Raw genomic sequence first — 57,671 nt, 5'->3', positions numbered from 1 at the left:
GGATGAGAATACTGAACCCAAAAATTATAAATTTTTACCTGACAAGGTAAATGTTATAACTGGCGATTCTACAACAGGCAAAACAAGCTTTTGGAATATTATTGATTATTGCCTTTTATCAAGCAAAGTAACAGTTCCAACTGAAATCATAGAAAAGATTTTATGGTTTGGAATTCGTTTTACTATAAATGGCAAAGAAATTTCTATAGTGCGGAAAACACCAAGTAACGGCTCTGTTTCTGCAGATGTTTTTTTCGCTTTAGGTTCTTTTCCTGACAAACCTACAAACAATAAAGAAATCGCAGAAATAAAGGCAATTTTAGATGAAGAATTTGGGATTAGTGATAATTTAAGATTTCCGTTTGGAAAAGGTTCAGGAAAAACAACTTTCAATATTTCATACAGACATTTTCTACTATTTAATTCATTAACGCAAACTATTATTGATGCACCAGAAACGTATTTTGACACCACGTTTTATGGAAAAGAAGAATATGATAATGCTTTGAGCCATATTTTTGATTTGGTTATAGGTGTAAACGATATGGAAAATATTAAAGCCATTGAGCGTTTACAGGAAATAGAAAATGGGTTGAGAACAATTCAAAATCAAGAAAAAGGTAATCAAAATAAAATCAAAAATTTTGAAACAGAAATATTCAGTTTGATTGAAAAATGCAAAGCACATAATTTCATTGAATATTCTGACTCTTTCGATAAGGTAGATGATGCAATATCAACAATTAAAGATATTATTGCCAATACAAAAAAGGTTGCTGAGAATTCAAAACTGTTTTCAGAAATTAATATTCTATATAAGAACAAAAGCGATTTATATGCACAGCTTAATGCTATAAATCAGTACCAAAGAGAATATGATTTGTATAAAAAAAATTTGAATAAATCTGCAGATAGCTTACAGCCAATTGAGTTTTTAAATCAAAAGTTATCTGACCAATTAGTAAACTCTTACGAGACAAAGCTATTTGTAGAATCCTTAGAGTCTTCTTTAAAAAATATTAAAGCAAACCTTTCCAAAAGAATCGTACAACCTTTAAGAGTCACTGGTGATGCAAAGGACTTACGAGTAAAAATTCAAGAAATTGACAAACAAATAACTCAACTTAACGAGATTAAGAAAAATTATCACTCCGAAGGAGAAAAATTTATTGTGCTTGGAGAAATCAAATATGCGTATGAGCAAATTCTTAAAAAGGAAATAGTTAAGCCCATTGATACAATCAAACTAAATAGTTTGAATGAAGAAAAAGAAAGATTGTTAAAAGTACCACAAGAGACATCAGAAATAAAATTCTCAATGAAAACGCTGTTAAATCAGAGTATTCAACGAAACTTCAACCAACTAAGTTCTTTAGCAAAATACAATAATAGTCGAGTAGAATTTAGTAGTGAAAGAATGATTTTACAACTAATTCCTGATGGAGAGATGTTCCCATTAGATAATGTTGGAAGTGCTTCAAACTATATGTTTATGCATTTATGTCTTTATCTGGGATTACACGAACACGTATTAAATATCGAGCAAGACCACATACCAGGATTCTTATTTATTGACCAACCAAGTACGCCATATTACGAGGGAAAAAATGATGATAAAGCAAAACTACTTGATGCTTTTAAATTATTGAATTCCTTTGTTGGCTATATCAATGTCGAAAAAAATAAGCATTTTCAAATTATTATGGTAGAACACGCATCCAAAGAATATTGGATAGACAACAACTTATCATACTTTCATACAGTAGATGAATTTATTGATGGGAAAGGATTAATTCCAAATGAGATTTACAATAACTAACTATGCAAAATATAACATTAGGGGAAATTAATAAATTTATAGTCCATTATATTGGAAACAAGAACAATGGAGATGGTGTACGTTTTTCTGATATTCATACTGATTTTGATAAGATTGAAGAGCATATCAAACAGTTGGCAAATAATAGCTTTAAGTTTGATGAATTGTATCACTTCTTTTTTGTTCCAAATTTAGACCTTAACCCTGTTTATCAATTTGTTAGTTCAATTTTTAAAAACAAAGAATCATTTATTGAACAATCACAAAATACAGGTCGATATTTGTATGATAAGAGTACTCATCCACAAATAAAAAGTGGTGAGTTATGTGTAATCTATTTCAATGATTGTAAAGTTAATGATGAAATAGTTGACTGTATTGGCATTTTCAAATCAGAAAATAAAGACACGGTTCTTAAGGTAAATAAAAGGGAAAATGGATTTGAGTTGACTGATGAAAATGGAATAAGCACAAATAAATTAGATAAAGGATGCCTAATCTTTAATGCTGGGAAAGAGAGTGGCTTTTTAATTTCTGTTGTCGACAATACTAATAGAAGTTCAGAAGCACAATATTGGAAAGATGAATTTTTAGGAATTCAGCCAATTAAAAATGATTATCATCAAACAAATGAGTTTTTAAGTATTGCTAAACAATTTGTAACAAAACAATTAGATGAAGAATTTAAAATCAGCAAAGCAGATAAAATTGATTATTTAAATCGTTCTGTGGATTATTTTAAAAGTCATGGAAGTTTTGATAAACAAGAATTTGAAGAATTGGTTTTTGAAGATAAAGGTTTGATTGAGTCATTCCGAACCTTTGACCAAGCTTATAGACAAGAAAATGAAATAGAACTATATGATAACTTTGATATTTCAACCCAGGCTGTAAAAAAACAAGCAAGAGTTTTTAAAAATGTATTGAAGCTAGATAAAAATTTTCATATTTATATTCACGGTAATGCTGACTTAATAACACAAGGAATTGATGAAAATGGAAGAAAATATTATAAAATTTTTTATGAGGAGGAAAATTAATTAATTTTAAAAAATGGGTAGCACATACAAATATACGGAGGATTCAATTCGACAAATTGAGTTTTTAATACCTCGTCTTAAATATTCCTTGTATCCAACTAAAATAATACAGTGGTTAGAAAATTTTGATGGCCCTGATGTGCCTTTCGCTATAGATATTCTTAGAATATTTGAATACATTAGTTTTCCTGAATTCATGTTTCGTTTAGATAGTTTACTAAAAGAACTACTTAAGAAAATACCCAAGGAAGATAAGATAATCATTTTTCCTTATGGTAAAATTGGCAAAAGTGGAACCTTAGTTACTTATCCCCTTCGAAATACATCAGCATTTAAGCGAAGAGAAGCGAATATATTACTTACTCACGATTTTAAATACATAAAAGATTCAGAACAATATAAACATATTATTTTTTTAGATGACTTTATCGGAAGTGGTAAGACTTTTTGTGATGAATTTGAAGGTTCTGGTGTGAAAGATTGGATATTAAAAAATAATATTGAGAAAATTTATTTACTTTCTGCAATTATTATGAATGAAGGAAAGAAAAAGATAGAAGGAAATTATTCTAAAATCAAAATTGTTTCAGAAGTTAGACATAAGCTTTTTGATGAAAATTTTTCACCTTACAAAGCATTTTCAAAAAACACATATAAATCTGTCAAAAATATTGTGAATAAGTATGGAAAGAAAATTATAGTAAACAGACCACCAAATCAATTCCTACCATTTGGATATGGAAACAGTGAAAGTACAATTGCTTTTTTTCATGGTACTCCCAACAATACTATTTCATTAATTTGGGGGAAAACTAAAGAGTGGAAAGCTTTATATCCTAGAAAAGTAGATGTAAGAATGTCAGAAGCTCGTGAACTCAAAAAAGAAATAAATTATTACCTGAGCATTTGTGAAAAATTAGGTATAAATATTAATTCAGGTATTAATCTAATTGATAAAATGCCTGATAGAAGGAAAGAGACTACAAGAAGAATGCGTGAACAGAATCAAGCAGCAATTACAGTTCTATTTCTGAAAAATAAAAGCTATGAAAACATTTATGTTTGTCAAATTTTGGGCATTACACGAGAAGAATTAAAATACATTTTTATTGAATTAAGGAATAAGGGTCTAGTTACAAATGATTACAAATCAATAACCAATAGTGGTAAAGCATTACTTTTAGAATTAAATAAGGTTACCAAAAGTGAAAAGATAAGAAATGAGACAGAAAATAATTTAACAATTAAAAAACATTTATATTTGCCACAAATGTTCAAAGGGCTGACCTAAAAAGTTAGCTATGTTATCTGGAAACAGATATTCTCGGTGCCTTGTGCCGAGAGATTTTAAGGATCCTTTAGTACCAATATTGGTCTACATTCTGCTTGAAAAATTATCATTGCAGCCGCCGGATTCCTTCCAATAACAATTCTCCAAGAAGAATACATATCATACACCCAAGTAAGAAGTAACTATGAAGTCATTCCCCTTTGAACAATTTATTAAAAATGCAAATAGTGAAGGTCGAACACAGAATTTTATTGAGGAATGTGTTCAATATGCTCACAATTTAGAAGATAGAGATTATCCAGTTTTTTTTTCAATCCAGCATCTTGCAATGGCTATTGGTATCCAATCAGACTTTTTGACTGCTCTGATTGGCGAAAATGAAAATAGCAGATATTTGTACGAAAATGAAGGAGTTAAGCTCAAAAAATATAATCATTTTTTCATCAAGAAAAAAAGAGGGAGCTACAGAGAAATTATGGCTCCTCACAAGGATTTAAAATATATTCAGAAATGGCTACTATTTAATATTTTAAGTAAAGTTCCCTTAGCAGAATCATGTAAAGGTTTTCGTTCTGGTATTTCAATACATGATAACGCTTCTATTCATAGTAATGCAAAAATAATTTTAAAAGTTGATCTCTTAAAATTCTATGACACAATTACTGAGAAAAGAATTTACGGTGTTTTTGAGAAAATTGGGTATGCCAAAAATTTAGCATATTCATTAGCAAAACTTTGTACCGCAGAACATCATGATAAATATTGGTCTGATTTTAATCAAAATGACAAAAAAATTCTATCCTACTACTTAGAATTCAAACCTCCAATCTTGCCTCAAGGTGCACCTAGCAGTCCTACACTAGCAAATATAGTAGCAACTAAAATGGACAAGAGATTTGAAGGTTTGGGTGAAAAATTAAAATTTTCTTATTCACGTTATGCTGATGATTTAACTTTTTCAATTAATCATATTGGTACCTTACCTCCTTTAAATCTAATACGAAAAATTATTGAAGAGGAAAATTTCTATATTAATGAGGATAAAATAACTTACATGCATCGTGGCAGTAAACAATATGTTACTGGTTTAACAGTAACAAATGGTGTTCATACCTCTAAAAAATATCGAAAAAAAATTGCTCGACATATCTATTTTTGCAGGAAATATGGTGTAGAAAATCACCTACTAAAAAATATTGAACAATTTCCGACTTATAATTCTCTGAAATTTCATGATTGGCTATATGGTCACATTTGTTTTATACATTCAATAGATAAAGTAGCAAGTCAAAAGTTATTAAATGATTTTAATAAAATATCATGGTCAATCTAAATTTTGTAGGCTAACATTATAAGAATTGTCAAAAATAATAATTTATGAAACGAAAAGTATTTTTATCATTGAAATCAATGAACTATTTGAAGATTGCAAGAACAATATTTTAAAATTTCAAGTATAATAGAAAATAAAGATGAATTGTACGAATTTTTTAACAAATCACTTCATGAATTTTATCGCCTAATGCCTTATTACAGCTTCGCTTTATATTTTGAAAATTTAAGTTATAATGATTGTGTTGAAGTTAATAGCCGTGGATTATCTAAATCGAAAGATTTGTAAGACTTGTATTCACAACTTTTTTCACAAAAACAAAAAGCACTGAAAGACTGAATAAACTATGAAATCGCTACGGTTAATTAAAAAACAAATTAAACATGAGCTTTAAACTTTTAGCAATTAGACCTCTGGGTGGTTGTAATCCAAAATTTCTTAAAAACTTGACCCCAAATGAACTCTATAAATTTTATAATGATTACAAATTTGTTGAAGATATAGATGGAAATATTACTTCTATTGAATATGATGAAACAGTGCCTAAGGACTTATATTATCAAGGTGAAGGAGATTTAAAAACAAAAATTAACATCTCTGCTATAGTAGGTAAAAATGGAAGTGGCAAAAGCGCATTGGTGGAATTGTTAGTAGCTTCTATTGTAAAAATGTCATTGGCAATAAAACATGATTTTATTGAAGCTGAAAATCTCTATTATGATGCTAATAAAGATAGACAAAATGACTTAATTACCAAATTTAATAATAGCAAAGTACAGGATTTAAAGGACATTAATGTTGAAATATTTATTATACATAAAGCTGAACCCTGTACAATGAATGATGGAGAGTTAAAATGTTTTGGAACCAATGTCCAAGAAAAAATCAGAAAAATTACATTGAAAGACGATGAGGTTAAAATAACAGACTTTCACCAAAATAGTAATATATTTATAAAAGAGAAGTTTGATATTTCTAAAGAAGTTTTAAAATCTGGGCAAGAAATAGAACATTTAAAAATTAGTCGTGAAGAACTACATTTTTTTCAAGATTTTTTTTATACCATGGTTATCAATTATTCGCATTACGGATATAATGCTTTAGAATCAGGAGAATGGTTAAAAGGGGTTTTTCATAAAAATGACGGTTACCAATTACCCGTGGTAATTAATCCGATGAGAGAAGAGGGAAATATTAACATCAATTCCGAAAAGGAACTTTCAAAATCACGATTTTTAGTTAATATCCTGCAAGATTCTGCCTTACGTAATATTTCAGAGGGAAAAGAAATTAAGTATGTGAGTATTGAGTTAAACGAAGATAAATTTACTGGTTTTAACCAAGCAAAATCAGAAGCATGGCATGACTGGAATAGTGAAGAAAATAGAAACCAATGGTTAGATATTTCAGAAGTAGACAAGCAGAAAATTTTAAACTCAATTTTTTCGATTTTTTATGAAAATGAGATAATAGAAATAAATACAGATCATTTTTTCTATCCTTTTGTACGAGATTATATCATTTTTAAACTGATAAGAATGCGGCATTATTCAGTTTATAAGGAATTTAAAGATTGTTTTGAAAGTTATAATATTGAAGTTAAGCATTATGATTTTTCAATTACAAGAAGTAAATACTCTATTAAAAATAGAAAAAAGTTAAAATATTATTTTAAAGCAATTGATCAGGATTCTAGCCATAATACAGATAAACTTAGACAAGCTTTATTCTTCTTGAGATATTTATATTTAGATAAAAACGATTTATTTGAAAAAGATACAAATAAAAAGCTTTTGGAGATTAGTGAACTGTACGTAAAGATACATCAGTCGTGGAAGCAATCAAGAATGGATTTACCTGCAATTATACATTTTTCTAATGATGAATTTTCAATCAAAGAATCTTTGCCCTCGATATTTAAAGTTAATTACTACTTTGCTGAAGAACCTTCAAATAATCATTTTGATAATTTTAGTTCTGGAGAGAAACAAAAATTATACAGTATTCATTCGGTAATTTATCATTTAAGAAATTTAAAATCAGTTCAAAATCATAATCAAGAAGATGAACATGGTGAAGAAAAAAGAAAAGAGCTTATACATTACAACAATGTCAATATTATTTTTGATGAAATAGAATTATATGCCCATCCAGATTTTCAGAGAAAGTTTATAAATGATTTGCTTACAGCTCTAAATTCAATAGAGAACTTATATCAAAATCTTAACCTGCTCTTCATCACTCATTCTCCATTCATACTATCTGATATTCCCAAGCAAAACGTGTTATTTTTGGAGGTAGATGAAAATGGTAAATCAAGACCAAGTTCTTACAAGGGCGATAATACATTTGGTGAAAACGTGCACCAAATGCTCACTGATGCCTTCTTTATTACAGATACAAAAGGTGCCTTTGTCAAGAACGAAATCCAAAAGTTTTTACAGTACTATGAAAAAAATAAAGATGAAACTGATAAGCCAGAGGATTTTGATATTCAAATAGAATGGTATCATAAATTTATAACATTAATTGGTGAAGATTATATACGGGCTATTTTGTATAATCATTTGGATGAGTTACAAGTTCGTTTTGGAGATAAAACTTATTTAGATGTAGAAGAAGAGAGACTAAATACTCGTTTGGAAGAAATTCAAAAATTAAAAAAGCAAACTGAATGAGAAAAATCAACTATCCTTTTACAACAGAAATAGAAAAACAAACTTTCTTGAATGAATATTTTAATAGTATTTCTACTGAAATTTCTAATCATATTGAAATTTGCAAGGAAATCAAAAAAATAGATATTTCTTGGAATTTAAAAAAGCTTCTTACAGCAGATTTTTGTGAGTTGGTGGAATTCACAACAAAAGACAATGTAAATAATCTTAATCAATTATTCAGAATTGGAAATGAAGAAAAAGACTATCTATATTCGAAATTACAACGAGAGATAGCAGATTTTTTAACAAGAAAGAATGTAAATATTAAAAGTTGTTTTTACTGTAATATCGAATACGTTAATAATTTTAACGATAAATATTCCTCTATTGATGAATTGATTAATTATGCTCCAAACAAGATATTAAAAACAATTATTAGTGAATCTGCAACAAATCACATTTCAAAAAAAAGAAAATCAAGTTTTATTTATGAAAAGGATATCAAGATTTTATTTCCTAAAATTGGTACTGAAATAGTTCAGAAATTAAAAGATGGGTATAAAGAAGATTTTGATAATGAACATTTTACTTTGGATCATGTGTTACCAAAAAATTCGAATGCTTTTTTATCCCTTTCGCTATTTAATCTCGTACCATGTTGTTACTCTTGTAATTCAAAATTTAAACTCACAAAAGAATTTAACATCAATGATGATTTAAAAAATATAGTTCCCAGCTCGAAAGACTATAATTTTAATAACTTGATAAAATTCAAATTAAAGTGTAAAAATTCAAGAATAGAAAAATTAGAAGATATTGATGTTAATTTATCAAATTTATCAAAAATTGAAAATGTTGATGATTTCATATCCATATTCAGGTTACAGAGCAGATACAATTATCACAAGAATATTTCCTATGATATGGTACAAAAAAGAAAAATCTATTCTGATTCGCAAATTAAAGAAATTGCCACATTACTAAAAAGAGATGAACACTCAATAAAAAAAGATCTTTTTGGCAAAGAATGTTTTGAGTCAAACAATGAACCTTTTGAAAAGTACAAGCAAGATATTGCTCACCAATTGGGCATAATTTAACCTGACCACTCGGAAATCCCTAGGATTTTGAGTCTTACTTTATATACAGCTTATTATATTTATAAGTAATTTTTAATTCATGCAAAAATCTAAACCACATACTATTAGAAGAGAAGCATTATACATAGATAATAAAGACAGAAGTGACGAGATAGAATCTTATTCTTTTGAGGGCAATAAATGTGTAGTCGTATATAAAAGCAGTGGTAAAACCTATTCTTATCCTCAACATAGAATTAAGATGGTGAGATCTGCTATTCAAAGTGAGAGAGCAGGAAATATTTTTTCTTATTTAAAGGCGATTGCAGAAAGTGTTGGTTTGAAGACAGAGGAAGGCAATAATATTCTTGCTAACAGCTATGGGAGTATCCGTTTTATTCCTGAGACATCTATTCTGTATAATTTCCTTAATGGAAAAGAACCCGAAAAGAATTACCACGCCTCTCCTATTGAAATCTTTCCTTTCGGTTTTAATTTAAGTCAGAAAAACGGAGTTGACAATGCGTTTTCAAGTCCGTTAAGTGTCATTGAAGGCCCTCCGGGAACAGGAAAGACCCAGACCATTCTTAATATTGTTGCCAATGCGGTGATGAATAATCAGAGTGTGGCTGTTGTTTCGAGCAATAATTCAGCGACAAGAAATGTTTTTGAGAAACTGGAGAGCAATGGGGTTTCTTTTATAGCGGCATTGTTGGGAAGCAGCCAGAATAGAAAAGAATTTATCGATGCTCAGACTGAAATCCCGGATCTATCAGATTTTAGATTAGAGCAAGAACAGGAACAATACCTTATTCAGTCTACTCCCCTTCTTTTTACTGAACTTGCTGAAAAGTTGGAATTAAAGAATGAATTGGCTTTACTCAAACTGGAAATCGATAAGATTAAAACAGAGCATCAGCATTTTACGGATGATGTGGCGTTGGCAACGGAAATCCGTTTTAAAAAGAATGTCAGTTCAGATCAGCTGCTTTCTTTATGGGTCACCTTGGAAGATTATGAGAAAACAGGCAAGAAATTCTACTGGTGGCGTAAACTGATATTTCCTTTTCTGTACGGGTTGAGAGATAAGATTTTCTATACCTTATCGTATGAAGAAATGATCAGGGTTGTTCAGTCAAAATACTATGGTGTGAAAATTTCAGAGCTTACTCTCAGAAAGCAGGAGCTGCAAAATACATTACAGCATTTTTCCTTCAATGATAAAATGAAGGAATATACTGAAGGATCGATGCAGCTGTTTAAAAACAAACTCTACCAAAAATATAAAGGACAGGAACGTTCAGAATATACCGAATGGGATCTTCGTTTTAAATCAGAAGAATTTATTAATGATTATCCTGTCATTATGAGTACAACCTACTCATTAAGGAGAAGCCTTGCTGAAAATGTCGTCTACGATTATGTAATTGTTGATGAATCTTCACAGGTGGACCTTGCAACAGGAGTACTCGCATTATCCTGCGCAAAACGGGCTGTCATTGTGGGAGATTTAAAACAGCTTCCCAATGTAGTGGATTCTGATACAGCAGAAAATACAGATCAGATCTTTAAGACCTATGATATTCCGGAACCTTATCGCTATTCCAATCATAGCCTACTTTCTTCCGTCACAGAAGTATTTCCGAAGGTTCCTAAAACACCCTTAAAAGAACATTATCGCTGCCATCCTAAAATCATTGATTTTTGTAACCGTAAATTTTATAACGATCAGTTGATCATTCTTTCGGAAGGACAGACGGAAAGAGAACCTTTATTAGTTTATAAAACAACTGAAGGCAACCATGCCCGTCAAAGAGAGAATCAGCGTCAGATTGATGTCATTATTCAGGAAATCATTCCCCAGCAAAAGTTGGAAGGTGTCAATCTGGGAATTGTTACGCCTTACCGAAATCAGACCATCGCACTACAAAGAACTTTTCAGGGTACAGATATAAAAGCCGATACGGTAGACAAATTTCAGGGGAGAGAAAATGATGTGATCATTCTCTCCACAGTTGACAATGAAATCTCTGAATTCACAGACAATCCGAACCGTCTGAATGTAGCCATTTCAAGAGCCAAAGATCAGCTGATTCTAGTGGTGAACGGAAATGAAAGTGACAATGACACGAATATCTCAGATCTGATCCGTTATATTGATTACAATAATTTTAGCATGATCAACAGTGAGGTGCACTCTATTTTTGATTATCTGTATAAAGGGTATGAAGAAAAAAGAAGAGCCTTGTTATCAGATCAAAAAAAGAAATCTGTTTTCGACAGTGAGAATCTCATGTATGCGTTAATCAGGGAAGTATTGTCCGACAATGAGTTTTCAAAATATGGCGTAATTATTCATCATCCATTAAGAAACCTTTTGATAGATTTTTCCAGATTAAGTCCTGAAGAAGAGCGTTACGCAAGACATCACGCGACTCATCTTGATTTTTTGATCTACAATAAACTGGGAAAAAATCCTGTATTAGCTATAGAAGTTGATGGATATGAATATCATAAACTGGAAAGTAGACAAGCTGAAAGAGATGTAATGAAGAATGAGATCTTGGAGAAGTATAAGATTCCGTTGATAAGATTTTCGACGACGGGAAGTGGGGAGAAAGAAAAATTAACAAAAGTTCTAAGAGAATTGTAATGATAAAATTTCCGAGACTACGGAAAACCGTAATGACTCGATATAAAGTAGTTTTAGATTTGTACATTATTAAAATAATCTACAATGAAAAAATCATTACTTTATCTCGTATTACTTTTATCGGTAATTTCATGTACAAACTATTACACAGTTCGGCTTCAGGAAGATACACAGCTTTATTCCAGCAGTGAAGGTGAATCGTCAGCTATCATTATTCCTAAAGACACGGTAGTTTTCTTGTCTTCAAAAGCCAATAAGAAAAATTACAGCAAACTTAAATGGGGAAATTATTACGGATGGGTCAATAAACCTAACTACACAACGTATGGCAGTTATTCCAAAACATCGTCATATTCTTCCCCACGACCATCATCATCAAGCTACGGTTCAAGGTCAAGTTCAGATGGCTCTGTGCAAGTAAAGGGGTATACCCGAAAAGATGGAACCTATGTGAGACCACATACCCGAAGTGCTCCGCGAAGAAGATAAAAAACTTGCTTGTCTTTGACATAAAATATGCTTCAACTAATAAATGGTCAGACCGTTACGGTTTTCCGTAATGAATTGTACGGGTGATAATTTACTTTTGGAAACGATATCAATCGGTTTTGATATCAAAAGTAATTATTAACCATTTTTTTTACGCTATGAATTCAATCGAAGCGATCAAGCCAGGCCCCAAACCAAAGAAACCAGATGGGGAACCCGACAAAAGAAGGAGGGTAAATCCTCCAAACCAGCCTAAACATCCAAAACTGAAACCTCATGAACATGAAAAAGGGGATTAGAATTGGATAAATTTTAAAATTTAGAAGCAGCTTAGTGGCTGCTTCTTTCTGTATAATAAGTTCTATAAGTTAATTCTAATATCATTTAAGATAAGGAATCCCTCAAAAGAAAAACTTTAAGGACTTTATGAGAGAAGCACATGGCTACCATATAAACTGGTAGAACTCGATGTATCCCAAGTAACTCAAGGTGAGAAAAACAGTATCGATCAGTCCGTGGACAATGATATTGATCCAGATATTTTTGAATTTTATATATAAAAATCCAAAAGCGATCCCGAATATGAATGTCATGATCAGTCCTGCCGTTCCTTGATACAAATGAGGCAGGCAGAACATCAATGCGGAAAGGATCACTATAAGAATTTTCTTATCACCGAAGATATTTTTCAGTTGAGCGAAAGCAAATGCCCTGAACAGCAATTCCTCTCCTATCGCAGCACTGATCCACATTCTGTACAGCCATTTGAGATACTGTGCTGTGTCACCTTTGATATGCTCAAAAGTAGAATAATCAGCTGGTTCATTACAAAGCCAATTGACCAGCGGCTGGATCATAAAATCCACACTCAATTCTAAGACCAGATATGAAACTAAAATAATCTTTATGTCACCTGACTTGAGGTTCTTAAAATTGAGTGATTTCAGATCGCCATTTTGCAAGTAGGTACTGATCAGGATAAAAATAATGATGACACAAAAAGTATATGGAAATTTGGTCAGTGGATTATAGATCAGTAAAAAAGATATGGTAAGTAACGCCAGCGATATCCATTTAGTTTGTAGCAGCCTTTTCATCTTCATCATTTTAAAAGTATATTTTACAAGACTTAAGATGCCGGCAGAATATTTTCAAAGAACTTAGCAATGTTCTTTTTCAATTTTTCAAAAATGTCCGATTCGCCAAATTCTTTATTGTCATAGCCTATTGGAAATCCTTTCTCAACATATTGATTATTTTTTAGAGTTGTAAGATTTTGAAAGTCCCCGTTCACAATTCCGGTTTCATCGGTATGGATATCCAAATATTTTATAGCCGCATTTCTGGAGAAATCCAACTTCCTGATATCTATGGTCTTTACCTCTTTCTTCAGATCAGATCTAAAATACAGATTCATTTTCCTGGTATCAATGACTGTTTGCCATTCACCGGGATGTATTGAGTTTAAAATATTCCACGCATAGTCGACAGGCTTTTCATCGTACGTATAATTTTTCAGCATGTAGTACGCACGGGTGTAGCGGTCTTCCCATTTTATGCTCTGTTCAAAATCAAACTTTTCATTTCCGCCAAGAAAATCAAATTTTTTAGCAGCGGCCAGATCCTTATGGTACTGATTATTGCATAGCAATGGCATTGGCATTTCCTTATTGGTAAGTACGGAGTATTTCCCGTTTAATAAGGCGATCGTTGCAGAATTTCCTTTGGCATCGGTCAGGAAAAAATGACTTCCGGCTGCATTGGGCCACCAGTTAATGTTGGGCCCATCATTCAGATGGTCTACCACTTCTTTTACCGTTTTGTAGTTGTCCAACTGATACTGGATCCATTGTGCCCAGAACATATCAGGCTGTTTTGGATTATATACTTTACTGGTCTCTTCGAGATATAATTCAACCAAAAAAAGACCTTTTTCATTGACGCCGTAGCAGGGAAGGTCATATCCCAAAAGATTAAACGTAACGGAACCGAATTTTGAAGTCCACTGTTTATTGGCTTGTGTTTGATCAGTTGTCAGATTTTGCCAGCTGATATTCCTTTTCAGGACATCCCGCTTATTAACGACGATCATTCCGGGCATTGTTTTCCAGTTTTCATTGAAGCCAACGACGTTATAATTGTTCCCTGTCAGCAAAAATGCCGAGCACGCTTTACTTTGGACTGAGTAGACGAGAGCGGACATCAAGATGTAGCGGAGAAAGAAAATTTTCATAAAGAATAATAATTTATTATAATGACCAGCAGAAATAGTTTGAGCGACAGGCCTGTATTTTTTTTCAGAAACTTTGTTCTGTGATTTGAATATTTAATACTAAACAAATTTAAAGTTATTATGTACTCCCGTCAATGGTTATTTGTAACCAAAATATGATCAGATCAAAAGAATCTTCAATCTGGCCCGATAGCTTTGGGAAGCTCTGGTTATGGCCTCGCGTTCCGAAATTCAACGTACAAAAAGTAAGTAATTATTCCAGCTCATGTGCCACCAACATTTATTAACGGGAGCTAAAAAAATTTTAATCACAGACCGTGTAAAACTCTGTCAATTGCGTGGTTTGTGTGCCTGATGACTTATTGCAAAACCTTTTGACATCGAAATCTTGTTGGTAAGAATTGAAAAGGGTATGAAATAGTCATCTAACTTTCCAAATGGATCTCAACTAAAGATCGTTGCCTATCTTTTGATGGGAACCACGACACATTCCGTACTACATAAAGGTCCCTTTTGGGATTCAGTTCTTTGTTCTGCCGATCGGAGATCAACTCCGCTACAGAAATGTATTCGCCGGCACGTGGAAGAAAAGGAAGATTCCAATCAATCTTGACCGAGTTCAGTTCATAACATAATGCTACTTTCATGAATTTATTTCTAAGATACGAAATTAATAGCATTATGAATTCTCGAACTTAAATGCCGTTCCATGGTCGTCCTTTAGCACAATGAACGCATTGAATTTCTTACCATTTTTGGCCTTCATATTTTTGATAAGTGGTGTTTTTTTATTGTTGATGAGTGAAGTAATGAGTTCAAGGCTGAGCTGTACGCCGCAAACATTTCTGAGCTGCATCCAGTTGCATTGCTCATCAGGGCATTTGACGATCTTGTCTTTGATGATGAGGTTTTGCTGCTGGCATTTCGGGCATTTGAGTTCGGGGATATTTTCTTGTAGAATGGATATTGATAATAGTTCTTTGGTGATCTCCTTTGTGTAGTCTTTGATATCGATGATGAATTGTGTTGAGCTGAGTTCACCTTTTTCGATCTTATTCAATGCTATCTCCCACTCTGCGGTCATTTGCACGTTGGCAATTTTTTTATCTTTGACAAGATCATAAACTTTCAGTCCTTTTTCGGTTGGAACTAGGGCTTTGCTTTTTCGGATGATATAGTTTCTGCTGAGCAAGGTCTCAATGACGGAGGCTCTGGTCGCAGGTGTGCCGATCCCCACACTTGAAATGGCTTTTTGTTGTTCTTTATCTTCGATCAATCTTCCTGCATTTTCCATAGCTGATAACAGATCGGCCTCGGTGTAAAGCTTGAGCGGTTGAGTGGTCTTCTCCTGTAGGTTGGCTTGGGAAATTTTCAATTCATCCCCTATTTTCAATTCCGGCAGGTCAATAAGTGTTTCTTCGACATTATGGCTATTGGAAGTGCTGTCGTTATTTTTGTTATTATCGTTATATTCTGAGAGGATCCCTTTGATGGCTCGCCAGCCTTTGGTTATTATTTTTGATCCCTTGATGCTGAATTCATAGTGGTGTACTTTAAGCGTAATATGACTGACTTGTTTGCTGCAATGTTCTGAAAGAGATTCCAGTAAACGGTAGGCGATCATATCATAGATGGCTTTTTCTTTTGCGGTGAGTGCCGACGGAATCTTTGTGGTAATAAGAAGTCCGTGGTGGTCGGTTACCTTGAGGTCATTAACCATTCGCTTGTTGAAACTACCGAATTTAAGGGTTGAAATGGCTGGTTTGAATTGATCGGTCGTGTTTAAGATCCTTACGAGTTCGGGGATCTCTTCCCAAAGATCTTCGGGAATATATTTGCTTCCGGTTCGTGGATAGGTAATGAATCTCTTTTCATAAAGTGATTGTGCGGTCTGCAAGACCTCATCGGCTGACAGACCCAACTTCCTGTTGGCCTCCTTTTGAAGTTCTGTCAGGTCAAAAAGTAAAGGGGATGATTCCTGCACTGTTTTTATGGATACATTTTCAACAGTGGCTCTGCCCTCTCTTTCTATGGATCTCAGGATCTGCTCCGCCTGTTTTTTATCTTCCCATTGTTGTGTTGACTGACTGTTGAAGTCCAGATATTCTTTTCGGTGCTTCAACTGGATCTGCCAGTATTTTTTCTGCTTGAAATTGTTGTGGTCTTCAAATCTTTTGCAGATCAAAGCCAATGTCGGGGTCTGTACCCTTCCTAAAGAATATACATCCTGATCGGCGGCAATGCTCAATGCCTGGGTGGCATTGATCCCGACCAGCCAGTCGGCCTCGCTTCTGGCTTTGGCTGCCTGATAGAGACCATCGAATACAGAACCTGGTTGAAGTTTTTTAAAACCATCCTGTATAGCCTTTTCAGTCAGGGAACTGATCCACAGTCTTTCAAATGGTTTGTTACATTGGAGGTACTGATAGATGTATCGGAAGATAAGCTCTCCTTCCCTTCCAGCATCGGTGGCTACAATGATGCTGTCGCACCGATAGATGATATTTTCTATGATCTTTAGCTGTTTGAGTGCAGATGGATCAGGCTGATAGCCTTTTTGGTTTTGCTTTTTGATGGGTCTTGGGATCAACAGGAATGGATCTGGAAAGATAGGCAAAGAGGCTTTATCAAAGCCTCTTATACCATAATCTTCGGGCATTCCCAACGATACCAGATGGCCTAATGCCCAGGTCACACAATACCCGTTGCCTTCCAGGTAACCGTCTTTTCTATCGTTGGCATTTAACAGATGGGCGATCTCTCTTGCGACACTGGGTTTTTCTGCGATGATGGCTTTCATAGGATTGGATTTAGTATGATTAGAATTGTTTTTGTAATTGTAAGTCTTGGATTACATCTTGCGCCCTTTGGATCTGGTCGGTTTCTTCTGCTGGGCTTCTTGGTGTTTGTTGGCAGGTTGTTGCTGTTTGGATTCTAATGGTTCTTTGATGTTCTTTGTCGCCTCATTGGTCTTGCCATCGGAATTGACCGCTTTTTGAGTCTTATGGTCTTTGGATGGCTGGGCTTTTTCCTTCATCTTGTTGGGATTGGTAAAGGAAAAGTCCGTTTTGGAGGTTTCCTGATTGAAAGTGATGTATCCTTGATAGGCTTTTCCTTTGCTGTCTGTAAGACCGTCAATATAGACCGTCTGCCCTGCCTTGAATTTATCGTATTGTGCATCATCCAGTTCTTTTCCCCGGAAAACGCTTGGGGCTTCCCCGTCATTTTTTTGACCTTGCTGATTGGATTGTGATTGTTGCTGGCTTTGGTTATTGTTGAAGATGAATTCGACATAGCGCTTGTCTGCATTGAACTGGACGGTGGCATCGAACAGTTCTCCTTTTTTGGAGGTCATCCCTTCCAGATAAAGTGGCCTGCCTTCGAGTAAAGTTTGTTTTTGGTGGTCGTCAAGCTTGATGCCTTTGATTTCATCAGGGATCTTGATATACTCTGCCCTGTAAGCGACCAATTCATTGGTGAGGCGGTCACGGCTGATGACGGACGGAATGATCTCATCGGTCCTGGGATTGACCAGATCGACCACCCTGCCCATATTGCCGCTTTCCTTGAGGTTCTTTTTGTCTTCGTCGGTGAATTCGTGACCGAGGAACTTGAGGTTGTAATTAGGCTCTTTGCGGATGCCGTGCAGGTTAACGGCAACTTCGCCGTTGTCTGCGGTCTGGAGTGATAGTCGGACATCCATCTTGCTGACCGCTGTTCCCAGATTGATGGTGATGGGAATTAATGTGTTGGTTTTGAAGCCTCTGAGCAGAGGATCCATAGCATTTAGCTTTTCAAGCTTTTCCTGGTTAAGCCCGAATTTTTCCATCGTCTTCCAGTCTATCTGTTCAGGCTGGAAACGGTACTCCTGAGTTTCTGTGTTGTTTTCCATTGTATTCTGATTTTTTGATGGGTTTGTATTTTTTGGTAGGACTTCATATTCTTTCAATTTTTCCTTTTCTTCAAGCGATGCCTGATCGACATACTGCTGAAGGTCTTTGGCTGTGTTGACCGCATCGTATTCCGAGACCTTGAAAAAATTAAAATGCGAAGGGTTTTTAAGCTGCCGGTAGAAATTGGAAAAGAAGTTGGAGAAGAGATCACCGTGCTTGTCAACCCGGATCAATTGACCACTTTCCTGCATTTCGTTTGGTGGGAACTTTTGAAGGTTTCCATCTTTGTCCACGCCCTTGACCATTTCGATCTTATTGGTGTCCTTGCTCAAGACCAACAGTGTGTCTGACACTGGCTTGATCTCATCGGCTCCATTCTGTGCTGTTTCTTCCATCACAATTAATTTTGATGAGACGAAAATAGATGTACTTGTGATGGATTGATATAAAATGGTATTGCAGGTAGGTCTTTGGCAGCTGATGTCTCAGTTCCTTATGAACTTAGACATTCCCTGATGAGCTGATGGACATCGGACAGTTTGTAATACAGCTTGCCGCTTATGGTGTAGTAAGGAAGCTTTTTGTCCGTGCGGTAACGTTGTAAGGACCTTGAACTGATCTTTAGAAGTTGTAAGACATCCTGATTGTCTAACAGAACTTCGCCGTCGACCTCAATAAATCGGGATTGGTTTGATGTCGTTTGTTCTTTGAGGATGTCGAATCGTTCCATGATCTTCTCCATCCATGCAATAAATTCTGTTCTTTCGATATTCATAACGTGATTTTTTGATGTTAATAATGATTTGAACAGTTGATCAACTTTTTATTGGGGTAAAGTTGAAAATTGCACATCACATAAAATCACTACCTTTTCGTAGTACCGAAAAGATTTTTAAATTCAGTAATGAATTTTTTGGTTTAATATTCAATATCTACAATAAGATAGGATTAACCGAACAGCTTTTGGAAGTGCTGCTGAAAAATTTACAGAATGTGTGAAGATAAAAATTCCAGAACTCAATGTTTTTTCTGAAATGAAGAGTCGTGTTGAAAATTTAATAAGCGATAAACGTAAAAAGTATGTTCAGCCTGATGTAATTTTTAAAGATGATAATAAAAGTGAAAGTGCATTAGCCATAATTGATGTTAAACAATATAAAAAAACGAATAGATCAAATTTTGAAGCAGCAATAAGGGATTACTGTAAGGCTTTTGAAAATGCAAATATTTTTTTGGTAAACTATGTATGGTAGAATGTCCAGTAATATTAAGTCAGATTTTCCTCGAAAGAATTTTGCCATAGGAAATGTATACCCGCAATCAAATGATCAACTGGAGTTTTTAAGATTGTTGCAGGAAAAATTGCCCAACTCATTACCTCCTGAATTTTTTCCTCTTGAATGGTATGACTTTATTAGTCAAAGACTAATAAAACAACTGTTTAGTGTTTTAATATAAAATTTATCCATAAGAAGCTTTACATACATTCAATGAAAATGATTTTTAATATGGTATATTACCTTTTCGTAATCTCAAAACAACTTTTTGAATTTGTGGTAATAAGAGCAAAACAACAATTACGAAAATCACACCTGTTAACATCAAATCATAATAGTCCCTGGTGGCACGAGCCAATATCTGATGACCTATCATTTGATTAAAATAAGCTGAGGATACTGCTTTTGAAGTATAGATATCGCTACCTGAATTATTATATTGATTTTGAATGTCCAGTAAGGTAGTTGGTAATTGAGGGCTGGTTTCCGTGATTGATTCCCGAATCTTTTCTCGAACTCCTGATTTTGCAAATAATTGAAGTTCGTTATTCAATGCCAGACTAGCTGTAAACCCTGTAAACCTAGCCAATATACCAAGAAGCGATGCATTGATAGAAATTTGGGGAGGTGCTGATGAAGTGGTAAATGAAACAATAGGAACAAATAGGATTCCTGTTGCCACACCATAAATAAACATCGGTAGAATGAAATCAATTGTTTCACCCTGTACAGAAACAAATAGTATCATATAAGCATAATAGATCGCCATTATTCCAAAGCCAACAATAATCATCCTTATCAGGTTGTACCCCATCAGGATAAATCTGGAAGTAACGAACATACTCAATGTAGTTCCAAAAATTACAGCCGTCCATATAGGAATGGTGCTCAGTGGGTCATTTCCTAAAATCACCTCAAGATAGCCGTAGGCAAGTCCTGTACTTCCTTTAAAAATATAAAATGTAAAAAGTAGTAATAGCCCAATGACAAAATTCTTTGTCTTGAAAATCTGCAAGTTGATCAATGGTCGTTTAAGCTTCAATTCTCTAATGATGAAAAGGGAAAGAATAATTAGATCAACGACACTAAGAGTAGTGATTAATGAACTACCGAACCATCCCAATTGTCGCCCGTAGACAAGGATGTATCCTAAGATTAAGATAAAAGACACGTAAAACAGATAGCCTATCCAATCGACCTGATAAAGTGGAATCTTCTTGGTAAATCGAGCTTTACCGTTCATTGTTAGCAAAACAGTAATTGTTAGAATGATGACTATGATTATAAATCCGTAGAATAGCCAGTTAAAATCAAAGAAATGAATGACCACACTGGTAAAAATAGAATAGAAAGGAACGGCAATCTGTATGCTGCCATACAGTAGGCTAAAGGCAATCACACGGGCACGTACAGATTGTAACCTTGGAAAAATAAGTTGTAAGACGATGCCTGACATTAATGCACAGGTAATTCCTTGAAAAAACTGGCAACTAACAAACAATGTCCAATCTTTGAAATGAAAACAGATCACAGAACATATTGCATTTACGGCAAGAGCCATCAGTAGATATTTTCTTGGTGCAAAATATTTTACGATACGGAAATCCAATGCTAAGAAAGCTACGGTAGATCCATAGATAACGACCATACCATATTGTACATCGGTAGGCTGTATGCCATAAAAGCCCATCGTTGCAACCGGACTACCGTAAAAAGCGAAGCTAAACAGACAGGCCATCAGGATAGCAAATATGACGGATCTCGCCACCCATTCGGATACCCAAGATTTGAAAATAGGTATTTTATGTGCTTGCATTATTAATCTTTTAAAACATAAACATTGGCATTCATTCCGGCAGAAAGTTTTCGTAATTTTTCAGGCATATCGATCAGTTTAATTCTTACAGGAATCCGTTGGATGATCTTCACAAAATTACCTGTAGCATTATCTGGAGGTAACAATGAGTAACGTGAACCTGTGGTTGGCGAAAGTGATTCGATAGTACCATTGAATTTTTCATTCGGAAAGGCATCAACTTCTATGGATACTGGTTGTCCGATCTTGAATTTGCCAATCTGTGTTTCTTTAAAATTAGCAATCACCCATTTTTCCTCGGCTTTGTTCACCAAAAAAGCCAATGTTTGCCCGGGTTGTATCAGTTGACCCTCCTGAATGGTCTTTTTACCAATTTGTCCATCAAAAGGTGCAGTGATAAACGTATATCTGATGTCCAATTCCTGTCTTTGAACAAGTGTTTCTTTAATTTTTATCTCTGCCTTTATAGCATTATTTTGAGCTCTAAAATCATTAAGTTTAGATTCTGCTACTTTTAAAGAAGCTTTCGCCTGATCATAATCTGACTGTGCAATGGATAAAGAAGCACTAATGTTGTCGAATTTTTGTTGTGTGGTAGATTCATCTGACAGTAGATTTTTATAACGGTCAAATTCTTTTTGCTGTTGGTTCAATCTCGCTTTAGCTCCTTCCAATTGTGCTTTTATAACCTCAATACTTTTAAGTTGCGTTTCTTCGTTCGCCGTCAAAATCGGTAATTTGGCGTGTGAACTCATGAGTTCCGCTGATGCAGCATCTTTTTTCAGTCCATACTCGTCCAATTCAATTACCACAAGTGTATCACCTTTTTTAACAAGTTGATTGTCCTTGTAGTATATTTTGCTGATATAGCCGCCCACTTTTGCATTTATCGGTGAGAGATAAGCATCTACCTGTGCATCATTAGTCTGTTCAAAGTGATATCCATTTAAGAAATAGGTAGCTCCCCAAATAATGATCCCTACGAATAATGCAATTCCCAACCATTTGGTTAGGTTTACAATAATTTTATCTGTTTTATTTTTGTTCATAATAGTTGTATTAAAGAATTCCTATGATTGCTAATAGTCTGATATGGGTTACTTTTACATTTGTTTGCGCTGTTGTCAGATTGAATTTTGCTTCCAATAAAGCGTTTTCTGCTTCCAAAAGGTCTGTCAGTAGTGATTCCTGATTTAGGTAGCTGCTTCTGATAACACGAACTGTTTCGGTAGTTTTAATGATATTATGCTCTGCCGTTTCCACACTCTCCAAAGCCTGCTGTTGCTGTAAATAAACTTCTCTTACCTGAAGATAGATTTCGTCCTTCTTCATTTCAGCTTTTTCTTTAGCCTGACTGCTGACAACTTGGGCACGAGCAATGGTATGTTTGCTTTTGTACAAATTATCGATAGAATATTGGACTTTAATTCCTGTCTGACCAAATCCCCACAAATCGTTTGAGTACGGATAAAAGGAAATTTGAGGATAGTTGTAATTATAATTAGAGTACAAAGAAACTTTAGGCAATATCGTAGCTTTCATTTGTTTTACGTTCAGTTCACTCCATTTGATGTCACTAATGGCTATTTTGTATTCTGGAGATTTGTTGAAAGCGATGTCTACATAATCATTATAGTCACCGTCTGTGATAGCGTTTAATTCAATTATATCTTCGGGTTGTATTGTTAATTCAGCATCATTTTTACGCCCCATCAGTATATTGAGCCGTTGTTTAGCGATCTCAATCTTCTTCTTAACGTCGGAAAGACTAAGTTCCAGTTGAGACAATTTCACAGAGATTCTCAGCACATCACTCTTTAGTACGGTGCCGTTTTTATGCAGACTTTCTATTAATCTCAATTGCTTTTTTTCTGCTTCAGTCTCTGCATTAAGAAAATCATAGAAATGTAAAAATTTGTATAAATCAAAATAAGCAATTGCGACATCATATTTTACGCTATGCTTTTGGAGATCCAGTTCATATTGTTTTCGTGTCTCTTCTTCCTTTTTCATGACGATGCTCCTTTTGTCTTTACCGCCATTGTAAAGATTAAAATTTAAGTTGTAGCCTACGCCGTACCCATAGCCTTTTACAGCCACATCCTGTGGAGAAGAGAATAATCCATTGTCATAGATCAGAAATTTAGAATTGAGTTTTAGGTCTGCTCCTACCGAAAGTTCCGGTAACAAACGGTCTTTGGCTTCCAATATTTCTATTGTACTTTGCTGATGATTTAGGTCGTATAGTTTCAGTTGTCGATTATTCATTTCTGCAACTTTCCATATTTCTTCCAAACTTAAAGATTGGACTTTTTCTGTATGTTGAGCGTAAATAGAGGGTGCAAATAACAACATCAGTATGCTCAAAATCAAAACTGTTTTATATTGTTTCATTGGTTTTGTTTTTATAAATGATTGGTTTCTTTCTCTTTATTAACCATTGTTTTAGCATCTTTTTCAACTCATCAAAAGCAAAGCTTAAATCTATCATTGGCATAAAGGGGCTGGAATAAGCACAAGACAGCCCGTAAATGTTGGCTTTATCAATTTCTTTATTTGGACGAGGTAATTGATGTTCAGATTTTTTCACTTGTGTTTCATGTTCAAAATCTTTGTCGGGTTTTATGATTTTACGTTTCATATTGATTTTGGTACTATTAATACTGCAAAATTATTCAACGCACTTAGCTTCATTTTTATATAATTAGCCTAATATTTGCTATATTTGGCCACATGGATATACTTAGTCAATTAATAAGTAGTGTGGATCAAAATCCCCATTCAATCCTTGTGATGAGACAACAGACGGAGCAGCGTTTACCTGCTCATAAGCACGATAAGGCTCAGTTATTATTGGTTTATGGTGGAATTGCTTACTTGCAAACAGACGAAAAGGATTTCTATATCCCATCTAACCATTACATATGGATACCAAAAAATTATCCGCACAATCTGATGTTTAATACACAGGATTTGTACATTATCAATATTTACTTTCCAGACGAAAAAGATGGTGAATTTTATGATGAACTGGGTATTTATCCCGTTAGTAAGTTGCTGGCAGAGATGCTCTCATTTAGCGAGAAATGGCAAGGTGATTATTACAAAGGTTCGTGGGAATTTGAATTTCTATCCACGCTTAAGAATGTATTATCAAAGGAAAACCTCAAAAAATTCTCCATTCAACTACCTACAACGGACGATCAAAGGCTCAATGCCATAATCGACAGTTTTAGAAATCGATTAAATGAAAATCTAAGTTTAGATCGAATTGCTCAGCAATCAGGAATGAGTGTGAGAAGTCTGACCAGATTATTCCAAACGAAATTGCATATCACTTTTGTTCAATACTTAAAAATGCTGCGGATTATCCGGGCGATGGAATTGATAAAAGATACAAATCTGAATATGACCGAAATAGCCTATGAAATTGGATATTCGAATATAGCTGCATTTAGCAATAATTTTCAGCAGCTGACCAATATGAGACCTACGGAATTTAAAATGAAATAAGCAGTAAGATAATAGTTGTTTTAACTATTATCTTATACTAAAATAACTTATAGTTAAGTTTTATTATCTGATAGTATCCTTAAATGGATCAACACTTATTTCCATCATCAATTTTTCAAAAAAGAAATAGAAACCAAACGTATTTCTAATTTTCTTAGGTTCACTTTCAAATTGCAAGTCAGCTTCTGTTTTTAACTTTTCATAGATATCCCAAACTGCGTGCTCATCCTTCTGATAAAATCCGATGTGGAAATTCTCCGGATATTCAGGCGTATTTTCCTTGTGGTTCAATTCCTGTCCCCAAATAACTAAGGCAAAATTATGGTCATTTTCTAGAACTGCCATTTTGTTGTTTCGATTGACAATTAAACTAAAACCTAAGGCTTTTGTAAATAAATTTATAGCTTTATTTACGTCTTGTACAACGATGTTGATGTGATTTAAATTCATTTTGTTCTTGTTTTAATTACAGAACAAAATTACTTTTCCGGCATCAGGCTAAATTGGATAAATCGGTCGTTTTCGTTTTTATTTAAGATAATTGGTTTTACCCCTGCAAACTTTTTCACTTCCCTTATAAAATGAGATTGGTCTGCATAATTGAGTTGGGGGTAGAAATCCCCATTTTTTAGTTGTTTTAATGAGTTGGAGAAACGGATAATATTGAGATAGGTCTTAAGCGTTACGCCAAACCATTTGTGGAAATAACGGTTCATTTGTCTGCTACTCCAAAAAGTATTTTCTTCGAGTTCTTTTACAGTAATTTCTCCTTTTGAATCATAAATGAGTTTAAATAATTTCTTTTTTCGGTTTTCTATTTCTTTGGATAATAACAAAGAAATGATCTCAATAGTCTTATAGTAAAATTGGTTGAAATCGATCAGGTCATCTCTTGAAAATCCCCAGTAATCTGTCGGAAGTATTTTCTTCGTGTTATTTAAATCTGCAAAAGATTGTTTGAAAATATATTCGGCAGCAATGGGGTAAAAGCTGATTGCAAACATTGTAGATTTGGGAAATGGAGGTTTGCTAATGGGAACAGAACATATCCCGGCAACGAAAATTTCAAAATTTCCATTTTCATCGGCTAACAGAAATAAATCTATTTTTCCATCGGGAACTATAATGCCTTCTTTTTCTTCTTCGGAGTGGTTTTTTACCATCCAGATGCTTTCCACGATATTGGTTAGCGATTCATCGGGTTGAAGACAGATATATTCTAATTTATTTATTGGGAAAAACATTTTTAATTAGCATGAAATAAATATACATTTCACAAAATTACAAATTTGACACCTCGTTATTAAGTCCCATTTTCTTCCAGATATAGTAAAATCATTTGTCAAGTTTCTAATTGATTTAGATATACTAAAAAATAAAGTTCCAAAAAATATTACTCAAAGAATATTGTTTTACACAAACTTTCTAATACTTAACATATATCCTAAATGCATTCCTTCGTGATAATTATTACATTCAAATGCATCATTGATGGAAGACAAATGGAAACCGATACCTGTAGTTCGTTCTTTGTAAGTCATAAAGATATTCTTTTTAAAATCTGTTATTGTTAAATCAATGAATGAAGTCAATAACCCTTTAAGTTCAGCAGCTTCTTTTTCAGAAACAGGCTCTGTAGGTTTGGTACCAGACTGATATTTATTAAACAACTAATCTGAAATATATCCTTGTAGGCCAGAGCCTCTATAAATCAATTTTTGTTGTGTTACAATGATATGCCCAATATGCCAGATAAGATTATTGTTGAAACCATTTGGAATTTTGTTAAGCTGATCTAATGAATAATTTTCAAAGTAACTTAAATAGATTCTACGACTTGTTTCCCACGTTTTAAATAATGCTTCCATATTGTTCTATTGAATTTGTAAATATTCTTTATTACATTAAGAGTGTATGCTTGTAGAAATTTGTTCTAACAAAAATACTAAATATGATAAAAATTATAATTTTTGAAAATTGAATTGCTAGGAACAAAGAATCTTAAGAGTACTTTTGTTGATTATAATTCTGAACTAAAGCAATTAGCTTTCGAAGTTGTAAAATTTTCAACCTCGAAAGCTGATTTTTTTATATTTTCATTAAAAGACAAATCACAGATAGCACAGCCCAGAGCAATAAATCAGATTTAATTATCATTAAGTTGAAGATATTCAATTATTTTCCCGTCTTTTTGTTCTACTATAAATCGAACACCTGTACTAACTCTGTTAACTGGAATAATTATTCTTTTTGACTCTTTTTCAAGTATTTTCCAAAAAGCTTCCAAATCGTCAACTACAAATATTGCATTAACCAAGCTAGGTATCTCCAGCGCCTCAGGACCGTCCACAGCACCCAAAATAACAAAATGATCCACTAAATTTAATTGATACCCGTCGTGGGCAGCTGAAAGAGAAACATTTTTACCAGTAATTTTTCTATAAAAAGCTACTGTATCTTCAAAATCATCAGTAACAATTGGTAACAATACTATTTTAATTTCCATAAACTTAATTTATAACTTTGCACCAAAGCTATGCTGATGATCAGTAGTACGCAATAACTCATTTTTTTATTAGTAATGTAATGGGAAAGAAAATTAAAGAAAGCTCCACCAACCAGGCCAATAGAAGAATATTATCAGAAAGGTGTAGAGTAAATGATACACTTAGTTTGGTAGGTACACGATGGCTGATGACAATATTATATGAAATTTCATTAGGGAATAATCAATTTTCTACACTAACTAAAAGCATTCCTGAAATTTCGGAACATGTTCTTGCAACTCGTGTAAATAATTTGGTCGAAAACAACTTAATCGAGAAGAATGAAAGAATGAATACGGCTCCTTTACAAATAATTTACTCTACTACTGATAAAGAGAAGCAACTCTTATTACTAGTCGATAGCTTATGCAAATGGGATGGATATTGGAATAGCTAATATCTTGTCATTGAATATAATTGATTAAAAAGAAGATCTGTGTATAAACAATTAGAAAAATATTTTAAAACAAGAACTGAAATTGACGATAAGACACTTTCTTATATTTCCTCATATTTCAAACTTAAAAAGACCAAACGAAACGAATTTCTATTGAAAGAAGGCGAAATTTGCAAACATTACTATTTTGTAAACAACGGCTGTATAAGACTTTTTAGCGTAAATGAACAAGGAGAAGAGGGAACAAGATATTTTCATTTTGAAGATGCTTTCAGCACTGCTTTACCAAGTCTCATCAATCAAAAACCTTCATTTGAATTTATGCAGACTATTGAAGCTTCGGAACTTTTAGTCATAAACCGTGAGGACTATTTTCATTTAGTTGAAAAAGTTCCCCAGTTTGCTTTCGTTTACCGACAAATTTTAGAGTCAGCTTATATCAAATCACAGGAACGTATTTATTGTTTTCAAAAGTTAGAGGCCATAGAAAAAGTCCGTTGGGTTTTGACAAATCAATCGAAATGGCTGACAAAACTATCAAACAAAATGGTTGCCTCGTATTTAGGGCTCACCCCTCAGACATTGAGCAGATTAAAATCGAAGGTCTGAAAATGTGAACATAGAACAACGTTTTCGAAAAATACTCTCATCATCTTTGTACTTCACTAAACAATAAAAAGTTCAATTATGATTTTAATAACAACACCAACAGGAAACACAGGTTCAATGATTCTGCAACAACTGGTAGAGCAGGGACAACAGGTGAGAATTTTTGTTAGGGATCCTAAAAAAATATCAGCTGACATTTTAGAAAAAGTAGAAGTTGCCACAGGCTCTTTGTTGAATGAATCTGAATTCACAGAAGCATTACAAGGCTGTGATACTCTTTATTTTTGTGTTCCTCAAAGCAATACACAAAGAGATGTAAATGCTTATTACGAAGAATTTGCAATAGTAGCTTCAAAAGCAATTAAAAATACAGGTACAAAAAGAGTTGTTTATTTATCCGGCGGCGGCAAAGAAAGTAATTTACAGGCCGGTCTTATAACAGCACTGCATAAAGGCGAAGACATCATCAGTCAATCCGGAGCATCAGTAAGGGCATTGCGTTGCCCGGTCTTCTTTGAAACCCTTTTGTATCAGACTGTATCCCTAAAAAAATCAGGAACTTTTTTTTTGCCCATTGACGGAGATTACAAAGCGCCACAAATCGCAGTAAAAGATATCGCATCAAAAACAGTAGAATTACTAATTGACAAAACCTGGACAGGTATTGAAGGGTTAACAGTTCAAGGTCCGGCAGATTTAAGCTACAATGGGATTGCTTTACAAATGAGTGAATTAACAGGAAAGTCTATTCGTTTTCAACAAGTTTCAGAAGAGGACTATATAAAAACGCTTTTGGAAGACCATCATACAAGTGAAGCATTTGCAAACTCTCTGACCGATATGCTAACGGCAATCGGGAATGGCTTGTATGACACAGAACCGAGAACAGCGGCATCTACAACACCGACAACAATTAAAGAATGGATGAGTGATAATTTAGTTTCTAAAATAAAATAAAGCTAAATATAAAAACATTTGAAATGGCATTGTTACTTACCACAATTCCCTTACTTCCTGTTATGAGGTTTGTAAATAAAATTTTGGTCGGTGTTTAGAAAATAAAACGAATATCCGCAACAAAAAGGCTTTTAAAAAGGTTTTGCAATACCGTATAGCATTAGTAAGAAGATTAATATTGTTGTCAGTGGAATGGAGCGTATCAAAAATGAACCCAACTTACAGCATCTGGTATAACAAAAGTTAGAAAAAAGTTAGAGAGAATATTTCGAAATCCTTTGCGGAAGCAGACGAAACAGGGAGCAGTTCATCAGTAGCCTTGATAATTCCTTATTGATATGTATTATTACATAAATAAATCAAGCTTTTCCTTTAACGCTGCATAATATCTATCAACTGCATCTGGATGATAAGAGAGATAAAGGAATGGCTCAACAAGTTCCAGCTCCATCAACATAAAACGTCCGTTTACCATCAAACCATCAACACGGGCGTAGAGCGTATCTTTTGCATATTTAGAAATATACTTCTCTGCTTCTGCAATATTGCGCTGATCCGGAGATATCGGTTCAATAGTTCCCCCAAAAATCTGTTGAACCCTGAAATCGCCTTCTTTCGGCTTTTTAATAATGGTATGGCTGTATTTTCCGCCAAGGAAGATAAATGACCATTCTCCATCCTGAATTTGGGACATCATAGGCTGAACGATATAATCACCTTCTTTCAAGAGTTTGACCACAGTCTCACTATCTCTGTCTGTGTTATGTTTATCTAAAACTATTGTGTTTCGTGAGCCACCGCTTATACAGGGCTTTAATATCAATTTGTCGGTATCTAACTTAGCAAAAAATGGCGAAAGATCCTCCTTCCACCCTTTAGTCAGAAATATGGAAGGTATGATCTCAAATCCCGATTGCTCAACTTCCTGAAGATAGTGTTTGTCCATATTCCATCGGACAACCTTATAGTCGTTAAGCAGCTTAACGTTGATAGACTCCAGCTGATCAAGCCATCGGTCGAACTGCTCGAACTTTTGATGATAGTCCCAAGGTGTCTTCAGAAGGGCGACATCATATTTCGTCCAATCGACCTGTGGGTCATCCCATATTTCAGAGGTAATATCAAAGCCTCTATTCCTTAGGAACGGTAATAGGTCTTCATTTTCATTGAAGCCGTTGGCTTTGGCATACTTGAGTGCTCCGCTGTAAGTGATATAGGCAATTTTCATAATAATAAGATGTCAAAAGGTAAAAACCAGGCGATCTGAAATAGAACGCCTAATTTAATGAATAATTTCTTTCAGAAAAGATGGTTTACCAGTCCTGTGAAGTTGGACTGACCACAATATCGTTGACATTGACATTGTCTGGCTGGCTAAATGCAAATAAGACCGCGTTGGCAATATCCTCCGATTCTATGGCTTGCTTATTTAGTTCGGCAGCGATCTCCGCTCCTTCCTTGTTGGTCACTTTATCAGCCCAGCCTGTGTTGATGACACCTGGACTGATCAGGCTTATCTTGATACCATTGTGTACGGAAACTTCTTTTCGTAAGCTTTCAGTGATAGCACGCACAAAAAACTTTGTTCCGTGATAGATTCCGGCACCTACATCTATATTGATTCCCGCTACTGAACCCATATTGAGAATATGACCGGATCTCTGATCCAACAATTTCGGAAGGACAGCTGCGATCGCATTTAGATAGCCCTTAATGTTCGTGTCGATCATTTTGTTCCACTCGTCGATCGCCACATCTTTCCATTGTGAGAAAAGCATTAGGCCAGCATTATTGACCAGGTTGTCGATCCTTCCATACTTGTCAATGGCAAATTCGACCATTGCCTTCATCTGTTCCAGATCTGTTACATCAGCCACAAAAATTTCAGCCTGTCCTCCTGCACGTTCGATCTCCTGTTTAACTTTCTCTATTTTGTCATCAGCCCTGGATACCAGTAGGATCTTACTTCCCGCATTGGCTAGTTTCAAAGCTGTTGCTGCCCCGATGCCTGATGATGCTCCTGTGATAATGGTCACAGCATCCGTTAATTTTTTCATATTATCTATTGATTTTACTTTTTATTATAATGAGTTACTTTGAAAGATAGATGACAGGCTTTTCCTGTAATTTATCAAATGATGCAAAGAAAGCCTTTGAATATGGTTGTTCATTATGAAGGTCCAGGCCTTCTTGACTTTCCCATTCCTCGTTGAGGACAAAAACGTTTTCATCCTCTATGCTTTGATGCACATCATACTGTACGCAGGCTGTCTCTTGTCTTGAAGAGGCAGGCAACTGCTCCAGCATTGACTTCATCTCGGTTAGGTATTCTGGCTTTACTTTTACGATTGCCGTTAAAAAAATGCTCATAATAAATTTTGATGTTTACATTGAATCAGATAAATACGCTCTTTACCAAATGGACGCTTAATTAAAAAGCAAGTTCGTAATGTTTAGGGAACGGAATATCTGAACGCAGTTCCTTTGCAGCATGCAATGGGAAATACGGGTTTCTTAAAAATTCCCTTGCGATCGATACAAAGTCGGCATCGCCATTGACCAAAATGGTCTCTGCCTGCTGAGCGCTGGTGATCATTCCCACAGTTCCCACAAGCAACCTGTCCCCCACTACCCTTTTGATCGCGCTCGCCAAAGGTAGCTGGTATCCTGCTCCTACTGGGATCTTTGCATCAGGAACAGTACCTCCCGTCGATACATCGACAAGGTCAATTCCGGCTTCTGCCAGTTTATCACTCAACCAGACAGAATCTTCGCTTGTCCAACCCTCTTCCATCCAATCGGTGGCAGAGATGCGGACTGCAATAGGTAGATCGGCAGGCCATCCCTGCTTAACTGTATCGATGACCTCAAACAAAAGTTTCGAACGGTTTTCAAGACTTCCCCCGTACACGTCAGTTCTTTTATTGGTGATGGGCGACAAGAATTCGTTAAGCAGATAACCATGTGCACTATGGATCTCTATCAATTCAAATCCAGCCTCCAGGGCTCTGCGTGCCGCTTCAGCAAATGCCTTTTTAAAAAATTCAATATCTTCCAGCGTCATCTCCTTTGGTTTCTGCATTTCTGCAGAAAAAGGAATTGGGGATGGCGCGATCACTTCCCATCCATCGGTATCTTCAGGCATCAGATGCCTGCTGTCTCTGCCGGAGACCCAGTTGCTTCCCTTACGACCGGAATGTGCTAGCTGAATGGCAGGAATACTTCCATTGCTTTTTATAAATTCGGCAACTTTAGCCAATGATCCAATATGTTCGTCCTTCCAGATACCCAGATCTCCCACACCGATCCTTCCATTGGCCAAAACAGCGGTAGCCTCCAACATCACCGCTCCTGCACCACCCATAGCCCTCGATCCGTAATGTACCAGATGCCAATCGCTGGCAAATCCCTCTACTGAAGCATACATGCACATTGGAGAGGTAAAAATTCTATTTCTGAATGTGACTGATTTTACAGTCATCGGACTGAATAATTTAGACATAAAATATTTTTTTAAATAAAAACGCAATATGAAAGGCTTTAAAACCCGCCGATATTGCGCTTGGTTTGGATGATATATTACTTTTCGTAAAGATGGAAGAGTTTGGCCACCACCTTCCACTCACCGTTGATCTTGATAAGGGAATGATAATCAGTAAAGTCCTCATCTGCTGCATCGTGCTCCATTTCCACACGTACAGTTGCTGTGGTGGGCGTTTTGTGCAGAACCGTAAGATGCGTTACTATGTTAGGGGCCGCACCGAATTTTTCTACGTAGGTATATAGATTCTCTATACTTCCTTGAGACAATTCTTCTCCCAGGTGACCGTACATTACGGCATCTTTGTAAAAAGTTTTTCGCAGCTGTTCCACATTCCCGGTTTTTAAACCTTGAACATAACCTTCCACAACTGCTAAAACGTCCTGATAATCCTGAACGGTATTGATATTTTTATTGATTGACATAATTTTATTTTTTAACGTGATAAATTTTGCTGATGATCTTCCATTGGTCGCCTGTTTTGACAAGCGTGAACATATCAGCGAACTTTGTAGGTCCAAATTGCGACTCGATCCTTGCAATGGCTGCATCTTCCTCAACATTTAAAGCTGTCAGTTCATAGCTTGCTTCTGACGGTCCGCTTGTATCAAAAAGATCATAAAGGGCCTGGATGGGAACACTTTTCAATTCACCATTCTCATTCCACGACATGGTCGCTGTTTGCGCAAATGCTTCTTTAGCCGTTTTGATCTCCTTTGCGTCCACCTTCAACATAAAGGTCAATTCCATGAAGAATTCCTTTTTTTTGTTCTTCTGTACTTTGCATAACTTGATTGTTTTTAATTTTTGTTTCGTTACTATTATTGCAGGAATTCATCATTAATAGAAATATTCCCGCAAGTAGGGTAATTGTTGTTTTCATAGGACAAAATTATAGCGTTAGATCTATATGTATTTTTCTAAATGGTTCAAATATTTTGACTATAAAGTCCTTTTTAATATCCTATATCTATTTTAAAGCATTCTAGCCAGGTCTTAATGCGTCTAAAAAGTTGATGAGTGTTAAAAAGTAATTCCGTCTCGGGAATAAAAGCCGACGGCTCCGGTTCAAAGTGGAGCCGTTTGGCATTTATTGCGCTAACAATATTAGTAGTTTAAAAGTCACTCCTGCCTTTACTAACATCGGTCCAAATAATTCCTAAACAAAATTACAGTGATACCACAGGTGGTGTTTTTCTAATTAGTTCAAAGACTTTAACTATAAAGTTCTTTATACTATTCTTTGAACAGTGTAAAAAGTAATTATCCGGGTGGAGGTTCAGGTCTCTTGGACTGGCTGCAGCAAAAGCTGTTGCGAAGAAAGGTGCAACCGTCATAATTCTATCAAGAAACCAAGCCGAAATTGATCGTGCTCTTACCGAAATACGAGGTGAGGTTAAAGGATATGCTGTAGATCTCAGCAAGGAAAATAATACAAAGATTTTTTTGAGAAGGTCAGTAACTTTGATCGCTTGATTTATACTGCCGGAGTCATGTTGCAGATACCTTGAAAATCCTTTTAAAGCTGAATGAGATTCTCACGTAAAGATAGGTAAATTCTAAAAATATGCTGTATGATTACCGTTGATAATATTGAATCAAAAAAAATATAAAACTACACAAGAACAACAGATAATACATGGCACCGGAACTGTGGCCATGACATCAGTCGAACTGGTAATGGCTTTGAGAGCACCCTCATCTAGGGAGTGGATAGATGATACAAGGTTTGTTAGTGGAAATAAAATTATAAGTCGTGTAATACTTCCGAAATTGGCGTGTCTCCATCCTGCATCATCAACACTTTTCCAATAGTCGAGCTATTTTCAAGAACGGCAATTAAGGTATCAACCACATTTCTTATTGAATTTGGGGCAGGTTTACTGACCTTTAACGTAATTTTACCCGTACCTGGCTCATCCCTTAATGGCCCCGGCTGTAAGATGGTGTAATCAAGTGCGGTTTGGGTAGACAGGTATAAGTCGGCATAGTGCTTGGCAATATTATAGTCTGTAAGGTTTACCAGGGCTGGGTCATTCCAGTGTTCAGGTTGCAGTGCAAATACCGAACTCAGCATAATATATCTTTTTATACCCGCCATCTCAGCAGCCTGCATGGTTTTGACCGCTCCATGCAGATCAATCTGCAGGAGGTTTTTGCCTCGGGAACCTGAAACAAAATAAACGGCATCAGCACCCTTGATACTTGCGGAAATTGTTTCTACATCGCTTAACAATCAATATAGACCTGTGTAACATTGGCTTGTTCAGAATCCAGGTCTGTCCTTCGTGATCCCGCAAGCACCTGATAATTCTTATCTGCCAGTTTTTTTAAGAGGGAAGATCCCACACGTCCGTTGGAACCGATTATCAATACTTTCATAATATCAAATTTTTTTTAATTGCGGAACACACTAGGTGGCTGTCCATAATGTTCTTTAAAAATTCTTGAAAAATGGGATACATTCTCAAAACCCAGCGAGTAGCATATGTCAGCGACTGCCATATTGGTCGTTTCCAATATTTCTTTGGCTTTTTCAAGCCTTTTTTCTCTTATCCATAGTGCCGGCGTCATGTTGTAGATGCCCTGAAAATCCCTTTTGAAGCTGGATAAACTTCTGCCAGAAAGATAGGCAAGTTCTGATAGTGATACTGGAGATGCATAATGTTGCTCCACCACATGACGGATATCTGCCCGCACAGGCTCGTGCAGCTGTAGAATTTGCAGAAACATATTGCGGTTTCCATCCGCAACATCATACAAGAGTTCCATTATTTTTAGTCGCAACTGGCCTGGATGTACGGTCGAATGGTCAAAAAAATAAGGTTTCAAGGAATAGGCGAAAGCAACAAGGCATTCATTCATTGGGTAGACACCTGTTTTGATCTCACCTTCGATCTTTGGGATCTTAATATCGGAAGTTGCCAGAAAAGACTTCAAAAGCTCATCCTTGATGCTGAACATCAGGCTGTCGTAGATATTGTCATTATCCGGGTTACCGACCTTATCATATTTTACCGCCATCGCTTTTTTAAGCAGGATCATCTCATTCTTCCCTACGACATATTCCTGTTTTCCATAGGTTAATGTTACAGTACCATCAAGTACGATAAGCAGCAGATGTTCCTCAAGATACATCGTACCTTTCGCCTCCATACTATGTATACATTGCTCTATGACAACACCACCATCAAGCATCAGTGCGCTTTGTGATGCAGGTCCGCTAATTAATGAGGTTGGCACTTTAACTATTTTTTTCATACCTTCTAAATTCAATAATATTTATAACTAAAATATACCCATTAAAATAATAAATTTACCTAATTAACTATCTAAGATAATCAACAAATGTATGAAATTGCCGTTCATAGTACTTTTCTAATAAGTCCATTTATTTTATTTAAAAGGTTCACAAATACATTATCAAAAATTCATCAAGCTTAATTTCTGAAAAGAATTTATTGCAGGACACAAGAAATCCGGATATTGACCCGGATTTAGATATTATATTAGAATCTCAATTTATTTTATAATAACCTTTAGTAAGAGCTGAATAAAGAGGTGGATGAATTCAGTCAAGAGTTGATCATTGCCCAGATCGAATTGATGCTTAGCTATGTGAATCGGATTTACAAGCGCCAATTCATTACCCGAAAAGTCGCCAACAATGACATTCTTGAGAAAACAGAAAGTATTTTGGATGATTACCTTAATTGGAAAACGCTACATTTGGGTGTCCCCACCGTACAATATCTGTCTGACCAATTGCATATTTCACCAGGTTATCTCAGTGATTTGCTGCGCTCACTTATTGGTAAAAACACAAAACAATATATCCACGAAAAGCTCATTGAAAAAGCAAAAGAAAGATTAACGAATACGGAATTGACTGTCAGCGAGATCGCTTATGAATTGGGTTTTGAACATGCGCAATCTTTGAGCAAGCTTTTCAAAATAAAGACCGATATGTCTCCTTTAGAGTTTAGAAATTCCTTTCATTAAAAAGGTTTGACATCGATAAAATACAGATATGAACTGGGGAGATGCCATATGGTTTTTCCCGCGACTCCAATTAAAAATCTGTGATTGCATATTGGAGGAAACTTCGACTTTTTCTATCTTCTACCTGATTGTATCATCTGATCTTAATACATAGAAAATTTCAACTTCTTTTTTTGGTGGCATGTTGTATCTTAGCTAAGCTTTTAATTGAGTCAGATTCATTGTTTAGATTTCTTTGAAATATGTTAAAAGCACAGTTTTAAAAAAGAATAAAATTTGTAACTTTTTAATGGAAAACTTCGAAAAATTTATAAAAAAAACCATTAGTATTGATGAAACCGAATTGAAAATCGTACTATCGAGATGCAGAAAAAAGTCGGTTCCGAAAGGAAAATTAGTTCTGAAAAAAGGGCAGATTGCCAATCAGTATTTTTTTATTATTTCCGGCGGTCTGCGTTTCTTTTATGAAGGCCCGACCAGTGAAAATACAACCTGGGTCGTTTTTAAAAATGAGTTTTTCACAGAAATCTCAAGCCTTAATCCGCAAAAACCAACCAGGTTCAACATCATCGCTGTAGAAGATTCAGAACTGGTTGTCATCGATAAGAAAGATATGGACTTTCTTTATGGTCACGTCCCTGTTTGGCATGAGTTCGGCAGGAAAATTTGGGAGGAAACGACGGTGAGAATGATCGACCAGATTCTGAATTTTCAGACACTTACCGCAGAAGAACGGTATCTGGAATTTGCTAATACACCAGAGATTCTGCAGAAAATTCCTGTCAAACAATTGGCATGCGTCTTAGGCATCACGCCCAATGCTTTGAGCCGAATACGAAAAAATATCAAATAAATCATTTACTACCAGATGGTAGTTTTGCCGGCAAAAAGACAATTTATCTTTGTATCAAATTAAAATTGATATGAACAAAAATTCAAATGTTATTGCAGACAAGTATTCTGATACTGAATTGATCAAGAATCTCCCGGGCTTTGAAAATAAATATATTACCGTCAATAGTATCAAACTACACTATGTTGAAGGTGGAACTGGTAAACCATTGATCTGTCTTCCAGGATGGCCACAGACCTGGTATTCATTACAACCCGTTGCGATGCAATTGTCAAAAGAATACCGCGTCATTATAATTGAACTGAGAGGTATGGGAACTTCGGAAAAACCTGAATCGGGTTATGATAAAAAGACAATGGCTACCGATATTCATCAGCTTGTGTTACAGTTAGGTCTTGAGAAAGTTAGTTTGATGGGACATGATATTGGCGGAATGGTAGCGATGAGTTTTGCTTTTAACTTCCCTGAATCCACGGAAAAACTGATCGTTCTTGACGGCTCACATCCAAGTGAAGGCATGTACCAAATGCCACTCATACCGTCTCCCGGAACTTTTAATGAAAAAATGGACGGCAATATGCCTTATGCCTGGTGGATGGGATTTAATCAGGTAAAAGGTTTGCCCGAGCAATTGTTGGAAGGTCGATTCCACCTCTTGCAGGAATGGCTTTTTAAATATGTGATGATCGATGAAAACAAAATGACTGAACTTGAAAGAGCGGTTTATGCAGCAGCTTACAACGATAAAGAAAGCATACGATCATCCAATGCGTGGTATCAGACTTTTCAGCAGGACATTGAGGATTCCAAACATTATCCACAATTGACGATGCCGGTTTTAGGAATTGGAAGCTACATCAGCTACAATTATATGAATTACGGATTGCCTTTTGTGGCTACTGACCTTAAGGTCGTTGGGATCATGGACAGCGGACATTATTTATTTGAAGAAAAACCACAGGAAGTGCTTGATGTCGTACTACCCTTTATAGCATCGTAAAAAAATAAATATTTATGGAAAAAACAATTTTAGTTGCAGGCGCAACAGGCAATTTAGGAAACAGAATTTGCAGAGAATTAGTAAAACGTGGCGCTACAGTCAAAGCTATTATCCGTGAATCAACTGATACAGATAAAATAGAAATTCTTAAAGAATTGGGTGCTGAAGTTTCGATCATTGATTTAAATGATGTGAATGCCATATCTGCGGAATGCGCCAATGCCGACTGTGTCATTTCCGCAGTCGCAGGATTAGGAGATGTTATTATCGATCTTCAGAAAAAGATTTTAGACGGCGCTATAAAAGCAGGTGTCCCAAGATTTATCCCTTCCGATTTCTGTACTGATTACAATGATTTGAAGGAAGGTGAAAACAGAAATTTCGATTTAAGAAGAACTTTTAAAAAGTACATTGATCAATCGTCTATCCAAGCTACATCTATTTTTAATGGTTGTTTTGCAGATATTTTGAAGTACAACACGCCGATTCTTAATTTGAAGGAAAAAAGTATTGGTTATTGGGGAGACAAAGCAGATTGGAAATTGGATTTCACAACAATGGATAATACGGCATCCTTCACGGCAGAAGTTGCTTTGGACGATTCCGCACCAAGAGATCTTCAGATTGCCAGTTTTCAGGTGAGTCCGAATATGATCTTTGAAGATGTGAGACGGATTACCGGACAGGAATTCAAATTACATCAACTTGCAACATTAGAGAATTTTGCGGAATACATCAAGAAACAAAGAGCAGATGATCCGACAGGTGAAAATGAATTGTACGCAAAATTTCAACAAGGTCAATATATGTACTCAATGTTTACCACACAGCACAATGATCTGGCAAATGATCGTTATGAAAGTATTGTATGGACAACAGGTATCGATTATTTAAAAACATTTTTACAGTAATAATTACTCATAATTGATCCTTCCATCTGTCCGAAGATCAACGACCTGGGACAGATGGTTAAATGTTTTCATCTATACACCAAGATAACAATGATCTACCTTTTAAATTTACAATGGATCATTCACCACTATGCAGACCATTACTAATAAAGCTGTCCAACATCAGAGTGCAATATAAATAAAATATGATATCATAGATGTCAGATTATTTATCATCTGCAGGCTTAAAAGAGGTTGAGCTAATTCTAAGTGTTTGTATATTTGTGAAATACCATGAAGAATAAACTTTTAAGCACTTAATATTAAATATTCTGAACTATTAGCAGTCCTAAATGATGACGGGGAAGTTTACTTCGGAGACTTTCTCTAGTTATAGACAATTCAACTGGTGAAGACTGTAAGACAGCTGTAGGAAACATCGCCATTCCTTAAGACGTCATTCAGGGACAAATGAGAATGCGAAAAAAAAGAATTCTCGTACTCTGCTCCTTTATCATCAAGCAAATTTACAAATCCTTGTGAAATAGCAAGAAAACTCGTGCAGGCAGGAGATTACACACGACATTTTTTTGGGTTTTTACAGGATAAGGAAATTTTAAGACATAAGATACTTAATTTATTGGATCGGAAATAAGATTTTTTGAGTTTGATTTACAGAAAAACGCTCTATTTTTACTAAAAATTAATCTCAATGAATTATCAGACATTTGAACCTGGCTCAGACTTATCGATGGTGATCAAATGCTACTGGACACTGGAAGATTCAAGTTTGCAGAAAGCCGAAAAGCAAACCATCATACCTGATGGTTGCATGGAAATGATCTTTCATTACGGCGACCTGTACCGCCAGTATCTTAGCGATGGAAAGAGCATTATTCAACCAAGATGCTTTGTCATCGGGCAGCTTACCCGGCCGCTTGAAATAGAACCCACCGGAACAACGGGCATCTTTTCTGTTCGTTTCCATCCCAACGGATTTCTCCCGTTTGCCAACATCTCGATAAAGGAAATGGAAAACACGGCTGTTGCTTTGGAAAAAGTGTTCGGAAGTGAGGGGCGTAATATTGAGGAAAAGATATTGGAAACCACTTCCGTGAAGGAAAGGATCAACCTGATCGAAACATTTTTACTGAAAAAACTGACCCGTTTAGAGACCATTGACCACATCGTGAGAACGACTGTTGAGACCATTATGACGGGTAATGGGCAGCTAAGTGTAGAGGAAATATCAAAACAGACCAAGATACACCGCAGACAACTGGAAAGAAAATTCTCCTTAGCCATTGGTCTAAGTCCCAAACAACTTTCAAAGATCATCCGCCTCCAGGTAGCACTTAAAATAATGCTGAGTGGAGACGAAAAAAATCTGACATCACTGGCGTATGGTAACGACTTCTATGATCAGTCCCATTTCATAAAAGATTTCAGAGATCTGGTAGGCATGACCCCTAAAGATTTCTATGGCGGGCATTTGAAAATGACCTCTCTTTTCATTGCAGACTGACCTTGTCGCATTTTTACAATTTTTTGTTTTCTGAATCCTGCAACTTTGTATTTTAATCGGTTGATCTGTGACATTTAATAATAACTATCATTCAACTTAGTAAATCAAAAAGATGAAAAAAATAAATATTTGTTTTGCTGCTACCCTACTGGTAATTTGCGCCTGCACTATAAAAAGAAACAACGACATCAGCAGGATCGAATGGCTGGTCGGCACTTGGGAGCAGGACACCTCTAAAGGAAATATATATGAGACCTGGAGGAAAACCGGCGAAAATGAGCTGACCGGTAAAAGTTATAAGCTCAAAAATAACGATACCATTATATTTGAGACTATACGCCTGGTCCAGGACGATGGGCGGTTATCCTATATTCCTGCTGTAAAAGATCAAAATAGTGGCACTCCTATCCGTTTTAATGAAAGAACAACATCTAATACATTGCTGGTCTTCGAAAATAAAGAGCATGATTTTCCACAGGTTATTTCCTATACAAAGATTGGTAAAGATTCTTTGATGGCAGAGATTTCAGGGAAGAGAAACGATAAAGAAGAACATCGGTATTTTCCTATGCATCGTATCCGGTTGGAAAAATAGTGAGATAGTATATCAATTTTAAAATGGGTTTGATTATTTTGCAACAATAAGTCAGAGATTATTATTTCTTAATGACCATTTATAATCCGTTAGCATCATCAAATTTTTTCATTGCTTCACTTAGCAAACCTTCCTGCTCTTAAACTTTTTTATAAAGGGATTTTTTTTTGAAGTGCAAGGACAATCAGTTCATTGTGGACTCCCTTCATTTTATCCTGCGGGAGCTGATTGATAAGCACTTGCTGCCATCGTCTTTCAGACTTCCAAGATCTGCTATAATTTGTTGAACACAACATTTCTGTGTATCGATTGCTTTCAATGCATATAGATAATTGTTTTTTACAAGGCAATCCTGCTTTTTTGTTTCAGAGCCGTTCTTATCCAGAAGAATTCTTAAAGCGGTCCGCTCTTTATCCAGAAGAGCTTGATTCAAGGCATCTGCTTTTGGAGACTGGCACGAAATAAGGCTTAGAAAATGAAAGCCCATCCAAGGTTATTCTCTATCATAAGCTTTTGGATTTATGGTGTTATCTGCTGCGATATAGGACTGGGAAATTTGAGTTTCATTTAAGAGTTCAAAATTGAGATCAGGAAAACAATCGGTTTTCATTTGATAAAGGATATTTTTTGAAGTTAGAAAGCTCCTTATCGCCACCATTAGATTTTTTATCATCCAGGTTTTCATTGAAATATTTTGTTCTTTCCGACCGATGGATCTCCAGGCCATTACAAACGCATCCTGCACGATCTCTTCGGCATATTCCTTAGAAGAGGTCACCCGCAAGGCAAGACCAAACAATAAACAGCAATATTCAGAATAAAGATATTCAAAGGCGGCAGGATCATTCCTTCTGATCATTTCACACAATCCTTTGTGATATTGATCATTATCTATTTTTGGGTCATCGGGCATTTTTTAATCTTATTTATGGTCCAGAAATTATTCAGCTAAAGAATAGTTAATAAAATGGATAAAATAAGAGTAAAAGATTATAAATGCCCCAAAACAAAATTTCTCACCTATATTATAAATAATTCAGTTTCCTTCTTACTTTTTTACTAAATATCTATTAGATGATTTTCGTAATACAAATTGTATGCTAATAATTGTGAAGCCTTTACTACAGTGCTTGTCCAAAGCTTTACTGAATCTTTATGACTTGCTGCGGAATCTGTATAAGACATTGTCATTTTCAAAATGTACGAACTTTATAAAGAGAAATATCTTGGCTCCACAAAGAAATGTTTAAGACAGAACAGGTTCGACAGAAACGTTAGATAGGCTCATTTAAGGGATCACTTCTTTATCTCACCCATTTCTCCTCACATCAATTTGTTAAAAAAACATTTATATTTGTATATGTTTTTAATAAATTAAATAAGTAGCCTTAAGATGGTGTATTTATTTATTTTTTATTTAGAAAATTTATAATTTATTGAATGTGTGACCTTAGATGGCAAAAAAAAGAATCTTAATTTTCGACGACGATCAGGCCACCTTGGAAGTTCTTCAGATCGTACTTGTCGAGACAGGTTATGAGATCGAGATCTCAGAGACCTCACACGACATTATTGACCGTGTGTTAGACTTTGTTCCCGATCTGGTATTGATGGACAACCATATCCCCGATATCGGAGGGGTTGCCGCCATACAATTACTCAGGACAAAGAACGAGTTCAATAACATACCCGTACTATTGGTAAGTGCCAGCAGCCAGATCATTTCTCTTAAAAAAGATTCCGGTGCTGATGATTACGTAAGAAAACCCTTCGATCTGGGCGAGCTGGAAACATTGATCGCCAAACATCTTGGTTAATATACCAACACATCAGACAAGATCAGATCAATTGTCTATTGATATACAATAAGAGCTTAAAATAAAACAAATACCCTATTCATCTTTTTAATACCATAGCATTGACTTTCTGCCTTCGAAAAGATGATGTTATTTAAATGGATGTTCCCTATATTAATTACCATCTCATTATGATCAATTATTTTTCTGCCCTGGGCACTGAGGCAATATTTGAGATCCTCAAACAATCCAATGATGCTACGGCCATTTACACCGGGAATGATCTTATCATCCAATTTGCCAATGATGCGATGCTCCAGATCTGGGGAAAGGATGAGACCGTGAGAGGCAAAAGATTTGAAGATGCCCTCCCTGAAATGAAAGGCCAGCCTTTTACTGTACTCCTAAAAAATGTTTGGGATACGGGAGAGATCTACCAGGCACTTGACACGCCCGCTACATTGCTCATCGATGGCGAATTATTGACCTCTTATTTTGATTTTACCTATAAGCCCATCAGGAATAACAAAGGTGAAGTCTATTGCATCCTTCACACTGCGGCCGATGTTACCGAGAGGGTTAAAGCCTGGAACCTTGTCCGTGAAAAAGAAGAGCGTGAACAGCAGATCAATGAGGAACTGGCTGCCGCCAACGAAGAATATATGGCAACCAATGAAGAGTTGAATGACACCAACGAGCATCTGACCAAAACCTATGAGAAACTTGCCGCTGCAGAGATCAGAATGCAGGAAGTTGTTAGAACCACCCCTATTGGATTGGCCTTGCTCAAAGGGAGCAATATGATTATTGAGACCGCAAATCCCGAGATGATCTCCATTTGGGGCAAATCTGAAGATATAGTGATTGGAAACCCTTTGCTGGAAGTTTTTCCGCTATTGAGCGGCCAGGTATTCTCAGACCAGCTTGATCTGGTCTATCGTTCTGCAGAATCTGTATCTATGCAAGGCATCGCATTAGATTCTCGTTATGGCGATCAAATTGAACAAAAATATATAGACATCAATTTTGATCCGCTCCTTGATCCCTTCGGTAAGATGGATGCCATTATGGTGACGGTTCTCGATGTCACAGAAGAAGTGACTTCCAAAAAAGCACTTAAGGCCAGTGAGCTAAAATTACAGGAATATAATGAAGAGCTTACAGCTCTTAATGAAGAGATACAGAGCAACAACGAACAGCTGGAGGCCCTTAATGAGGAATATACAGCAACCAATGAACAGCTTGATCAGGCCAATCATAAAATATACCTGCTCAATGATCAGCTTAAAAAAGAAAACTATGATCTTATTTTTGACAACAAAGACTTTCAGGACAGCATAAAAGACCTTGACAGTTCGAACAAGTTCCTGGAAGTCAGAAATAAGGAATTGAATGACCTCAACGAGACGATACTTGAACTGAACACAAAGCTTTCGGAAAGTGACACAAGCTTTTCAAATCTTATTTCACAGGCTCCTGTAGCGATGATGCTGGTTACCGGCGAAGACTTCATCGTGTCGATGATAAATACCTCGATGCTTGAACTTATTGGAAAAGATGAATCTATAATAGGCAAACCCCTGTTTGAAGAGCTTCCTGAACTGAAAGGTCAGAAAGCTGCAGATATGCTTGTCGAAACCTACGAAAAAGGGATTCCTCACGCCGATTATTCCAATCCTGTACTACTTAACCGCAGGAGCAGTATAGAGAAAGGTTTTTTTAATTTCACTTACACTCCTTATCGGGAGAATGGTAAAATAACCGGTGTTATCGATATGGCGATGGAGGTAACACCACAGGTCACGGCAATCCAGGAAAGAGACCGCATCATTTTGGAGAAAAGTGAACTGGAGGAAACGATCCGAAGCAATGAACAACGTCTGCACAGTATCCTCCAAACAATGGCCGAAGGAGTTGGGGTGACCGATGCCAAAGGACAATTGGTGTATGCCAATCCCATGGCACAGCAGATTCTGGGTCTTACCGAAAGTAAGATAAAGGACAGGACATTTGATGATCCGCAATGGCAAAACCTGAGATTGGACGGCACGCCATTGCCTTCGGAAGAGCACCCAATGTCTATCATGATGAAGACAGGCAAGCCTGTGTTTGACCATGAGATCGGTGTCCAGCCCCCTGACAGGGAACGCTTTTATATCTCCATCAATGCGGCACCACTATTTGATAGTGAGGGAAATCTCTCCGGCGGCATCGGTACCTTTATGGATGTCACGACACGAAGGATGATCGCTCAGGGTAAAGATGATTTTATCAGCATTGCCAGCCACGAACTCAAAACGCCGGTAACATCGCTTAAAGCTTCTTTGCAATTGCTTCAGAGATCCAATGATAGATTATCTGCTGAAACCAGAAACAGGCTTTTGGACCAGGCCGTCAAAAGTCTTGATAAACTCTCCAGACTCATCAATGACCTTTTGGACACCAGCAGGATAGAACAGGGTCAGCTTAAAATTGAGAAAAGTTCATTTTCCATCTCCGAACTCTTTGATGATTGCTGTTCTAATCTGGCACAGACCACTGACCGGAAGATCATTTTTGAGGGAGACATCAATCAGGTCGTAGAGGCGGACAACCAGCAGGTAGGACAGGTGATGGTCAATTTCATCACCAATGCTATCAAATATGCGCCCGACTCCGATATTGTGGTCAATGCCTGCAAAATAAATAATGAAGAGATCAGGGTCAGCGTCGAGGATAACGGCCCGGGAATTCCTGAGCAGAAACTGGCGCATCTCTTCGACCGTTATTACAGGACAGATTATAAAGGACAGAAATTTTCAGGCCTTGGATTGGGACTTTACATCAGCGCAGACATCATTAAAAACCACGGGGGAAAGATCGGTGTTGAAAGCACCTTGGGAGCAGGCAGCAAATTCTGGTTCACTTTGCCATTATAGTTAAAATTTGGGTTATTTAAGTATTTAAAGTTAAAGATTGCAATAGTGACCATGCCTTGGTTTCATTATTGCTTAAACATAATATGAGAAAGATTTATTTAGTAGAAGACGATCAGGCCATTAGAGAGGTTTTGGAAGTATTTTTAAGCCTTGAGGATTTTGAGGTGCATTCTTTTATCTCAGTAGCTGAATTTAAAGAAAGAGATGTTGAAGTAATCCACGATCTGTATCTATTCGACGTGAATCTTCCTGATGGTTCGGGAATAGACCTTTGCCATCAAATCAAAAATGACAGCAAGAACCAGGATGTTCCGGTGATGATCATGAGTGCCCATACCAACCTTCAGCATCTAAAAGATTTTTGCGAACCGGATGAAATGATCTCAAAACCATTTGATATTGATAATCTTTTACAAAGAATACAAGGTGTTATTGATTCTAAGCAGTAAATAATATCAAAATAGGAAACCATTTGAAAAGTTATATAAGTAAATTTTACAAATAAAAATTGAAGAGCATCGACAAAAAAGTGATGCTCTTTTATTTTGAAAAAAATGACAGACTAAAGAAATGATAATAATCGTTTATTTTTGATTCTTCAAACTTTTACATTATTTTTATAATGATTGTGTTGGTACGTTCTGAGTAGTTCCACAGAAATCAATCACTTATTTTTTGCTGTTTAAAAGAGACCATTTCTTAGTTGTAGTTGTTAAATAAATAATATCTTAAATGAGCTTCAATAACTCCTCAGCCACCTTTTCAGAAGAGGCCGGGTTTTGCCCTGTTACCAATCTTCCGTCAACTACAGCATACGGAGCCCAGTCTTCTGTCTTACTATATACTCCACCGTTCTTTCTCAACATGTCCTCTACTAAAAAAGGAACAACATCAGTTAGCTGTACTGCGTCTTCTTCGGTATTGGTAAATCCGGTAACATTTTTGTCCTTTACCAGATAGTCACCGTTTATTTTTACATCCTTCAAAACGCCAGGTGCGTGGCAAACGAATGCTACCGGTTTTTCATTGGTGTAAAAATCAACAATAAGCTGCTGTGAAATTTGATCTTCAGCCAGATCCCACAAAGGACCATGTCCTCCGGGATAAAATACTGCATCAAAGTCTTCACTTTTGACTTCGGATAATTTGTGGGTGTTTTTTAATTTTTCCTTTAAAACCTCATCACTATCCATTCTGCGTGTAGCATCAGTCTGAGATGATGGATCTTCACTTTTCGGATCAATTGGTGGTTGACCTCCTTTAGGAGATGCCAATGTAACTTCAACACCTTTATCAGACAATGCATAATAAGGAGCCGCCAATTCTTCGGTCCAGAATCCTGTCTTTAAACCTGTATTTCCTAATTCATCGTGACTCGTAAGCACGAATAAAACTTTTTTGCTCATTTTAAATTTCTTTAATTTATAATTACAAATTTGATAAGTATTATCCCCCTAAGAAAAGGATCCATATCACTATTTCTATGTGATCCAAATCACATTAATATTATGCCAATCAATTCTAACTTATGCTTATCATAAACAAAGGTTTTGTTTTGCTTTGCTAACTTTAGCGCTATAATAAGATATTCTTCCAGTAGGTAAAATAAAGTAAGAAATAAAATAACATTAAATATTTATTTTATATTACTTTGCATTACATAGTATTAATAAATAAATATATCTTTGTATAAAATTACACCACTATGCAAAGATTATTTTTATTTTGTTTTATCAGTCTCTTTTCGATTACATCGAATGCACAAAATCTGGATCGTACAATTGACAGTCTGATTCAATCTGAATTCAAAGATAATAATGGACCCGGTGGCGCTTTCCTTATCTCACACAAAGGGAAACCGATCTATAGAAAAGCTTTCGGAATGGCCAATCTTGAATTGGATGCTAAGTTAAATACAAACAGTGTCTTTCAGATTGGATCGATGACCAAACAGTTTACGGCAATTGCTATTCTGATGTTGGAGGAACAGGGTAAATTAAAAATTACCGATCCAGTTTCAAAATATATACCCTCTTATCCCAACGGAAATAATATTACCATTCACCGACTTCTGACGCATACTTCAGGTATTAAGGATTTTACAAAAATGAAAGCCTTGCAAGACATTGCTCAAAAGGAAATGACGCCGGAACAGATGGTTGATTTCTTCAAAAATGAGCCGGTGGATTTCGCTCCGGGAGAAAAATTTGAGTATAATAATTCAGGATATGTACTTCTCGGTTATATCATTGAACTGACATCCGGCGAAACATATGAAGATTTTATCCAGAAAAATATATTTGATAAAGTCGGAATGAATAATTCTTTTTACGCCAGTGACAGGAAGATCATTAAAAACAGAGCCTTTGGATACCATAAAAAAAGTTCAGGTTACGTCAACAAAACAGTGATCAATTTCAGTATTCCTTTTTCTTCAGGTTCACTAATGTCCACTTTGGACGATATGTTGAAGTGGCAGAATGCCTTACATCAAAACCTATTATTAAGTTCGAAAGAAGAGACAAAAGCTTTTACCAAATACAAATTGAATAATGGTCAGGAAATAGAATACGGTTACGGCTGGCATTTGAAAAATATTAATGGAATCCCGACTCGTGAACATGGCGGAAGTATTTTCGGATTCAAATCGATGGCGGTTTATATTCCAAGTGAGGACATTTATGTAGTGGGATTCAGTAACTGTGACTGCAACTCCCCTACTCAACTTGTTAAAGATATTGCCAAACTAAGTCTGGAAACTCTGAAGGACAAATAAAATTTAAAAACTAATTTCAATTTTCACGATTCTCTTACTTTCAGTATTAGGACAGGCAAAATATAAAAATGAAAAGTTAACATCGCATTTACACGATGGAAGAGCCGGAAACTATGGAAGCCATTTTAGTTTCAGATATTGAAGATGAATTTACCATTATTCTGTTAGACAATAATTATAACGGGAAAGTTTTTGAAATATCAGATGCCATTACAGCAATACTGAAAGACCAGAAGTATGACTTTCCAAAAAGATATTAGTATAAAAAGATAAAAGACTGCCAAAGTTGTATCTTGCAGTTTATCACAACCATAAAATTTAATAATGAAAGGATCAATATTCACAACAAGCATTTTTCTTATATTTTTAGTATTTTCCTTAAAAACAAATGCACAGATCCCATTTGAACTCAATAATAACGGACACATTATCATCAAAGCAAAGATCAATGGTGTAGAAGGAAAATTCATTCTTGATACCGGAGCGGGTCTGAATGCTATTTTCACTAAATTTTCAAATAAAATTAAAAATGAAAAGACCAACAATTTTTTTGTCGGGCACAGAGCAACCGGTGAAGAATTGAACGTAGACCTCTATAACGCCAAAAGTATGGAAATCAACAATAAAGAATTCAGTAATCAGCAATACACGATTGTGGATCTGGAATTTGGAGACATTGACGGGATGATCTCATTGCAGCCCTTCAGAAATCTACCTATCACGATTGACTATAACCAAAAAAAAATCCTTTTCGACCGATCTACAAAAGGTGAAAAAAGCATTGATATCCAGATAGCAGATTATGCAGGGAAAGCCATCGATATTTTTACGTATGTCGAATTAAATGACCATTTAAAGATTCAAACCTTATTGGACAGTGGTGCCGGAAAAAATTCATTTTGGTTCAGTTCAAAATTGATGGAACCTTTGAAATTGAACAAAGCAGATTTTAAAGCAGTTCCTATTAAAAGCGATTTCAAGAAAGAAAATAATTATTATATCGGAAAACTGTCAAAAATAAATACAATAAATAAACTACGAAAAGTGGAAAACTTAGATGCCGCCTTTATTGACGGACTGATCTATGAAGGGAAAACCAGCATTGACTGGCTGGGTCATATTCTGACCATTGATATTGCCAAGAAGAAAATATTTATTGCTGATTAAGAGCGTCTGACGTAATGAGCTACTGAAAGATTTGAAATCTTTTATATATTTGGTCATGTTAAATTACCCAACCATGCTGGCAGAATTTGCAGATTTTTCTGATGATGAAATACAGTTATTCAATAAAAATATCTTTAAAAGATATTTAGATAAAAATGCGGTTCTATGCAAAGAAGGTGATGTTTCGAAATCCATATTTTTCATTGTTAAAGGCTCATTTTACCAATCTTACTACAATCCTATTCGTGAAGAGCACATTATCACAGACCTTCATCTGGAGAATGAATGGGTCGTCAATCCGGAAAGCCTCGTCAATCAGAAACCTGCAAAAACTACGATCAAGGCCTTTGAAAGTTCCGAAGTGATTGAGCTGACCCCTTGAAAGTCTTCACAAACTTATTGCTATTTCCAATAGATTTCTACAGTTCAACAAGCTTCTTATCTCAAATCCAAAACTGAGTTTCTATGACGAAAATATGACTCCGACTGAGAAGTACAATTATATCCTTAAAACAAGACCTCAGCTGATTCAGACATTTTCACTCTCGATGATCGCATCCTATCTCAAAATAAGACCGGAAACCATAAGCAGAATAAGAGCGAATGTCTCTTTTTGATTTCGATCAAGTGTGGCTTCAGAGTATTATCATCATTTTTGAAGAAAAAATATGATGACAGCAATCATTCCAAAACTACCGATACGAAATAAGGAAATGACCAGAAAATATTACAGCCTGTTAGGATTCAAAGCCACCCAAAATGATTTTGAAGCATACCTGATGATGGTGAAAGATACTATGGAAATCCACTTTTTTGAATTCAGTGAACTTCTACCGAGTGAAAATTACGGTCAGATCTATATCCGGTGTTCAAACATAGATGCGATTTATGATGCTTTTCTTAAAAAAAATATTAACATTCATCCGTCAGGTCATCTGAAACAACAACACTGGGGACAAAAAGAGTTTTCTTTACTTGACCCTGATCACAATCTTATTACTTTTGGACAGTCATTAATATAGATCCTATCTGATGCATGATCGTCCGAAACTTTTGTTCAGAAAAAAGACCAATAGCAACGCTGCAAAATTCCAAGCTGATAGAAAAATGAAACAAATAAGAAGGCAAGTAACCCTATTTCTGGATGATCATTACTCAACGCAAATTGAAACCATCAGGAGAGAATACGATCCTGTCCAGTTTGGTGTGATCAGATCTCACGTAACGCTTTGAATGGAAAATATTATAAACTTTCCAAATGTAATGTAGAAGATCAAATGAATCATTGAATTTGTTACAACCTTTGATATAAGTAAATATATGAATTACTTACCTTGAATACCTTTGTTCTGAAATACACTCAGACTTGCAATCTTATTGTTGGTCCTATTAAAGACAATCTCTACTGAAAAAGATGATACCTCATACAACACAAACTTTAGTTCATTTTTAAAAATTTCATTGATCAATTTACCTTCTGCCATAACAAGTTCATACTGGGATTCCTTGGGCAGATTGTTAAAGTCATAATATGAGATAGCCATGATGATTTTGTTTTTGGATATAATGTATGTTGTTAGTAAGAATGATTGATTATAGTTCACTGATCAGTCGGAAAGTCAAATTGATACGTTCCTTCATAGGTACTGTAGATTTGGCAATACGGTGTTCCCAATTTTCCTGAAGATCACCTTTCATAATGAGAAGCGAACCGTGCGGGAGCGGCAGACTGTATTTGCTTTGATGATGGTCTTTCTTTCTGAAATCAAAGTTCCTGGTCTGTCCAAGACTTATGGATGCTATGACTGGTCTCTTTCCATACCGGCTTTCTTTATCCCTGTGCCACGCCACTGAGTCATTGTTGTCACGATAGAGGTTAAGCAATACGCCATTGAACCGATAACCGAATTCGTTTTCTATTCTCTCTTTCAAGGATAATAACTCCGGAGTCCAGGGGTTGGTAGCTGATGCATTATTATCAGCGGATTCATTGTATTTTGAATCGCCATACCAAGCGGTCAAGCGTGGCGTTATCACCATCTTATCATACATTTTCTGAGTGCGCTGCTCCCAGGGAGCAGTTTTAAGCAGATGGTCTTTTAACCGATCTGCCTCTTCCTCACTTAGGAAATTCTCCCTGTATTCCAAAAGGTCTTTTGGAAACTCATAAAATTCTTCGGCATCAAATAAACTCAACTGACCCATTTTGATTTTTGTGTGAAATATTTATCTTTATCAAATCCCAATTCAATGGGATAATTTTTTTTTCATCATTTGTGTTTTTAGCTTCCCTCCGGGGAAGTTTTTATTCTATTGATTGAGTTTAAGAATTCCGTTCTCCAGATTGCTGATGCTTCGTTTCGCTTCTGCTACGAGATTTTTGAGATTGGCCTCATCAGGGAGCGTATGCGGTTTGTAATCCTGGGGAAGTATCCCTCTTACATAACGCCATACTTCTGCGATATCCTCCAGTGGAATATCGTAAGGTTCGTAAAATGAGTTATCGGCTGATACGGTAATCACCTTTTTGTTCCTTTTCAAAAATGTCTTGTAGGTAATGCCTTCAGTGGTAACAAAGATATATTCTTTGTTAGACTTCAGATCTTCCAGTTTTTCTACGTATTCTCCGATGATGATGGATTGGTCTGCAAAGGGTGGCATAGAATCACCATCCGCTAAAAATGCACGGTATTTTCCGTTTTTTAAGAAAGGCAGCTGCATTTTCTGAAGACCTTCAATGAATTCAGGATCGCTGAATCCTTTCAAGTAACCCATAGAAGCTTTTTGAGGTACGATCTCAATGAAATTATTCCCTTCCGAATCTACTGCTACAGGAAGCAATATCTTATTTCCGGGCAGATTGACCATCTTTTCCAATGGATATTTCCTGATATCGACCGTGACCAAAAGGTCGATGCTGATATTATAGTATTTGGAGATTCGAACCAATACCTCAATGGGAGGTTCTGCATTTCCATATTCGTATGAAACGTATCTTGATCTTGTAAGAATGAGTTCGTCCGCCAGCTTATGCTGGGTTAGATTTTTTTGACCTCTCAAAAACACGATGTTATCTGCAAAAATTGACATTGTCATAATTTATGACAACAAATATACAAATTTTGTTTAAAAACGTGACTAAGTTTGCAGAATGGAAAGAGCAATTGCACATATGGACCTGGACACATTCTTTGTCTCCTGTGAGCGGCTGAAAAACTCCGTCCTGGAGAAACAGCCTGTGATCATTGGAGGTGGGGACCGTGGTGTGGTGGCATCATGCTCCTATGAGGTTCGGAAATTTGGGGTGCGTTCAGCGATGCCGATTAAAATGGCATTAAGGCTATGTCCTGAGGCAAAGGTCATCAAAGGAGATATGGAATACTACTCCAATATGTCGCATCTGGTGACCCAGGTCATTCAGGAAAAAGTACCGGTGCTGGAGAAAGCCAGTATCGATGAATTCTATCTTGACCTCTCAGGAATGGATCAGTTCTTCGGATGCTTTCAATGGACCAACGAAATTGCAGATGCTGTTCAGAAAAATACAGGACTTCCGATCAGCTTTGCAATTTCAACGAATAAAACAGTTTCAAAGATCGGGACAGGAGAATCAAAACCCATAGGCAGATTTGAGGTAAAGGGAAAAGAAATTCAGCATTTCTTAGATCCGTTATCCATAAAAAAAATCCCGATGGTCGGCACAGAGACCTTCAATCTGTTCTCCAGGCTAGGCGTTAAGACGATAAAAACCCTATCTGAAATGCCTGTAGAGGTCCTTCATCAACTGATCGGAAAAAATGGAACGGTACTTTGGAGAAAAGCCCATGGCATCGATGATACACCCGTAGTGCCCTATTCGGAACGAAAATCAATATCCACTGAAGATACATTTTCTGAGGATACGATCGATGTTCATCAGATCAGAAGCATTTTGTCGGGAATGGTCGAAAAGCTGGCCTATCAGCTAAGGCAGGAAAAATGGTTGACCTCTACCGTCACCGTCAAGATCAGGTATTCCAACTTTGACACAGAGACAAAACAATGCAAGGTTCCATACACTTCTGCCGACCATACTCTGCTCAGAGCTGTTCTTGAATTGTTTAATAAACTATATACCCGTAGAATGAGGATCCGTCTAATAGGCATCCGCTTCACCGGTCTTGTGCACGGGAGTCATCAGATGAACCTTTTCGAAGATACCGAAGAATTGATCTCCCTTTATCAGACCATGGACAGGATCAAGAACAGATTCGGGACTTCCAGCGTCGGAAGGGCATCAGGGTTTTTAAAATAAATCAAAATATACCATCTGCTATGTTTCTCAATTGCCATTCTTATCACAGCCTTCGTTACGGCACCATTTCCATTGAGGATTTGGTACGGAAGGCTGTGGATCTGAATATCAGAACACTGGCCTTGACAGACATCAATACGGTGACCGGGATCTATGATTTTTATAGGCTTTGTGAAGAGAATCATATCAAACCTATCGTAGGGGTTGACGTCCTTGTTGAAAATGAACAATATTACATTTGTCTTGCTAAAAATGCTAAAGGTATTGCGGAGACGAACCGGCTTTTGACAGATCATAACTGTGAAGGAATTGAGATCCCTAAAACGAATCCTTCCCTTGAAAATACTTTGGTCATCTATCCTTTGGAGAATATTCCTGAGTGTTTATTAGAACATGAGTTCATCGGTATAAGAGAGAATGAATTGAACCTCTTGGTAAGGCCTGAGCTGAAAAAAATGATTGACAAGATGGTCATTCTCCATCCGGTAACCTTTAATGGGACTGAGGAATATGAGCTGCACAAGATCTTAAGGGCGATCGATGGAAACACTTTGATCAGCAAGCTCACAGAAAATGACCATTGTCAAAATACCGAGACGTTTGTTGATAAGAAAAAGCTTTTAAGTGCTTATAAAATTTATCCCCAGATCATTGAGAACACAAAATATCTGGTCAACAGCTGCAGTTTTGATTTTGATTTTTCCACGCCTAAGAACAAGAAGCATTTTACAGACAGCAGGGAAAATGATTTTAAGCTGTTGAAAGAATTAGCCTATATAGGTCTTGAAAGAAGATATCCTGACGGTGATGCTGATGCCAAGGCAAGGGTTGAAAAAGAATTGGGCGTTATTAATCAATTGAATTTCTGCGGGTATTTTCTGATCACTTGGGATATCGTCCAATACAGCAACCAGATGGGATTTATGCATGTCGGCCGGGGAAGCGGCGCCAACTCCATCGTGAGTTACTGCATTGGGATCACGGACATATGTCCCTTGGAACTGGATCTTTATTTTGAAAGATTTTTGAACCTCAATAGGAAGACTCCTCCTGATTTTGACCTGGACTGGAGCTGGAAGAACCGGGATACTATTCTGGAATATATCTTTGACAAATATGGAAAAGACCATGTGGCCTTTTGCGGAACCAATGTGGAGTTCAAAAGCAGGTCAAGATTCAGGGAGTTGGGGAAAGTATTTGGATTACCCAAAGAGGAATTGGATCAGCTTTCTAAAAAAACCAGAGATCAGCATGACCAGAATTCCATCGTTCACGAGATCTATAAATATGAAAAATTACTTATAGGCTTTCCCAATCAGAGAAGCATGCATTCCTGCGGTATCCTGATCTCCGAGGAACCGATTACCAATTATTCTGCCTTGGAGTTCCCTCCAAAAGAATTTCCGATCGTCCAGTTCGATATGTATACAGCAGAGGATATAGGCCTTGAAAAATTTGATATCCTTTCCCAGAGAGGCTTGGGAACGATAAAAGATACGGTCAAGCTTATTGAGGAAAAAAGAGGCATTACCGTTGATATTGAAGATACAAGAATTTCGAAGAATGAGGCCAAGTGCAATGAATTTTTAAGTATCGGAAAGACCATCGGTTGTTTCTATATTGAATCTCCCGCCATGCGGGGTTTATTAAGGAGATTGAAATGTGAAAATTATAAAGTATTGGTTGCGGCATCTTCCATCATTCGTCCCGGTGTGGCACAGAGCGGAATGATGCGGGAATATATCTTTCGCCACAACCATCCCGACCAGTTTGAATACTTCCATGAGGTCTTTGAAAAAGAACTCGGTGAAACCTATGGGATTATGGTATATCAGGAGGATGTCATTAAAATCGCATTGCATTTCGGAGGTTTGTCTGCTGCTGACGGGGATGTTCTTCGAAGGGCGATGAGTGGTAAAGGTCGATCATTATCGGCATTGCAAAAAGTCAAAGACCATTTCTTTGAATCATGTAAAGAACTTGGACATCCTGAGCAATTGTCCCAGGAAGTGTACCGGCAGATCGAATCCTTTGCGGGCTATTCATTCTGCAAGGCCCACTCTGCTTCCTATGCAGTGGAAAGCTATCAGAGTCTCTATTTAAAGGCCTACTACCCTATAGAATTTATGGTGTCTGCCATCAACAACGGTGGTGGGTTTTACAGAATGGAAGTGTACGTCCACGAGGCCAAAATGTCTGGGGCCACCATTCATAATCCTTGTGTCAACCTTAGCGAATTTCAGACGACGGTCTATGGAACAGATGTTTATTTAGGCTTGATGCACATTGAAAAACTGGAAGCAACGACTAAGCAGTTCATTCCTGAAGAAAGAAAAAATAATGGGGACTACAGGTCGCTTGAGGATTTTGTTAAAAGAGTTTCGATCGGTATCGAAACATTGCAGACGCTTATTTTCATCGGGGCTTTCAGGTTCACTGGGAAACAAAAGCATGAGTTGCTGATTGAAGCCAGATTTCTATTCTCAAAAGGCCAGCATAAGACCAAGATTATTTCTTTATTTGATGAACCTCAAAAGGATTACCAGCTACCTCTTATTCATAGGGACAAATTTGAAGATGCATTTGATGAGATCGAAATATTAGGTTTTACGGTCTCCAATTCCATATTCGATCTGCTCAAAACAAAATACAGAGGTCATATTCTGGTCAAAGATCTCCTTAAATACCATAAAAGGCAGGTCAAAATGC

Annotated in this window: 58 protein-coding genes (2 of these 58 only partly in view); 30 read left to right on the top strand and 28 right to left on the bottom strand. The window is 36.1% G+C overall.

What is annotated here, in order from left to right:
* The 8 genes from ACED20_RS01050 to ACED20_RS01015 form a co-directional block, all read left to right on the top strand.
* Window positions 1-1,819 carry the 3' portion of a DUF3732 domain-containing protein gene (locus ACED20_RS01050; RefSeq protein ID WP_288446084.1) on the top strand. It extends 38 nt beyond the left edge of the window, so 1,819 of the gene's 1,857 nt are visible here — the last part of the coding sequence; the start codon falls outside the window, past its left edge; the stop codon is at window positions 1,817-1,819.
* Window positions 1,820-1,821: 2 nt separating this feature from the next.
* Window positions 1,822-2,859, top strand: coding sequence for a nucleoid-associated protein (locus ACED20_RS01045; protein ID WP_288446086.1), 1,038 nt, complete (start codon window positions 1,822-1,824; stop codon window positions 2,857-2,859).
* A gap of 13 nt (window positions 2,860-2,872) precedes the next feature.
* On the top strand, window positions 2,873-4,150 hold the full coding sequence (locus ACED20_RS01040; RefSeq protein ID WP_288446088.1) for a hypothetical protein: 1,278 nt from the start codon (window positions 2,873-2,875) through the stop codon (window positions 4,148-4,150).
* Between the two features lie 184 nt (window positions 4,151-4,334).
* A complete protein-coding gene (locus ACED20_RS01035) occupies window positions 4,335-5,483 on the top strand; it encodes a reverse transcriptase family protein (protein WP_288446090.1) in 1,149 nt (382 codons plus the stop codon).
* Window positions 5,484-5,866: 383 nt separating this feature from the next.
* Window positions 5,867-8,161, top strand: a complete 2,295-nt coding sequence (locus tag ACED20_RS01030; RefSeq protein ID WP_288446091.1) for a hypothetical protein — start codon at window positions 5,867-5,869, stop codon at window positions 8,159-8,161.
* On the top strand, window positions 8,158-9,243 hold the full coding sequence (locus tag ACED20_RS01025) for an HNH endonuclease (RefSeq protein WP_288446092.1): 1,086 nt from the start codon (window positions 8,158-8,160) through the stop codon (window positions 9,241-9,243). The genes ACED20_RS01030 and ACED20_RS01025 overlap by 4 nt, the downstream gene beginning before the upstream one ends.
* Before the next feature lie 79 nt (window positions 9,244-9,322).
* On the top strand, window positions 9,323-11,875 hold the full coding sequence (locus tag ACED20_RS01020) for an AAA domain-containing protein (RefSeq protein WP_288446094.1): 2,553 nt from the start codon (window positions 9,323-9,325) through the stop codon (window positions 11,873-11,875).
* An 84-nt stretch (window positions 11,876-11,959) separates the two neighbouring features.
* On the top strand, window positions 11,960-12,364 hold the full coding sequence (locus ACED20_RS01015) for a hypothetical protein (RefSeq protein WP_288446095.1): 405 nt from the start codon (window positions 11,960-11,962) through the stop codon (window positions 12,362-12,364).
* A 443-nt stretch (window positions 12,365-12,807) separates the two neighbouring features.
* On the opposite strand, the gene ACED20_RS01010 is transcribed toward ACED20_RS01015, so the two are convergent.
* The 5 genes from ACED20_RS01010 to ACED20_RS00990 form a co-directional block, all read right to left on the bottom strand.
* Complete coding sequence (locus ACED20_RS01010; RefSeq protein WP_288446097.1) at window positions 12,808-13,461, bottom strand: CPBP family intramembrane glutamic endopeptidase; 654 nt, start codon at window positions 13,459-13,461, stop codon at window positions 12,808-12,810.
* A 32-nt stretch (window positions 13,462-13,493) separates the two neighbouring features.
* Window positions 13,494-14,597 carry a linear amide C-N hydrolase gene (locus ACED20_RS01005; protein ID WP_288446098.1) on the bottom strand — a complete coding sequence of 368 codons (1,104 nt, stop codon included), beginning with the start codon at window positions 14,595-14,597 and terminating at the stop codon, window positions 13,494-13,496.
* A gap of 679 nt (window positions 14,598-15,276) precedes the next feature.
* Window positions 15,277-17,397 (bottom strand): type IA DNA topoisomerase, encoded by a 2,121-nt coding sequence (locus ACED20_RS01000; RefSeq protein ID WP_288446099.1) that lies wholly within the window; start codon window positions 17,395-17,397, stop codon window positions 15,277-15,279.
* A 51-nt stretch (window positions 17,398-17,448) separates the two neighbouring features.
* Window positions 17,449-18,885 (bottom strand): DUF3945 domain-containing protein, encoded by a 1,437-nt coding sequence (locus ACED20_RS00995; protein WP_288446100.1) that lies wholly within the window; start codon window positions 18,883-18,885, stop codon window positions 17,449-17,451.
* Between the two features lie 98 nt (window positions 18,886-18,983).
* Window positions 18,984-19,265 (bottom strand): helix-turn-helix domain-containing protein, encoded by a 282-nt coding sequence (locus tag ACED20_RS00990; protein WP_201134281.1) that lies wholly within the window; start codon window positions 19,263-19,265, stop codon window positions 18,984-18,986.
* 220 nt (window positions 19,266-19,485) lie between these two features.
* Between ACED20_RS00990 and ACED20_RS00985 the strand changes: the two genes are divergently transcribed.
* The gene (locus ACED20_RS00985; RefSeq protein ID WP_288446101.1) at window positions 19,486-19,743 is read left to right on the top strand and encodes a hypothetical protein; all 258 of its coding nucleotides are present in this window, start codon (window positions 19,486-19,488) and stop codon (window positions 19,741-19,743) included.
* A gap of 250 nt (window positions 19,744-19,993) precedes the next feature.
* Here the strand turns inward: ACED20_RS00985 and ACED20_RS00980 are convergent, their stop codons facing one another.
* From ACED20_RS00980 to ACED20_RS00965, 4 genes are read right to left on the bottom strand one after another with little or no spacing between them, the layout of a single operon-like run.
* Window positions 19,994-21,583, bottom strand: a complete 1,590-nt coding sequence (locus ACED20_RS00980) for an MFS transporter (RefSeq protein ID WP_288446102.1) — start codon at window positions 21,581-21,583, stop codon at window positions 19,994-19,996.
* Window positions 21,584-21,585: 2 nt separating this feature from the next.
* On the bottom strand, window positions 21,586-22,632 hold the full coding sequence (locus ACED20_RS00975; protein ID WP_288446103.1) for an HlyD family secretion protein: 1,047 nt from the start codon (window positions 22,630-22,632) through the stop codon (window positions 21,586-21,588).
* Window positions 22,633-22,642: 10 nt separating this feature from the next.
* Window positions 22,643-23,977, bottom strand: a complete 1,335-nt coding sequence (locus ACED20_RS00970) for a TolC family protein (RefSeq protein ID WP_288446104.1) — start codon at window positions 23,975-23,977, stop codon at window positions 22,643-22,645.
* Window positions 23,964-24,224: a hypothetical protein gene (locus tag ACED20_RS00965; protein ID WP_288446105.1), complete on the bottom strand. Its 261-nt coding sequence runs from the start codon at window positions 24,222-24,224 to the stop codon at window positions 23,964-23,966. Before ACED20_RS00965 ends, ACED20_RS00970 begins: the two co-directional genes overlap by 14 nt.
* A 92-nt stretch (window positions 24,225-24,316) precedes the next feature.
* Here ACED20_RS00965 and ACED20_RS00960 point away from each other — a divergent pair, with 92 nt between their 5' ends.
* Window positions 24,317-25,096, top strand: coding sequence for a helix-turn-helix domain-containing protein (locus ACED20_RS00960; RefSeq protein ID WP_288446106.1), 780 nt, complete (start codon window positions 24,317-24,319; stop codon window positions 25,094-25,096).
* 63 nt (window positions 25,097-25,159) lie between these two features.
* Here ACED20_RS00960 and ACED20_RS00955 read toward each other — a convergent pair whose 3' ends face one another.
* The 5 genes from ACED20_RS00955 to ACED20_RS00935 all read right to left on the bottom strand — a co-directional run bounded on the left by ACED20_RS00955 (window position 25,160) and on the right by ACED20_RS00935 (window position 27,602).
* Window positions 25,160-25,546 (bottom strand): VOC family protein, encoded by a 387-nt coding sequence (locus tag ACED20_RS00955; protein ID WP_288446107.1) that lies wholly within the window; start codon window positions 25,544-25,546, stop codon window positions 25,160-25,162.
* A 29-nt stretch (window positions 25,547-25,575) separates the two neighbouring features.
* Window positions 25,576-26,340 (bottom strand): AraC family transcriptional regulator, encoded by a 765-nt coding sequence (locus ACED20_RS00950; RefSeq protein WP_288446109.1) that lies wholly within the window; start codon window positions 26,338-26,340, stop codon window positions 25,576-25,578.
* Between the two features lie 168 nt (window positions 26,341-26,508).
* Entirely contained in the window at window positions 26,509-26,766 is a 258-nt protein-coding gene (locus tag ACED20_RS00945) for a hypothetical protein (protein ID WP_288446110.1), read from the bottom strand.
* Window positions 26,767-26,964: a DinB family protein gene (locus ACED20_RS00940; protein WP_353938893.1), complete on the bottom strand. Its 198-nt coding sequence runs from the start codon at window positions 26,962-26,964 to the stop codon at window positions 26,767-26,769. It lies immediately after the preceding gene.
* Window positions 26,965-27,242: 278 nt separating this feature from the next.
* Window positions 27,243-27,602 carry a VOC family protein gene (locus ACED20_RS00935; protein WP_266175969.1) on the bottom strand — a complete coding sequence of 120 codons (360 nt, stop codon included), beginning with the start codon at window positions 27,600-27,602 and terminating at the stop codon, window positions 27,243-27,245.
* An 80-nt stretch (window positions 27,603-27,682) separates the two neighbouring features.
* Between ACED20_RS00935 and ACED20_RS00930 the strand changes: the two genes are divergently transcribed.
* The 3 genes from ACED20_RS00930 (at window position 27,683) to ACED20_RS00920 (ending at window position 29,605) form a co-directional block, all read left to right on the top strand.
* Window positions 27,683-28,039 (top strand): helix-turn-helix domain-containing protein, encoded by a 357-nt coding sequence (locus tag ACED20_RS00930; protein ID WP_288446112.1) that lies wholly within the window; start codon window positions 27,683-27,685, stop codon window positions 28,037-28,039.
* Between the two features lie 39 nt (window positions 28,040-28,078).
* Window positions 28,079-28,648 carry a Crp/Fnr family transcriptional regulator gene (locus ACED20_RS00925; protein ID WP_288446114.1) on the top strand — a complete coding sequence of 190 codons (570 nt, stop codon included), beginning with the start codon at window positions 28,079-28,081 and terminating at the stop codon, window positions 28,646-28,648.
* 78 nt (window positions 28,649-28,726) lie between these two features.
* Entirely contained in the window at window positions 28,727-29,605 is an 879-nt protein-coding gene (locus ACED20_RS00920; RefSeq protein WP_288446115.1) for an NAD(P)H-binding protein, read from the top strand.
* 346 nt (window positions 29,606-29,951) lie between these two features.
* Here the strand turns inward: ACED20_RS00920 and ACED20_RS00915 are convergent, their stop codons facing one another.
* The 7 genes from ACED20_RS00915 to ACED20_RS00885 form a co-directional block, all read right to left on the bottom strand.
* Window positions 29,952-30,833, bottom strand: coding sequence for a RimK family alpha-L-glutamate ligase (locus ACED20_RS00915; RefSeq protein WP_288446117.1), 882 nt, complete (start codon window positions 30,831-30,833; stop codon window positions 29,952-29,954).
* Window positions 30,834-30,918: 85 nt separating this feature from the next.
* Window positions 30,919-31,662, bottom strand: a complete 744-nt coding sequence (locus ACED20_RS00910; protein WP_288446118.1) for an SDR family oxidoreductase — start codon at window positions 31,660-31,662, stop codon at window positions 30,919-30,921.
* Between the two features lie 34 nt (window positions 31,663-31,696).
* Window positions 31,697-31,975, bottom strand: coding sequence for a putative quinol monooxygenase (locus ACED20_RS00905; protein ID WP_288446120.1), 279 nt, complete (start codon window positions 31,973-31,975; stop codon window positions 31,697-31,699).
* Window positions 31,976-32,036: 61 nt separating this feature from the next.
* Window positions 32,037-33,107, bottom strand: a complete 1,071-nt coding sequence (locus tag ACED20_RS00900; protein WP_288446121.1) for an NADH:flavin oxidoreductase/NADH oxidase — start codon at window positions 33,105-33,107, stop codon at window positions 32,037-32,039.
* Window positions 33,108-33,184: 77 nt separating this feature from the next.
* The gene (locus tag ACED20_RS00895) at window positions 33,185-33,571 is read right to left on the bottom strand and encodes a nuclear transport factor 2 family protein (RefSeq protein ID WP_288446122.1); all 387 of its coding nucleotides are present in this window, start codon (window positions 33,569-33,571) and stop codon (window positions 33,185-33,187) included.
* Between the two features lie 4 nt (window positions 33,572-33,575).
* Window positions 33,576-33,881, bottom strand: a complete 306-nt coding sequence (locus ACED20_RS00890; RefSeq protein WP_294332884.1) for a nuclear transport factor 2 family protein — start codon at window positions 33,879-33,881, stop codon at window positions 33,576-33,578.
* Window positions 33,844-34,029 (bottom strand): hypothetical protein, encoded by a 186-nt coding sequence (locus ACED20_RS00885; RefSeq protein WP_288446125.1) that lies wholly within the window; start codon window positions 34,027-34,029, stop codon window positions 33,844-33,846. Before ACED20_RS00885 ends, ACED20_RS00890 begins: the two co-directional genes overlap by 38 nt.
* Window positions 34,030-34,439: 410 nt before the next feature.
* On the opposite strand from ACED20_RS00885, the gene ACED20_RS00880 reads away from it, so the two are divergent.
* A complete protein-coding gene (locus tag ACED20_RS00880; protein WP_353938894.1) occupies window positions 34,440-34,622 on the top strand; it encodes a hypothetical protein in 183 nt (60 codons plus the stop codon).
* A gap of 271 nt (window positions 34,623-34,893) precedes the next feature.
* Here ACED20_RS00880 and ACED20_RS00875 read toward each other — a convergent pair whose 3' ends face one another.
* The 3 genes from ACED20_RS00875 to ACED20_RS00865 are packed head-to-tail and all read right to left on the bottom strand — an operon-like array spanning window position 34,894 to window position 36,407.
* On the bottom strand, window positions 34,894-35,382 hold the full coding sequence (locus tag ACED20_RS00875; RefSeq protein WP_288446126.1) for an NAD(P)H-binding protein: 489 nt from the start codon (window positions 35,380-35,382) through the stop codon (window positions 34,894-34,896).
* Complete coding sequence (locus tag ACED20_RS00870; protein WP_288446128.1) at window positions 35,376-35,528, bottom strand: NAD-dependent epimerase/dehydratase family protein; 153 nt, start codon at window positions 35,526-35,528, stop codon at window positions 35,376-35,378. The genes ACED20_RS00875 and ACED20_RS00870 overlap by 7 nt, the downstream gene beginning before the upstream one ends.
* Before the next feature lie 15 nt (window positions 35,529-35,543).
* Complete coding sequence (locus ACED20_RS00865; protein ID WP_294332886.1) at window positions 35,544-36,407, bottom strand: AraC family transcriptional regulator; 864 nt, start codon at window positions 36,405-36,407, stop codon at window positions 35,544-35,546.
* Window positions 36,408-36,707: 300 nt separating this feature from the next.
* Between ACED20_RS00865 and ACED20_RS00860 the strand changes: the two genes are divergently transcribed.
* The 6 genes from ACED20_RS00860 to ACED20_RS00835 all read left to right on the top strand — a co-directional run bounded on the left by ACED20_RS00860 (window position 36,708) and on the right by ACED20_RS00835 (window position 42,011).
* Window positions 36,708-37,148, top strand: a complete 441-nt coding sequence (locus ACED20_RS00860; protein ID WP_294332888.1) for an AraC family transcriptional regulator — start codon at window positions 36,708-36,710, stop codon at window positions 37,146-37,148.
* A gap of 289 nt (window positions 37,149-37,437) precedes the next feature.
* Window positions 37,438-38,001 (top strand): Crp/Fnr family transcriptional regulator, encoded by a 564-nt coding sequence (locus ACED20_RS00855; RefSeq protein WP_294332890.1) that lies wholly within the window; start codon window positions 37,438-37,440, stop codon window positions 37,999-38,001.
* 70 nt (window positions 38,002-38,071) lie between these two features.
* The gene (locus ACED20_RS00850) at window positions 38,072-39,001 is read left to right on the top strand and encodes an alpha/beta hydrolase (RefSeq protein WP_294332892.1); all 930 of its coding nucleotides are present in this window, start codon (window positions 38,072-38,074) and stop codon (window positions 38,999-39,001) included.
* Window positions 39,002-39,015: 14 nt separating this feature from the next.
* The gene (locus ACED20_RS00845) at window positions 39,016-39,912 is read left to right on the top strand and encodes an NmrA family NAD(P)-binding protein (RefSeq protein ID WP_294332893.1); all 897 of its coding nucleotides are present in this window, start codon (window positions 39,016-39,018) and stop codon (window positions 39,910-39,912) included.
* 691 nt (window positions 39,913-40,603) lie between these two features.
* Window positions 40,604-41,416, top strand: coding sequence for an AraC family transcriptional regulator (locus ACED20_RS00840; protein ID WP_294332894.1), 813 nt, complete (start codon window positions 40,604-40,606; stop codon window positions 41,414-41,416).
* A gap of 112 nt (window positions 41,417-41,528) precedes the next feature.
* On the top strand, window positions 41,529-42,011 hold the full coding sequence (locus tag ACED20_RS00835) for a DUF6265 family protein (RefSeq protein ID WP_294332896.1): 483 nt from the start codon (window positions 41,529-41,531) through the stop codon (window positions 42,009-42,011).
* A gap of 493 nt (window positions 42,012-42,504) precedes the next feature.
* Here ACED20_RS00835 and ACED20_RS00830 read toward each other — a convergent pair whose 3' ends face one another.
* The gene (locus ACED20_RS00830) at window positions 42,505-42,924 is read right to left on the bottom strand and encodes an RNA polymerase sigma factor (protein WP_294332898.1); all 420 of its coding nucleotides are present in this window, start codon (window positions 42,922-42,924) and stop codon (window positions 42,505-42,507) included.
* A gap of 541 nt (window positions 42,925-43,465) precedes the next feature.
* Here ACED20_RS00830 and ACED20_RS00825 point away from each other — a divergent pair.
* The 3 genes from ACED20_RS00825 (at window position 43,466) to ACED20_RS00815 (ending at window position 47,174) form a co-directional block, all read left to right on the top strand.
* Window positions 43,466-43,828, top strand: a complete 363-nt coding sequence (locus ACED20_RS00825) for a response regulator (RefSeq protein WP_294332900.1) — start codon at window positions 43,466-43,468, stop codon at window positions 43,826-43,828.
* A 170-nt stretch (window positions 43,829-43,998) separates the two neighbouring features.
* Window positions 43,999-46,725 (top strand): PAS domain-containing protein, encoded by a 2,727-nt coding sequence (locus ACED20_RS00820; RefSeq protein WP_294332902.1) that lies wholly within the window; start codon window positions 43,999-44,001, stop codon window positions 46,723-46,725.
* An 83-nt stretch (window positions 46,726-46,808) separates the two neighbouring features.
* Window positions 46,809-47,174, top strand: coding sequence for a response regulator transcription factor (locus ACED20_RS00815; RefSeq protein ID WP_294332904.1), 366 nt, complete (start codon window positions 46,809-46,811; stop codon window positions 47,172-47,174).
* 279 nt (window positions 47,175-47,453) lie between these two features.
* Here ACED20_RS00815 and ACED20_RS00810 read toward each other — a convergent pair whose 3' ends face one another.
* Entirely contained in the window at window positions 47,454-48,131 is a 678-nt protein-coding gene (locus ACED20_RS00810; RefSeq protein ID WP_294332906.1) for a type 1 glutamine amidotransferase domain-containing protein, read from the bottom strand.
* A gap of 299 nt (window positions 48,132-48,430) precedes the next feature.
* Here ACED20_RS00810 and ACED20_RS00805 point away from each other — a divergent pair, with 299 nt between their 5' ends.
* The 5 genes from ACED20_RS00805 to ACED20_RS00785 all read left to right on the top strand — a co-directional run bounded on the left by ACED20_RS00805 (window position 48,431) and on the right by ACED20_RS00785 (window position 51,690).
* Window positions 48,431-49,501, top strand: coding sequence for a serine hydrolase (locus tag ACED20_RS00805; RefSeq protein WP_294332908.1), 1,071 nt, complete (start codon window positions 48,431-48,433; stop codon window positions 49,499-49,501).
* A 113-nt stretch (window positions 49,502-49,614) separates the two neighbouring features.
* Window positions 49,615-49,761 (top strand): hypothetical protein, encoded by a 147-nt coding sequence (locus ACED20_RS00800; protein WP_378103270.1) that lies wholly within the window; start codon window positions 49,615-49,617, stop codon window positions 49,759-49,761.
* 64 nt (window positions 49,762-49,825) lie between these two features.
* Complete coding sequence (locus ACED20_RS00795; protein WP_294332912.1) at window positions 49,826-50,668, top strand: aspartyl protease family protein; 843 nt, start codon at window positions 49,826-49,828, stop codon at window positions 50,666-50,668.
* Window positions 50,669-50,723: 55 nt separating this feature from the next.
* The gene (locus ACED20_RS00790; protein ID WP_294332913.1) at window positions 50,724-51,050 is read left to right on the top strand and encodes a Crp/Fnr family transcriptional regulator; all 327 of its coding nucleotides are present in this window, start codon (window positions 50,724-50,726) and stop codon (window positions 51,048-51,050) included.
* A 286-nt stretch (window positions 51,051-51,336) separates the two neighbouring features.
* The gene (locus ACED20_RS00785) at window positions 51,337-51,690 is read left to right on the top strand and encodes a VOC family protein (protein ID WP_294332915.1); all 354 of its coding nucleotides are present in this window, start codon (window positions 51,337-51,339) and stop codon (window positions 51,688-51,690) included.
* Window positions 51,691-52,261: 571 nt separating this feature from the next.
* On the opposite strand, the gene ACED20_RS00780 is transcribed toward ACED20_RS00785, so the two are convergent.
* Both ACED20_RS00780 and ACED20_RS00775 read right to left on the bottom strand, forming a co-directional pair.
* Complete coding sequence (locus ACED20_RS00780; RefSeq protein ID WP_294332917.1) at window positions 52,262-52,873, bottom strand: alpha-ketoglutarate-dependent dioxygenase AlkB; 612 nt, start codon at window positions 52,871-52,873, stop codon at window positions 52,262-52,264.
* Between the two features lie 105 nt (window positions 52,874-52,978).
* Window positions 52,979-53,758 (bottom strand): LexA family transcriptional regulator, encoded by a 780-nt coding sequence (locus ACED20_RS00775; RefSeq protein ID WP_294332919.1) that lies wholly within the window; start codon window positions 53,756-53,758, stop codon window positions 52,979-52,981.
* A 61-nt stretch (window positions 53,759-53,819) separates the two neighbouring features.
* On the opposite strand from ACED20_RS00775, the gene dinB reads away from it, so the two are divergent.
* A complete protein-coding gene (gene dinB / locus ACED20_RS00770) occupies window positions 53,820-54,962 on the top strand; it encodes a DNA polymerase IV (RefSeq protein ID WP_294332921.1) in 1,143 nt (380 codons plus the stop codon).
* A gap of 20 nt (window positions 54,963-54,982) precedes the next feature.
* Window positions 54,983-57,671, top strand: the 5' portion of a protein-coding gene (locus ACED20_RS00765; RefSeq protein ID WP_294332923.1) for a DNA polymerase III subunit alpha. 383 nt of this gene lie beyond the right edge of the window; 2,689 of the gene's 3,072 nt are visible here — the first part of the coding sequence; the start codon lies at window positions 54,983-54,985; its stop codon lies off the right edge, out of view.

Source organism: Chryseobacterium sp. sg2396, assembly GCF_042610505.1.
Classification (GTDB): domain Bacteria; phylum Bacteroidota; class Bacteroidia; order Flavobacteriales; family Weeksellaceae; genus Chryseobacterium.
Note: the sequence above shows the minus strand (reverse complement) of the source record. Positions and strands in the feature narration are given on the sequence as shown.

Coding starts and splice junctions, on each gene's coding strand:
- ACED20_RS01045 (WP_288446086.1), top strand. CDS start 1,822: ATGCAAAATATAACATTAGGGGAAATTAATAAATTTATAGTCCATTAT.
- ACED20_RS01040 (WP_288446088.1), top strand. CDS start 2,873: ATGGGTAGCACATACAAATATACGGAGGATTCAATTCGACAAATTGAG.
- ACED20_RS01035 (WP_288446090.1), top strand. CDS start 4,335: ATGAAGTCATTCCCCTTTGAACAATTTATTAAAAATGCAAATAGTGAA.
- ACED20_RS01030 (WP_288446091.1), top strand. CDS start 5,867: ATGAGCTTTAAACTTTTAGCAATTAGACCTCTGGGTGGTTGTAATCCA.
- ACED20_RS01025 (WP_288446092.1), top strand. CDS start 8,158: ATGAGAAAAATCAACTATCCTTTTACAACAGAAATAGAAAAACAAACT.
- ACED20_RS01020 (WP_288446094.1), top strand. CDS start 9,323: ATGCAAAAATCTAAACCACATACTATTAGAAGAGAAGCATTATACATA.
- ACED20_RS01015 (WP_288446095.1), top strand. CDS start 11,960: ATGAAAAAATCATTACTTTATCTCGTATTACTTTTATCGGTAATTTCA.
- ACED20_RS01010 (WP_288446097.1), bottom strand. CDS start 13,461: ATGAAAAGGCTGCTACAAACTAAATGGATATCGCTGGCGTTACTTACC.
- ACED20_RS01005 (WP_288446098.1), bottom strand. CDS start 14,597: ATGAAAATTTTCTTTCTCCGCTACATCTTGATGTCCGCTCTCGTCTAC.
- ACED20_RS01000 (WP_288446099.1), bottom strand. CDS start 17,397: ATGAAAGCCATCATCGCAGAAAAACCCAGTGTCGCAAGAGAGATCGCC.
- ACED20_RS00995 (WP_288446100.1), bottom strand. CDS start 18,885: ATGGAAGAAACAGCACAGAATGGAGCCGATGAGATCAAGCCAGTGTCA.
- ACED20_RS00990 (WP_201134281.1), bottom strand. CDS start 19,265: ATGAATATCGAAAGAACAGAATTTATTGCATGGATGGAGAAGATCATG.
- ACED20_RS00980 (WP_288446102.1), bottom strand. CDS start 21,583: ATGCAAGCACATAAAATACCTATTTTCAAATCTTGGGTATCCGAATGG.
- ACED20_RS00975 (WP_288446103.1), bottom strand. CDS start 22,632: ATGAACAAAAATAAAACAGATAAAATTATTGTAAACCTAACCAAATGG.
- ACED20_RS00970 (WP_288446104.1), bottom strand. CDS start 23,977: ATGAAACAATATAAAACAGTTTTGATTTTGAGCATACTGATGTTGTTA.
- ACED20_RS00965 (WP_288446105.1), bottom strand. CDS start 24,224: ATGAAACGTAAAATCATAAAACCCGACAAAGATTTTGAACATGAAACA.
- ACED20_RS00960 (WP_288446106.1), top strand. CDS start 24,317: ATGGATATACTTAGTCAATTAATAAGTAGTGTGGATCAAAATCCCCAT.
- ACED20_RS00955 (WP_288446107.1), bottom strand. CDS start 25,546: ATGAATTTAAATCACATCAACATCGTTGTACAAGACGTAAATAAAGCT.
- ACED20_RS00950 (WP_288446109.1), bottom strand. CDS start 26,340: ATGTTTTTCCCAATAAATAAATTAGAATATATCTGTCTTCAACCCGAT.
- ACED20_RS00940 (WP_353938893.1), bottom strand. CDS start 26,964: ATGGAAGCATTATTTAAAACGTGGGAAACAAGTCGTAGAATCTATTTA.
- ACED20_RS00935 (WP_266175969.1), bottom strand. CDS start 27,602: ATGGAAATTAAAATAGTATTGTTACCAATTGTTACTGATGATTTTGAA.
- ACED20_RS00930 (WP_288446112.1), top strand. CDS start 27,683: ATGGGAAAGAAAATTAAAGAAAGCTCCACCAACCAGGCCAATAGAAGA.
- ACED20_RS00920 (WP_288446115.1), top strand. CDS start 28,727: ATGATTTTAATAACAACACCAACAGGAAACACAGGTTCAATGATTCTG.
- ACED20_RS00915 (WP_288446117.1), bottom strand. CDS start 30,833: ATGAAAATTGCCTATATCACTTACAGCGGAGCACTCAAGTATGCCAAA.
- ACED20_RS00910 (WP_288446118.1), bottom strand. CDS start 31,662: ATGAAAAAATTAACGGATGCTGTGACCATTATCACAGGAGCATCATCA.
- ACED20_RS00905 (WP_288446120.1), bottom strand. CDS start 31,975: ATGAGCATTTTTTTAACGGCAATCGTAAAAGTAAAGCCAGAATACCTA.
- ACED20_RS00900 (WP_288446121.1), bottom strand. CDS start 33,107: ATGTCTAAATTATTCAGTCCGATGACTGTAAAATCAGTCACATTCAGA.
- ACED20_RS00895 (WP_288446122.1), bottom strand. CDS start 33,571: ATGTCAATCAATAAAAATATCAATACCGTTCAGGATTATCAGGACGTT.
- ACED20_RS00890 (WP_294332884.1), bottom strand. CDS start 33,881: ATGTTGAAGGTGGACGCAAAGGAGATCAAAACGGCTAAAGAAGCATTT.
- ACED20_RS00885 (WP_288446125.1), bottom strand. CDS start 34,029: ATGAAAACAACAATTACCCTACTTGCGGGAATATTTCTATTAATGATG.
- ACED20_RS00870 (WP_288446128.1), bottom strand. CDS start 35,528: ATGAAAGTATTGATAATCGGTTCCAACGGACGTGTGGGATCTTCCCTC.
- ACED20_RS00865 (WP_294332886.1), bottom strand. CDS start 36,407: ATGAAAAAAATAGTTAAAGTGCCAACCTCATTAATTAGCGGACCTGCA.
- ACED20_RS00855 (WP_294332890.1), top strand. CDS start 37,438: ATGGAAAACTTCGAAAAATTTATAAAAAAAACCATTAGTATTGATGAA.
- ACED20_RS00850 (WP_294332892.1), top strand. CDS start 38,072: ATGAACAAAAATTCAAATGTTATTGCAGACAAGTATTCTGATACTGAA.
- ACED20_RS00845 (WP_294332893.1), top strand. CDS start 39,016: ATGGAAAAAACAATTTTAGTTGCAGGCGCAACAGGCAATTTAGGAAAC.
- ACED20_RS00840 (WP_294332894.1), top strand. CDS start 40,604: ATGAATTATCAGACATTTGAACCTGGCTCAGACTTATCGATGGTGATC.
- ACED20_RS00835 (WP_294332896.1), top strand. CDS start 41,529: ATGAAAAAAATAAATATTTGTTTTGCTGCTACCCTACTGGTAATTTGC.
- ACED20_RS00830 (WP_294332898.1), bottom strand. CDS start 42,924: ATGCCCGATGACCCAAAAATAGATAATGATCAATATCACAAAGGATTG.
- ACED20_RS00825 (WP_294332900.1), top strand. CDS start 43,466: ATGGCAAAAAAAAGAATCTTAATTTTCGACGACGATCAGGCCACCTTG.
- ACED20_RS00820 (WP_294332902.1), top strand. CDS start 43,999: ATGATCAATTATTTTTCTGCCCTGGGCACTGAGGCAATATTTGAGATC.
- ACED20_RS00815 (WP_294332904.1), top strand. CDS start 46,809: ATGAGAAAGATTTATTTAGTAGAAGACGATCAGGCCATTAGAGAGGTT.
- ACED20_RS00810 (WP_294332906.1), bottom strand. CDS start 48,131: ATGAGCAAAAAAGTTTTATTCGTGCTTACGAGTCACGATGAATTAGGA.
- ACED20_RS00805 (WP_294332908.1), top strand. CDS start 48,431: ATGCAAAGATTATTTTTATTTTGTTTTATCAGTCTCTTTTCGATTACA.
- ACED20_RS00800 (WP_378103270.1), top strand. CDS start 49,615: ATGGAAGCCATTTTAGTTTCAGATATTGAAGATGAATTTACCATTATT.
- ACED20_RS00795 (WP_294332912.1), top strand. CDS start 49,826: ATGAAAGGATCAATATTCACAACAAGCATTTTTCTTATATTTTTAGTA.
- ACED20_RS00790 (WP_294332913.1), top strand. CDS start 50,724: ATGTTAAATTACCCAACCATGCTGGCAGAATTTGCAGATTTTTCTGAT.
- ACED20_RS00785 (WP_294332915.1), top strand. CDS start 51,337: ATGATGACAGCAATCATTCCAAAACTACCGATACGAAATAAGGAAATG.
- ACED20_RS00780 (WP_294332917.1), bottom strand. CDS start 52,873: ATGGGTCAGTTGAGTTTATTTGATGCCGAAGAATTTTATGAGTTTCCA.
- ACED20_RS00775 (WP_294332919.1), bottom strand. CDS start 53,758: ATGTCAATTTTTGCAGATAACATCGTGTTTTTGAGAGGTCAAAAAAAT.
- dinB (WP_294332921.1), top strand. CDS start 53,820: ATGGAAAGAGCAATTGCACATATGGACCTGGACACATTCTTTGTCTCC.